At 57.4% G+C, this 55,695-nt stretch carries 60 protein-coding genes, 2 tRNA genes and 1 other RNA gene (2 of these 63 cut by a window edge); 54 read left to right on the top strand and 9 right to left on the bottom strand.

Annotation, left to right across the window (positions count from 1 at the left end):
* On the bottom strand, positions 1 to 234 hold the 5' portion of the coding sequence (locus RGM3321_RS20745; protein WP_244394635.1) for a hypothetical protein. 39 nt of this gene lie to the left of the window's left edge; the window shows 234 of its 273 coding nt (coding positions 1-234); it begins with the start codon at positions 232 to 234; the stop codon falls past the left edge of the window.
* Positions 235 to 337: 103 nt separating this feature from the next.
* On the opposite strand from RGM3321_RS20745, the gene RGM3321_RS20740 reads away from it, so the two are divergent.
* The 31 genes from RGM3321_RS20740 (at position 338) to RGM3321_RS28525 (ending at position 25,000) form a co-directional block, all read left to right on the top strand.
* Positions 338 to 661, top strand: a complete 324-nt coding sequence (locus RGM3321_RS20740) for a phage holin, lambda family (RefSeq protein ID WP_080336554.1) — start codon at positions 338 to 340, stop codon at positions 659 to 661.
* On the top strand, positions 658 to 1,044 hold the full coding sequence (locus tag RGM3321_RS20735) for a hypothetical protein (RefSeq protein WP_244394634.1): 387 nt from the start codon (positions 658 to 660) through the stop codon (positions 1,042 to 1,044). The genes RGM3321_RS20740 and RGM3321_RS20735 overlap by 4 nt, the downstream gene beginning before the upstream one ends.
* Positions 1,004 to 1,192 (top strand): hypothetical protein, encoded by a 189-nt coding sequence (locus RGM3321_RS20730; RefSeq protein WP_244394633.1) that lies wholly within the window; start codon positions 1,004 to 1,006, stop codon positions 1,190 to 1,192. The genes RGM3321_RS20735 and RGM3321_RS20730 overlap by 41 nt, the downstream gene beginning before the upstream one ends.
* A gap of 390 nt (positions 1,193 to 1,582) precedes the next feature.
* Positions 1,583 to 2,152: a terminase small subunit gene (locus RGM3321_RS20725; protein ID WP_244394632.1), complete on the top strand. Its 570-nt coding sequence runs from the start codon at positions 1,583 to 1,585 to the stop codon at positions 2,150 to 2,152.
* A 4-nt stretch (positions 2,153 to 2,156) separates the two neighbouring features.
* On the top strand, positions 2,157 to 4,151 hold the full coding sequence (locus RGM3321_RS20720) for a phage terminase large subunit family protein (protein ID WP_244394631.1): 1,995 nt from the start codon (positions 2,157 to 2,159) through the stop codon (positions 4,149 to 4,151).
* Position 4,152: 1 nt separating this feature from the next.
* On the top strand, positions 4,153 to 4,359 hold the full coding sequence (locus RGM3321_RS20715; RefSeq protein ID WP_003377401.1) for a hypothetical protein: 207 nt from the start codon (positions 4,153 to 4,155) through the stop codon (positions 4,357 to 4,359).
* Positions 4,356 to 5,837 (top strand): phage portal protein, encoded by a 1,482-nt coding sequence (locus RGM3321_RS20710; protein WP_244394630.1) that lies wholly within the window; start codon positions 4,356 to 4,358, stop codon positions 5,835 to 5,837. The genes RGM3321_RS20715 and RGM3321_RS20710 overlap by 4 nt, the downstream gene beginning before the upstream one ends.
* Complete coding sequence (locus RGM3321_RS20705; RefSeq protein ID WP_244394629.1) at positions 5,834 to 6,979, top strand: head maturation protease, ClpP-related; 1,146 nt, start codon at positions 5,834 to 5,836, stop codon at positions 6,977 to 6,979. The genes RGM3321_RS20710 and RGM3321_RS20705 overlap by 4 nt, the downstream gene beginning before the upstream one ends.
* Complete coding sequence (locus RGM3321_RS20700; protein WP_244394628.1) at positions 6,976 to 7,320, top strand: head decoration protein; 345 nt, start codon at positions 6,976 to 6,978, stop codon at positions 7,318 to 7,320. The genes RGM3321_RS20705 and RGM3321_RS20700 overlap by 4 nt, the downstream gene beginning before the upstream one ends.
* Positions 7,321 to 7,405: 85 nt before the next feature.
* On the top strand, positions 7,406 to 8,401 hold the full coding sequence (locus RGM3321_RS20695; protein ID WP_244394627.1) for a major capsid protein: 996 nt from the start codon (positions 7,406 to 7,408) through the stop codon (positions 8,399 to 8,401).
* 2 nt (positions 8,402 to 8,403) lie between these two features.
* Positions 8,404 to 8,718, top strand: a complete 315-nt coding sequence (locus RGM3321_RS20690) for a hypothetical protein (protein ID WP_244394626.1) — start codon at positions 8,404 to 8,406, stop codon at positions 8,716 to 8,718.
* Entirely contained in the window at positions 8,715 to 9,365 is a 651-nt protein-coding gene (locus tag RGM3321_RS20685; RefSeq protein ID WP_024681179.1) for a hypothetical protein, read from the top strand. Before RGM3321_RS20690 ends, RGM3321_RS20685 begins: the two co-directional genes overlap by 4 nt.
* Positions 9,358 to 9,885, top strand: coding sequence for a hypothetical protein (locus tag RGM3321_RS20680; protein ID WP_244394625.1), 528 nt, complete (start codon positions 9,358 to 9,360; stop codon positions 9,883 to 9,885). The genes RGM3321_RS20685 and RGM3321_RS20680 overlap by 8 nt, the downstream gene beginning before the upstream one ends.
* Positions 9,885 to 10,448 (top strand): phage baseplate assembly protein V, encoded by a 564-nt coding sequence (locus RGM3321_RS20675; protein ID WP_244394624.1) that lies wholly within the window; start codon positions 9,885 to 9,887, stop codon positions 10,446 to 10,448. Before RGM3321_RS20680 ends, RGM3321_RS20675 begins: the two co-directional genes overlap by 1 nt.
* 135 nt (positions 10,449 to 10,583) lie before the next feature.
* On the top strand, positions 10,584 to 10,769 hold the full coding sequence (locus RGM3321_RS20670; protein WP_244394623.1) for a hypothetical protein: 186 nt from the start codon (positions 10,584 to 10,586) through the stop codon (positions 10,767 to 10,769).
* A 3-nt stretch (positions 10,770 to 10,772) separates the two neighbouring features.
* The gene (locus RGM3321_RS20665) at positions 10,773 to 11,099 is read left to right on the top strand and encodes a GPW/gp25 family protein (protein ID WP_007244785.1); all 327 of its coding nucleotides are present in this window, start codon (positions 10,773 to 10,775) and stop codon (positions 11,097 to 11,099) included.
* The gene (locus RGM3321_RS20660; protein WP_244394622.1) at positions 11,096 to 11,977 is read left to right on the top strand and encodes a baseplate J/gp47 family protein; all 882 of its coding nucleotides are present in this window, start codon (positions 11,096 to 11,098) and stop codon (positions 11,975 to 11,977) included. The genes RGM3321_RS20665 and RGM3321_RS20660 overlap by 4 nt, the downstream gene beginning before the upstream one ends.
* Before the next feature lies 1 nt (position 11,978).
* Complete coding sequence (locus RGM3321_RS20655) at positions 11,979 to 12,584, top strand: phage tail protein I (protein ID WP_244394621.1); 606 nt, start codon at positions 11,979 to 11,981, stop codon at positions 12,582 to 12,584.
* Positions 12,581 to 14,650 (top strand): phage tail protein, encoded by a 2,070-nt coding sequence (locus tag RGM3321_RS20650; RefSeq protein WP_244394620.1) that lies wholly within the window; start codon positions 12,581 to 12,583, stop codon positions 14,648 to 14,650. Before RGM3321_RS20655 ends, RGM3321_RS20650 begins: the two co-directional genes overlap by 4 nt.
* 8 nt (positions 14,651 to 14,658) lie before the next feature.
* On the top strand, positions 14,659 to 15,201 hold the full coding sequence (locus tag RGM3321_RS20645) for a tail fiber assembly protein (RefSeq protein WP_244394619.1): 543 nt from the start codon (positions 14,659 to 14,661) through the stop codon (positions 15,199 to 15,201).
* Positions 15,202 to 15,294: 93 nt separating this feature from the next.
* Entirely contained in the window at positions 15,295 to 16,458 is a 1,164-nt protein-coding gene (locus RGM3321_RS20640; RefSeq protein WP_244394618.1) for a phage tail sheath family protein, read from the top strand.
* A 12-nt stretch (positions 16,459 to 16,470) separates the two neighbouring features.
* Positions 16,471 to 16,980 carry a phage major tail tube protein gene (locus tag RGM3321_RS20635; RefSeq protein ID WP_007247634.1) on the top strand — a complete coding sequence of 170 codons (510 nt, stop codon included), beginning with the start codon at positions 16,471 to 16,473 and terminating at the stop codon, positions 16,978 to 16,980.
* A 15-nt stretch (positions 16,981 to 16,995) separates the two neighbouring features.
* Positions 16,996 to 17,298, top strand: a complete 303-nt coding sequence (locus RGM3321_RS20630) for a phage tail assembly protein (RefSeq protein ID WP_024681171.1) — start codon at positions 16,996 to 16,998, stop codon at positions 17,296 to 17,298.
* 138 nt (positions 17,299 to 17,436) lie between these two features.
* Positions 17,437 to 20,190 carry a phage tail tape measure protein gene (locus RGM3321_RS20625; RefSeq protein WP_244394617.1) on the top strand — a complete coding sequence of 918 codons (2,754 nt, stop codon included), beginning with the start codon at positions 17,437 to 17,439 and terminating at the stop codon, positions 20,188 to 20,190.
* 9 nt (positions 20,191 to 20,199) lie between these two features.
* Positions 20,200 to 21,045 carry a phage tail protein gene (locus tag RGM3321_RS20620; protein ID WP_057443159.1) on the top strand — a complete coding sequence of 282 codons (846 nt, stop codon included), beginning with the start codon at positions 20,200 to 20,202 and terminating at the stop codon, positions 21,043 to 21,045.
* On the top strand, positions 21,020 to 21,226 hold the full coding sequence (locus tag RGM3321_RS20615; protein WP_053486282.1) for a tail protein X: 207 nt from the start codon (positions 21,020 to 21,022) through the stop codon (positions 21,224 to 21,226). Before RGM3321_RS20620 ends, RGM3321_RS20615 begins: the two co-directional genes overlap by 26 nt.
* Before the next feature lie 91 nt (positions 21,227 to 21,317).
* Positions 21,318 to 22,361 carry a contractile injection system protein, VgrG/Pvc8 family gene (locus RGM3321_RS20610; protein WP_244394616.1) on the top strand — a complete coding sequence of 348 codons (1,044 nt, stop codon included), beginning with the start codon at positions 21,318 to 21,320 and terminating at the stop codon, positions 22,359 to 22,361.
* A 38-nt stretch (positions 22,362 to 22,399) separates the two neighbouring features.
* Positions 22,400 to 22,948, top strand: coding sequence for a glycoside hydrolase family 19 protein (locus RGM3321_RS20605; protein ID WP_244394615.1), 549 nt, complete (start codon positions 22,400 to 22,402; stop codon positions 22,946 to 22,948).
* 199 nt (positions 22,949 to 23,147) lie between these two features.
* On the top strand, positions 23,148 to 23,942 hold the full coding sequence (locus RGM3321_RS20600) for a DNA adenine methylase (RefSeq protein WP_244394614.1): 795 nt from the start codon (positions 23,148 to 23,150) through the stop codon (positions 23,940 to 23,942).
* 90 nt (positions 23,943 to 24,032) lie between these two features.
* Positions 24,033 to 24,677 (top strand): hypothetical protein, encoded by a 645-nt coding sequence (locus RGM3321_RS20595; protein WP_244394746.1) that lies wholly within the window; start codon positions 24,033 to 24,035, stop codon positions 24,675 to 24,677.
* Complete coding sequence (locus RGM3321_RS28525; RefSeq protein WP_244394613.1) at positions 24,677 to 25,000, top strand: hypothetical protein; 324 nt, start codon at positions 24,677 to 24,679, stop codon at positions 24,998 to 25,000. The genes RGM3321_RS20595 and RGM3321_RS28525 overlap by 1 nt, the downstream gene beginning before the upstream one ends.
* A 72-nt stretch (positions 25,001 to 25,072) precedes the next feature.
* Here RGM3321_RS28525 and RGM3321_RS20585 read toward each other — a convergent pair whose 3' ends face one another.
* Positions 25,073 to 25,567, bottom strand: coding sequence for a type VI secretion system tube protein Hcp (locus RGM3321_RS20585; protein WP_244394612.1), 495 nt, complete (start codon positions 25,565 to 25,567; stop codon positions 25,073 to 25,075).
* Positions 25,568 to 25,794: 227 nt separating this feature from the next.
* Here RGM3321_RS20585 and RGM3321_RS20580 point away from each other — a divergent pair, with 227 nt between their 5' ends.
* Positions 25,795 to 26,283, top strand: a complete 489-nt coding sequence (locus RGM3321_RS20580; RefSeq protein WP_347880980.1) for a glycoside hydrolase family 19 protein — start codon at positions 25,795 to 25,797, stop codon at positions 26,281 to 26,283.
* Positions 26,284 to 26,321: 38 nt separating this feature from the next.
* Here RGM3321_RS20580 and RGM3321_RS20575 read toward each other — a convergent pair whose 3' ends face one another.
* The 4 genes from RGM3321_RS20575 to smpB all read right to left on the bottom strand — a co-directional run bounded on the left by RGM3321_RS20575 (position 26,322) and on the right by smpB (position 29,159).
* Positions 26,322 to 27,206: a hypothetical protein gene (locus RGM3321_RS20575; RefSeq protein WP_244394611.1), complete on the bottom strand. Its 885-nt coding sequence runs from the start codon at positions 27,204 to 27,206 to the stop codon at positions 26,322 to 26,324.
* A 397-nt stretch (positions 27,207 to 27,603) separates the two neighbouring features.
* Positions 27,604 to 27,991, bottom strand: a transfer-messenger RNA (tmRNA) gene (ssrA, locus tag RGM3321_RS20570).
* Between the two features lie 111 nt (positions 27,992 to 28,102).
* On the bottom strand, positions 28,103 to 28,387 hold the full coding sequence (locus RGM3321_RS20565) for a hypothetical protein (RefSeq protein ID WP_244394610.1): 285 nt from the start codon (positions 28,385 to 28,387) through the stop codon (positions 28,103 to 28,105).
* 289 nt (positions 28,388 to 28,676) lie between these two features.
* The gene (gene smpB, locus RGM3321_RS20560) at positions 28,677 to 29,159 is read right to left on the bottom strand and encodes an SsrA-binding protein SmpB (protein WP_244394609.1); all 483 of its coding nucleotides are present in this window, start codon (positions 29,157 to 29,159) and stop codon (positions 28,677 to 28,679) included.
* 113 nt (positions 29,160 to 29,272) lie between these two features.
* Between smpB and RGM3321_RS20555 the strand changes: the two genes are divergently transcribed.
* The 3 genes from RGM3321_RS20555 to RGM3321_RS20545 are packed head-to-tail and all read left to right on the top strand — an operon-like array spanning position 29,273 to position 31,425.
* Entirely contained in the window at positions 29,273 to 30,676 is a 1,404-nt protein-coding gene (locus RGM3321_RS20555; protein WP_244394744.1) for a sodium-dependent transporter, read from the top strand.
* A 7-nt stretch (positions 30,677 to 30,683) separates the two neighbouring features.
* On the top strand, positions 30,684 to 31,118 hold the full coding sequence (locus RGM3321_RS20550; RefSeq protein WP_004656689.1) for a type II toxin-antitoxin system RatA family toxin: 435 nt from the start codon (positions 30,684 to 30,686) through the stop codon (positions 31,116 to 31,118).
* A complete protein-coding gene (locus RGM3321_RS20545; RefSeq protein WP_244394608.1) occupies positions 31,111 to 31,425 on the top strand; it encodes an RnfH family protein in 315 nt (104 codons plus the stop codon). The genes RGM3321_RS20550 and RGM3321_RS20545 overlap by 8 nt, the downstream gene beginning before the upstream one ends.
* Before the next feature lie 64 nt (positions 31,426 to 31,489).
* Here the strand turns inward: RGM3321_RS20545 and RGM3321_RS20540 are convergent, their stop codons facing one another.
* Complete coding sequence (locus RGM3321_RS20540) at positions 31,490 to 32,011, bottom strand: outer membrane protein assembly factor BamE (protein ID WP_002555143.1); 522 nt, start codon at positions 32,009 to 32,011, stop codon at positions 31,490 to 31,492.
* Between the two features lie 98 nt (positions 32,012 to 32,109).
* Between RGM3321_RS20540 and fur the strand changes: the two genes are divergently transcribed.
* Positions 32,110 to 32,517 carry a ferric iron uptake transcriptional regulator gene (fur, locus tag RGM3321_RS20535; protein WP_002555142.1) on the top strand — a complete coding sequence of 136 codons (408 nt, stop codon included), beginning with the start codon at positions 32,110 to 32,112 and terminating at the stop codon, positions 32,515 to 32,517.
* A gap of 62 nt (positions 32,518 to 32,579) precedes the next feature.
* Here the strand turns inward: fur and recN are convergent, their stop codons facing one another.
* A complete protein-coding gene (recN, locus tag RGM3321_RS20530) occupies positions 32,580 to 34,253 on the bottom strand; it encodes a DNA repair protein RecN (RefSeq protein WP_057412074.1) in 1,674 nt (557 codons plus the stop codon).
* Positions 34,254 to 34,522: 269 nt separating this feature from the next.
* On the opposite strand from recN, the gene grpE reads away from it, so the two are divergent.
* From grpE to greA, 7 genes are all read left to right on the top strand, one after another.
* Positions 34,523 to 35,086 (top strand): nucleotide exchange factor GrpE, encoded by a 564-nt coding sequence (grpE, locus tag RGM3321_RS20525; RefSeq protein ID WP_002555140.1) that lies wholly within the window; start codon positions 34,523 to 34,525, stop codon positions 35,084 to 35,086.
* A 110-nt stretch (positions 35,087 to 35,196) separates the two neighbouring features.
* Positions 35,197 to 37,113: a molecular chaperone DnaK gene (gene dnaK / locus RGM3321_RS20520; protein WP_122386917.1), complete on the top strand. Its 1,917-nt coding sequence runs from the start codon at positions 35,197 to 35,199 to the stop codon at positions 37,111 to 37,113.
* Positions 37,114 to 37,439: 326 nt separating this feature from the next.
* Positions 37,440 to 38,579 (top strand): molecular chaperone DnaJ, encoded by a 1,140-nt coding sequence (dnaJ, locus tag RGM3321_RS20515; RefSeq protein WP_244394607.1) that lies wholly within the window; start codon positions 37,440 to 37,442, stop codon positions 38,577 to 38,579.
* A 22-nt stretch (positions 38,580 to 38,601) separates the two neighbouring features.
* A complete protein-coding gene (gene dapB / locus RGM3321_RS20510; RefSeq protein WP_017700063.1) occupies positions 38,602 to 39,405 on the top strand; it encodes a 4-hydroxy-tetrahydrodipicolinate reductase in 804 nt (267 codons plus the stop codon).
* A 216-nt stretch (positions 39,406 to 39,621) separates the two neighbouring features.
* The gene (carA, locus tag RGM3321_RS20505) at positions 39,622 to 40,758 is read left to right on the top strand and encodes a glutamine-hydrolyzing carbamoyl-phosphate synthase small subunit (protein ID WP_005733031.1); all 1,137 of its coding nucleotides are present in this window, start codon (positions 39,622 to 39,624) and stop codon (positions 40,756 to 40,758) included.
* A gap of 136 nt (positions 40,759 to 40,894) precedes the next feature.
* On the top strand, positions 40,895 to 44,116 hold the full coding sequence (gene carB / locus RGM3321_RS20500; protein ID WP_230016807.1) for a carbamoyl-phosphate synthase large subunit: 3,222 nt from the start codon (positions 40,895 to 40,897) through the stop codon (positions 44,114 to 44,116).
* Positions 44,113 to 44,589, top strand: coding sequence for a transcription elongation factor GreA (greA, locus tag RGM3321_RS20495; RefSeq protein WP_002555134.1), 477 nt, complete (start codon positions 44,113 to 44,115; stop codon positions 44,587 to 44,589). The genes carB and greA overlap by 4 nt, the downstream gene beginning before the upstream one ends.
* Before the next feature lie 81 nt (positions 44,590 to 44,670).
* Here greA and RGM3321_RS20490 read toward each other — a convergent pair whose 3' ends face one another.
* Positions 44,671 to 44,982, bottom strand: a complete 312-nt coding sequence (locus RGM3321_RS20490) for a YhbY family RNA-binding protein (RefSeq protein ID WP_002555133.1) — start codon at positions 44,980 to 44,982, stop codon at positions 44,671 to 44,673.
* Between the two features lie 103 nt (positions 44,983 to 45,085).
* Here RGM3321_RS20490 and rlmE point away from each other — a divergent pair, with 103 nt between their 5' ends.
* From rlmE to infB, 11 genes are all read left to right on the top strand, one after another.
* A complete protein-coding gene (gene rlmE, locus RGM3321_RS20485) occupies positions 45,086 to 45,736 on the top strand; it encodes a 23S rRNA (uridine(2552)-2'-O)-methyltransferase RlmE (protein ID WP_004666214.1) in 651 nt (216 codons plus the stop codon).
* 193 nt (positions 45,737 to 45,929) lie between these two features.
* Positions 45,930 to 47,834 (top strand): ATP-dependent zinc metalloprotease FtsH, encoded by a 1,905-nt coding sequence (ftsH, locus tag RGM3321_RS20480; protein ID WP_244394606.1) that lies wholly within the window; start codon positions 45,930 to 45,932, stop codon positions 47,832 to 47,834.
* 8 nt (positions 47,835 to 47,842) lie between these two features.
* Positions 47,843 to 48,694 carry a dihydropteroate synthase gene (gene folP / locus RGM3321_RS20475; RefSeq protein WP_244394605.1) on the top strand — a complete coding sequence of 284 codons (852 nt, stop codon included), beginning with the start codon at positions 47,843 to 47,845 and terminating at the stop codon, positions 48,692 to 48,694.
* A 16-nt stretch (positions 48,695 to 48,710) separates the two neighbouring features.
* Positions 48,711 to 50,054 carry a phosphoglucosamine mutase gene (glmM, locus tag RGM3321_RS20470; protein WP_005744973.1) on the top strand — a complete coding sequence of 448 codons (1,344 nt, stop codon included), beginning with the start codon at positions 48,711 to 48,713 and terminating at the stop codon, positions 50,052 to 50,054.
* 66 nt (positions 50,055 to 50,120) lie between these two features.
* The gene (tpiA, locus tag RGM3321_RS20465) at positions 50,121 to 50,876 is read left to right on the top strand and encodes a triose-phosphate isomerase (RefSeq protein WP_002555128.1); all 756 of its coding nucleotides are present in this window, start codon (positions 50,121 to 50,123) and stop codon (positions 50,874 to 50,876) included.
* Positions 50,877 to 50,880: 4 nt separating this feature from the next.
* On the top strand, positions 50,881 to 51,261 hold the full coding sequence (gene secG, locus RGM3321_RS20460; protein WP_004656657.1) for a preprotein translocase subunit SecG: 381 nt from the start codon (positions 50,881 to 50,883) through the stop codon (positions 51,259 to 51,261).
* Between the two features lie 45 nt (positions 51,262 to 51,306).
* Positions 51,307 to 51,392, top strand: a tRNA-Leu gene (locus RGM3321_RS20455).
* Positions 51,393 to 51,487: 95 nt separating this feature from the next.
* A tRNA-Met gene (locus RGM3321_RS20450) sits at positions 51,488 to 51,564 on the top strand.
* A 130-nt stretch (positions 51,565 to 51,694) separates the two neighbouring features.
* Positions 51,695 to 52,153 (top strand): ribosome maturation factor RimP, encoded by a 459-nt coding sequence (gene rimP / locus RGM3321_RS20445; protein ID WP_244394604.1) that lies wholly within the window; start codon positions 51,695 to 51,697, stop codon positions 52,151 to 52,153.
* 59 nt (positions 52,154 to 52,212) lie between these two features.
* Positions 52,213 to 53,694, top strand: a complete 1,482-nt coding sequence (gene nusA, locus RGM3321_RS20440; RefSeq protein WP_003418834.1) for a transcription termination factor NusA — start codon at positions 52,213 to 52,215, stop codon at positions 53,692 to 53,694.
* Between the two features lie 27 nt (positions 53,695 to 53,721).
* On the top strand, positions 53,722 to 55,695 hold the 5' portion of the coding sequence (gene infB, locus RGM3321_RS20435; protein ID WP_244394603.1) for a translation initiation factor IF-2. It continues 552 nt past the right edge of the window; only the first 1,974 of its 2,526 coding nucleotides appear in the window; the start codon lies at positions 53,722 to 53,724; its stop codon lies beyond the right edge, outside the window.

Raw genomic sequence — 55,695 nt, 5'->3', positions numbered from 1 at the left:
TTTTGCGGTCAATTCAGCTCCTGCCTTAAGTCGATCCAGGCCGAGGCGCCAGAGCTTCAAAGCTTCAGGGTCGTCCTCATAAATCTCAGGTGGTGCGCCTAAACGAACATCAAGAGCGCCCCTGAATCCCTCGTTTTGGCTCCCGGTAAGTTTTTGAATCGCCATGCCGGCGACCTCTAGCGCTGCCATTATTCCCGCTTCAAAAGGTGAAACTGGGTCGTTTTTGCGATCCATTTAAATGTCCTGTGTGGTTTGAATGGAATCGGAACGATAGCACAGAGCCATATTCCCGCCCTTCGCGGGTTTTTCTTTTAAATCCCCGAAAGGGCGAACCCGGATGCGCACTATGCCCGACAAGCCAGACACCTGGGCCAAGCTCTGGATGGCCTTATCGAATCCACTATGGCAGGGCGCGATCATGGCCATCATCGTTTCTCTACTGCGCATCCTTTACGACGCGAAAGAAACCAGCAAACGCCGGATCTTCTTTGAAGCGCTGATCTGCGGTGCTTTGAGCCTGGTGGCCTCAAGCCTGATCGAGTGGATGGCCTGGCCGCCCAGCCTTTCAGTTGCTGCCGGTGGAACCATCGGCTTTCTTGGCGTGACCGCCATACGCGAACTGGTGACACGGTTCATTGGCCGCAAGGTGGACATCACATGAAGGCTATCGCCGCTGCGATCATCATCGGCCTGGTTGGCCTGTTGCTCGTTGGTATCCAGCAGTACCGCGTCGTCGCCCTCAGTGGTGCCATGCAGCTGGAGACCAAGAGCAAGAACGACGCCATTGCTGCCAACAACGAGAGCCAGGCCACCATCACCACGCTACGGGCAGAAGCTAAGCGTAATGCCGACTATCAGGCTGACCTGAACAAACGGCTCAAGGCCAGTGAAGGCAAAGCCAAACAGGCGAGGAAAGAATTTGAAGACCTCAAGCGCAACAGCAAGCCGGTTCGTGATTGGGCTTCTCAGCCTTTGCCTGACGGCCTGCGCGGCAAAGCCGGTGGTGGTAACAAAAACGTCAGCGGTTCGAATCGAACCCCCTGAGCTGATTCCCTGCGAACGGATCAACGCCGATGAGGCGGATCTTCGTTCGAACGGCGACGTCTGGGAGTTGAAGGATCAGGCCATCAAGATGCTCGACACCTGCGCCGATCAGGTCGACGCACAGATCCTGCGTAGCCAGAGCAAGTAGCTCGTGGACCTATCCACGGCAGCCGCGCCCTGGCTCGCGATCTCGGCGTTTCGGGTCGAATGACCTATTTTGGTGCGCCCCGAGAGAGGGGGGACCCTGGGGGTATTCGGGGCATACGGGGCTGCGGACTCGCGGGAAAGCGTTAGCCACAGGGCTGGAAAGTTAGTTGACAGCGGTTGACAGGTTGACAGGAAGTTCTTGGGTTTTCAGCGACAGAGTTCGCGTGATCCAAGCAGTATTTTTTAGTGACGTCCCCCGGTTCTATTGGGTTGTAGGTGTTTTTGTGCCTGTTCAGATTCTTGAACAGCAGCCCCTGCACAAAGGCCAGAAGGCTTGTCAACTAAGCCGGGTTAGTTGACAAGGTTGACAAGCCACGACGATGGAGGCCGCATGGCTTTTGTAACTCGCAAGGAGTACTGCGAGCTGAAGGGGTGGTCCAGGCAGTACGTTGGCAAGCTGGTCAAGAGTCAACGACTGGTTCTGAATGCTGCCGGGCAGATTGATGTGGATGCCAGCGAGCAGCTTTTGGCCATGACCAGCGATCCGAGCAAGGTCGGCGTCGCCGCTCGACATGAGCGCAGTCGCCCGAAGCGAGTGGATCAGCCACCGCTGGAAATAGTCATCGCAGACTATATAGATGCCCCATCCGATCAGGCGCCCGACTTTCAAAGGTCACGCGCTCTTCGTGAGCACTACCTGTCGCTTCAGGAAAAAAACAACTTCCTTAAATCCCAAGGCACCTTGGTAGAGCGCAAATCGGTCGAAGACGCGGCCTATAACGCCGGTCGCTTACTGCGTGATCTTTTGCTTGGAATAGCTCCACAGCTAGCGCCTGAACTGGCCTCAATGTCCGACCCATGGAAAATCGAGAAGCGTCTGACGGCGGCTTTCCGACAAACACTGGACGATGCTGAGCGGCTGTCTGAAGCAGATCTGCAACACGCCATTACCCCGAGCTAAACCTATGCCCTTAGAAATGTCGAACGGTGCGGCGGTGTACCGTGAAGCTTATTTCCGTGGGCAGCGACCAGAGCCAGATGTCTGGATTGATCAGTGGGCTGACGAGTACATGCGCATCCCGCGTGACACGGGAGCTGCCGAACCTGGTCAATACCACACTTCGCGTACCCCTTATGCGCGTGAGCCGATGCGCTGTCTTTCACCAGCCCACCCGTGCAAGCGCGTGGTGACCATGGTGGCTTCGCAGTTGATGAAAACGCAGATCGCCTTGAACTGGATCGGCGGCCTGATCCACATGGCTCCGTCCAACATCCTCACGCTGTTGCCCAGTCTGGGGTTGGCCAAGCGGGTATCGTCTCGGATTGGTAAAACCATCAAGGCCACGCCGGTTTTGCGTGAGCGCGTGGCGGCTAACCGGTCGCGAGATGCGCGCAACACGATGGATACGAAGGAGTTCGAGGGAGGCTCGCTGTACATCACCACTGCTGGCTCCGCGGCCAACCTGGCGGAGCTTTCCGCACGCTACATCTATGGCGACGAGGTTGATCGTTGGAGCGTGGACGTGGGCGAAGAGGGCGACCCGATTGAACTGGCCGAGACTCGCGGTAGTACTTTCGGCCGTAACGCCAAATTTTATTTTTCCAGTTCTCCGACGATCAGGGGGGAGTCACGGATCGCTGATTTGTTTGAGGTCAGCGATCAGCGTTACTACTACGTGCCGTGCCCAACTTGTGAACACATGCAGGTGCTCGAATGGGAGCGTTTGCATTACTCGGCGGATTATCAGGTTGTGCATTACCAATGTGCCGGCCCCGACTGCGACGTACTGATTGAGGAGCGCTATAAGGGCGAGATGCTGGCTAAAGGGGAGTGGCGAGCACACTCTCAAGGCGATGGCGAAACCATTGGTTTTAACTTGAATGCGTTGTACTCGCCGCCAGGCTGGACGGGGTGGGCCTCGTTGGCCAAGCAATTCGAGAAGGCAAAAAAGGCTCAGGCCAAAGGCGACTTGGAACCCATGCAGGTTTTTTATAATACCCGTCTGGCCAAAGTCTGGGATAGCGCTCAGGAGCAAACCAAGGCTGATGTGCTGAGGGAAAGGGCGCGACTGGAAAGCTACGGGCTTGGCTCAATGCCCGACGGCGTGTTGATGCTGACCGCTTCTGTTGACACCCAAGGCAATCGCCTGGAACTGATGGTGATGGGTTGGGGTGTAGGCATGGAACGCTGGGTTGTCGACTTTCAAGTGATCTCCGGCGACCCCGCAGATGAGCGCACCTGGGCAGCGCTGGATGAGTTACTCAAGGCCCGTTACCTACACCCTGTTGGTGTCGAGTTGATGATCATGGCTACTGCGGTCGACTCCGGTGGTAACCATACGGATGAGGTCTATCAGTTCTGTCGTATGCGCCGCTGGCGCAACGTGTTCGCCATCAAGGGGGCGAGCAAGCGTGGCCGACCGGTGATCGCGCAGCGACCGTCGATGGTCGACGTGACATGGAAGGGCCTAACGGAACGGCATGGCGCCGAGCTATGGATTGTTGGTACCGACACGGCTAAGGACTGGATCTACAACCGCTATGCATTCGACACTGGGCCAGGAGCGTTGCACTTTGCCAATGACCTGCCGGATGACTTTTTCGCCCAGTGTGTGGCCGAGCGCAAACTCACCCGTTACGTCAGGGGACATAAACGTATCGAATGGACCAAGGGCAAGTCCGAGCGCAACGAAGCGCTCGATCTGTTGGTGTACAACCTGGCCATGGCCCATTACCTCGGTATCAATCGCTATCAAGATCACGATTGGGCGCGAATTCGGCAGGTGATTCACCAGTCGGCTTCTGTTGAAAGTGGCCAACCCGTTCAGAGCGAACGGCTCAGCCGCCCAGTCGTAACACCGGAAGCACCACAGACGCCGAAACCAGCTGTGAAATCACGTCCGATAACCGCCCCCCCACAACGCCGTGCTTCCACCAGCGGCTATCTGAAGAGACGTTGATATGGCTTACACCCAGAAGCACCTTGATGCCGTCGAGGCAGCGATAGGGCGTGGCGAAAAGATCGTGCGTTACGCAGATCGGACGGTCGAGTACCGCTCGGTTGATGAACTGATCCAGGCTCGCGATCTGATTCGCACCAGCCTGACCAATGCTGCCGGTCCGCGCTCCCGCGTTGTCCGTCTTTACCATGGGGGCAAGGGCCTGTGAGTACTCGTTACCCCACGCTGACGCGCTCCGGCTTTGTCCTGCCCGAGCGCATGAAGGCCAGTTACGAAGGCGCTGCCGACGGTCGCCGATCTGCAACGTGGGACGCACCTGATACAGGCGTCAACAGCCTGATCATGCCTGCGCTGCGCAATTTGCGGTCTCGCTCCAGAGCGGCGGTGCGCAACGATCCGTATGCGGCCAATGCCATTGATCGCCGGGTGAGCAACCTGATCGGCACCGGCATTACCCCTCAGCCCAGGATCGCGGACAAGGAATTGCGCCGTATCTTTCAGGAGACGTGGGAGGACTGGGTGGATGAGTCCGATGCCGATCAGCTGACCGACTTCTACGGCCAGCAAGCCTTGATCGCCCGGACGGTCGAGCAGTCGGGCGAGTGCTTCGTCCGGTTACGACCCCGGCGGATGGATGACGGCTTGGCGGTACCCTTGCAGTTGCAATGCCTGGCACCCGAGTTCGTTCCGCATGACAAATTTGAGGTGACCAGCACCGGCAACATCATCCGCGCCGGGATCGAGTTCAACGGGTTCGGCAAGCGGGTGGCGTACTGGTGTTATCGCTCACATCCCAGTGACATGACGTCGATCAACGCCGGTTACAACATGCTTGTGCGCATCCCGGCCAGCCAGATGCTGCATATCTTTGAGCCGGTGGAGCCAGGCCAGCTTCGTGGTGTGCCTCGACTGGCACCGGTGCTGAAACGCCTGCGCAGTCTGGACAACTACGACGATGCTGTCCTGTTCCGTCAGGAGGTGGCCAACCTGTTCGCGGGATTCATTCGCAAGCCTGCTACTGACGGTCCGCCCATGCTCGACCCGTTGACGGGTGCGCCCATCAAGGTCGGGGGCGATGGCTTCACGCCGATGGTTGCGCTGGAGCCTGGCACGATGCAGGAGCTGCTGCCGGGGGAGGAGGTCGAGTTCTCGACACCGCCTGATGGCGGCAACAACTACCCCGATTTCATGCGTCAGCAACTGATGGCGGCAGCGGCCGGTGCGGGTTTGCCCTATGAACTGATGACAGGGGACATGCGCGGCGTCAACGACCGCACCATTCGTGTGGTGCTCAACGAGTTTCGTCGGCGTCTGGAGCAGCTGCAGTTCAGCGTTTATGTCCACCAACTGTGCCGTCCCGTCCGAGCGGCATGGATGGACATGGCGGTGTTGTCGGGTGCTTTGCAACTGGACGACTACGCGGCACGTCGCCGTGAATACCTGCGCACGCGCTGGGTACCGCAAGGCTGGTCCTACATCCACCCGGTGCAGGACGTGCAATCAAGAACGATGGAAATCAACGCGGGCCTCGCCTCGCGCAGTGAGATGTGCCTGCGCACCGGCACCGATGCCGAGATCGTGGACGAAGAAAACGCCGCTGACGCGGCTCGCGCCCGTGGACTGGGCCTCAACTACAGCACCTTGTCGGCGTTCGATGAGGACCCCGACGAGAAGGAGAACCCATGAAACCGCTGTTGCCGTTTCGCATTTTCAACAAGGCCCCGGTTGCCTTGGCAGTCGAAGATCAGAACTGGTACCGCATCAAGGCTGAAACCCAGGCCGAGCAGACCACCATCGAGATCTACATCTACGGTGAGATCGGCGGCTGGGGCATTACGGCCAATCAGTTCATTCAGGACCTGAAAGCCATTGATGACGGCGTGTCGCCAATTGTGGCGGCGTTCAACACCATCGGTGGCGATCTGTTCGACGGGCTGGCAATTCACAACGCGTTGAACCGGCTGGGTGAGCGCTGCACGGCGCGGATTGATGCGCTGGCGGCCAGTGCCGGGAGCGTTGCGGCCTGCGGCGCACACCGCATGGTCATGGCCTCCAACGCCATGTTGATGATCCACAACCCGTGGACCTACACAGCCGGTGATGCCGAGGATCTGCGCAAGGTCGCCGATGTGCTGGACCAGACGCTTGAAGCCATCATCGCGGCCTACAAGGCCAAGTCGCCGGACATCGACGAGGTCGAGCTGCGGCGCATGGTCAACGCTGAAACCTGGCTCACCGCGCCGGAAGCACTGGCACTGGGCCTGGCCGACGAGATCGGGGCGGGAGTCGAGGTCAAAGCCTGTCTGGGGCAGGGCGCTGTCATACAACGGTTCCGCCAGACTCCAAAGGCATTGCTCGATCAGCTCAATGCCGTTGAGCCCGAGCCCGAAGAGATTGTTCCGCCAGATGATCCTGTACCGGCAGACTCGGCGGCGTTGGCGCTGATGATCACAAAAGCCTGTGGCGCGGCGGGCATCAACAACCTGATCGAGCCTTTGATTGCGTCCACAAAGCTCGCCGATCAGGCCACGGTGCAGGCGGCGATTACCCAGGCCAAGGGCGTGCGCGACCTTTGCGTTGCGGCCCGCTTGCCTGAGCTGACTGCCGAATTCGTCAGCGCAGGTCTGGACAAGCAGGCCGTGCAGGCGCGTCTGTTTGAGAAGCTGGTCAGCAGTGGCAAGGGCTTTGAAATCGATAACAGCCTGCCGCTGCAGGACGATCCACCGGCCAAGGTCCAGGCCAAACAACCCGATCACCACGACATCTACGCGGCCCGCAGGGCGGCGCAGGGTGGCAAGAAAACGACCTCAACAGGAGCACGTCCATGACCATCAAAATGGAGCCTATCCATGCCGGTGAATTCCTTCTCTCCGAAGGTGCCGGAAACATCTCGCGAGAGTCGATCAACGTGGCAGCCAGTGAGGCCCTGAATGCGGGCCAGTTGCTGGGTCTGGTTGCAGCCTCCGGAGAGTTCGCGCCCTATGATCCGACCGCCGAAGACGGCAGCGAGATCGCCGCGGCGATTCTTTTCGCACCGCTTCCTGAGTCCGACATCGTTCGCCGTGGTCGCGCCGTCGTGCGACTGGCCGAGGTCGCAGAGACGCTGCTGACCGGTCTGGATCTGGACGCCGAAAAGGCGCTGGCCAAGCAGTTCATCTTCCTTCGCTGATCAATCTATCGGCCACAAACCTGATTCATTTTCGTTTATCCGACCCCGCCATTTGCGGGGTTTCGTTTTTCTGGAGAATACCCTCATGGCCGATATCGCCATTTTCGACGACGAAGCATTCAGCGTCTCCACACTCACCGCTGCCATCAACGAACAACCGTACCTGCCCGGTCGCATCAGTGGCCTCGGTCTGTTTCAGGAAGAGGGCATCGCGACCCTGACGGTGCAGATCGAAAAGGACGGCGACACCCTGGCGCTGGTCCCGGCTGGTGAGCGTGGTAGCTCCGGTCTTGTGGTCACCGGTACCAAGCGTCAGATGATCCCGTTCAACACCGTCCACCTGCCGGAGCGCTTCACTATCCGGGCGGATGAGATTCAAGGCATTCGCGCATTCGGTTCCCGTACTGAACTGCAGGCTGTTCAGGACGTGATCAACACCCGGCTGGCCCGTGCACGCCGCCAGCTCGACGCCACGCACGAGTTCCAGCGCATGGGCGCGCTCAATGGCCAAGTGCTGGATGCAGACGGCAAAACCGTGCTACTGGACATCTACGCGGCGTTTGGCGTGAAGCGTCAGAGCCTGTCCATGGGCCTCAACGACGCGAAAACTTCACTACGGGTGATGGCAGGCGAGGCGTTGGACATGCAGGAGGATGCGCTGGGCAGCGTAACCACTAGCGGCTCGCGGGCGTTCTGCGGGAAAAACTTCTGGAACAAGCTGATCGTTCATGATTCGGTCGAAAAGACTTACCTTAACTCGGCGCAGGCGTCGGAGCTGCGTGGTGATGCCCGCGAAAGTTTCGAGTTCGGTGGCATCGTGTGGGAGCGCTACCGTGGCAAGGTCGCCGGTATCGCTTTCGTGAATGACGACGAGGCGCTGCTGGTGCCCGAGGGTGTGCCGGACCTGTACATCTCGGCCTTTGCTCCAGCGGACTACATGGAAACGGTCAACACTCAGGGCATCCCGTACTACAGCAAGCTGGAGACGCTGCCGTTCGGCAAAGGCGTTGCCGGTGAAGCGCAGTCCAACCCGCTGCACCTTTGCACCCGACCTCGGGCGCAGATCCGCCTGACGTTGTAGTCATGGGATTCCGCGAACTGATCGAAACCCTTGATGACGCTGTGTTCGATGTGCTGAGCGACACGGCGTTCATTGATGGGCGCGAGGTTGCAGGCATGTTCTCGGCACCCTGGCTGCAGCCCAAGCTGGGTCGTATCAATACCGGGCTGCGTGAGCCGCACCTAGTCATTCGGGTAGCCGATGCTCAGGGCGTTGTTGAGCGTCAGCAGGTACGCATCGATCTGCCGGTGCAGGACGGTGGAGGCACGTACACGCTGATCCGTCAGGAGCCGGGTGGCGATGCGCTGGTCACGTTGATTCTGAGGATTAACCCATGAGTGGTGGCAGCTCCTTTCGACAGTCAGCCTCGCAGGGTGTGATCACTCTGCAACCTTCGTCCAGTGATCTTGAGGGCTTCAAAGACTTCGCGGCGCTCGTGCCCAAAGCAGCTGCTGCCGCGCAACGTCGTGCGATCAACAAGACACTGCGCTGGCTGCGTACCCACATTGCTAGGGCGGTGGGGCAAAAGGAACGCATTGCCATTGGTGTCGTACGCAAGCGCTTGCGTACGTACCCGGTCACCGGAAGTGCGATGCGTGGCAAGCTCTGGTTCGGTCTCAATGCCCTTGATGCTGCCAGTATCGGAAGAGCCCGGCAAACCCGTAGCGGTGCAACCGTTGCCGGTCGGCATTATCAGGGTGCTTTCTTCAAGAAGGTCTATGGCGACAGGCCTCATATCTGGATTCGTGCTGCGAGCAAGCATTACGACGAGGAGAACTACGGTATGGACACCTCATATCGCTCTGGCTGGATTTCCGAAAATGGCGGGCGCTTTCCACTTGCCAAAATCAAGGTGTCCATCGAGGACGCCCATTCTCCTTTCGAAGAGTGGGTGAAACGGGCTGATGAGCGCCTGCTGGAGATCCTCAAGCAGGAATTCAACTACGAACTTCAGAAGTACCTGAAAGGAACTGCCCGTGCCTGACCAAGCGTTCAATCTTGATTCGTTGTACGAGGCTATCGAACGACACATCAGCGCCGTGATTGCCGGGCTTGAGTACGTCGGCACCATGCCAGATATGCTTCAGCAAGTCGCCGTCCCGGCTGTGTTGATCGAACTGGTGGAGTTTGAGCCAGGCATTGATCAGGGCACAGGTGAAACAGCCCTGATCGCCCGGTTCGAAGCCCGAGTGATTGTGGGTTCAGAGCGTGAGCAATGCCAGCAGCAGGCAGCTTTCGCGGCCTCGCAGCTGGCTGTGCTGCTGAGGTTGCAAACCTGGGGGCTTGAGGTCGAACCCGCCGAGTTCGTGAGAGCCGCTCAGGACTGGTCGCGTCCGGAACTGGACGGTTATGCGGTCTGGGTGGTCGAGTGGACCCAAGGCATCTACCTCGGCGAGGAGGAATGGCCGTGGCCCAATGAGCCGCCTGGCACGCTGGTGTTTGCCTTCAGTCCGGACACCGGGCGTAACAACGAAAACCAGTACCAATCTCCTGAGGACATGTGATGAGTTATGCCTCAGCTGAACATGACCGCATGCTGGCCGGTGTTGTGAAGAATTGCTATGTCGTTGCACTGGACCTGGCCGCATCACCTCCGGTGTGTCGTGTTTCGGATGGTGATTGGGTCAGCGCATGGGTTCGCTGGCACAGCGTTGCGGCCGGCAAGGCGCGACACTGGCGGGCACCGACCCTTGGTGAGCAGGGCACCTTGCTCAGTGCCAGCGGTGACGTGTCGCAGGGCACGTTCATTCCGGGGCTGTATGGCAATGCCGGTGCTCAGCCTGATAACCGTGACCATGTCGAAGTCTGGCGCTTTGACGACGGAGGGTCGCTGATCTACGACTGGCAGGCCAAGACGTACACGATTGATCTGCCTAGCGGAACGATGACGATCAAGGTCGGGGCCAGCTCGGCAGTCGTCACCGACAGTGCGATCACCGCAAAAGCTGCCACGATCACCTTGGATGGCAATGTCACGATCAGCGGAACGCTCGCCGTAGTCGGTGATATCCATGGCGGCGGGCAGATTATCGACACAGGTGGCAACACCCCGAACCACAAGCACTGACCCGGCCCGCCATGCGGGCTTTTTAATGTCTGGAGATAACCCATGGCGACCGTAAAAATTGATAAGACTTCTGTTGATCAACCGACAGCACCAACAGGCCAAGTCACACCCACGGAGGAATCAGTCACGGACGCCGTGCCTCCTCCAGCGCTCGCTGTAGCGGTGCGGACGTATCGAGACACGCTGTTCACCTCGCGCACGCTGATTCTGCCGGATGACCGCACCCTGGCTGTCGCCAAGGGCATTGCCACGGCGCAGGCAGATGACACCGTCGCGCTGGAGTATCTGCGTGCACACCCGGACCTTGAACCGCTGGAGTAATTCATGATCGGAATGGATCGCCGTACCGGCCAGCCCGTCTCTGGCCTGGCGCACCTGCGGCAGTCCATCGAAGACATTCTTGGCACTCCCGTCGGCAGCCGCCGAATGCGCCCGGAGTACGGCAGCAAGATCCGGCGCTTTGTCGACCTGCCTGTGAACGATGGCTGGAAAAGCGCGGTGCAGGCCGAGGTGGCCAGATCGCTCGGACGTTGGGAACCTCGCCTGAGACTTGAGCGTGTCAGGGTGATTGCGGTCCTGAACGGCCAGGTCACCTTGGAGGTGCAGGGGACGTATCTGGGTGACAATGCGGTGTTGGAGGTGACGGCATGAGCTTGATTGAACTGTCGGCGCTGCCCGCGCCGCAAGTCCTTGAGGACCTGGACTTTGAAGAAGAGTATCAGGGTGAGCTAGCCGCCTTTCGCGAATACATGGGTGACAACTGGAGCGCCTTGCTGGAAAGCGACCCGGTCACCAAGTTGCTCGAACTGGGGGCTTACAGGCGGCTTCAGAACCGGGCGCGTGTCAACGACGCGGCAAAGTCATTGATGCTGGCATACGCCCAGAAAGCCGATCTTGATCAGTTGGCAGCCAACGTCAACCTCAAACGTCTGGAGATCCAGGCGGCAGACCCTGTTGCAGTGCCGCCGACCGCAGCTGTCATGGAAGAGGACGATGCGCTTCGGGAGCGCGTCCAGCTTGCGTACGAGGGGCTGACCACTGCTGGCCCGCGAAACAGCTACATCCTTCACGCACGCAATGCTTCCGGTCTGGTGGCCGATGCTACCGCCGAAAGTCCTTCTCCAGCCGTGGTGGTCGTCACGGTACTCGGGCTGGAAGGCAGTGGTGTAGCTGGAGCGGATCTGCTGGAGACGGTTCGGCTCAATCTCAGTGACGAGGATGTGCGTCCCCTGGGGGATCGTCTGATTGTTCAGAGCGCTGAGATTTTGTCTTACCGCATCAATGCTGTCGTCCACATGGTGGGAAGCGGGCCTGAAACTGAGGCGACTCTGGCTGAATGCAAGAACCGGCTGGGGTCCTGGGTCAATCCCAGGAGACGCTTGGGCCTTGAGGTGGCTCGATCCGGCATTGACGCGCAGCTGCACATCAGCGGCGTCGGTCGGGTTGATCTTCAGGGTTGGACGGACATCCGCCCGACCAAGGCGCAGGCCGCCTGGTGCGAAGCGTTCACCGTGACGCGGGGTAGTTGAGATGACCAGCTTGCTCCCCCTCAACAGTTCCCCGCTTGAGCGCGCCATTGAGGTTGCCACGGATGAAGTCACGAAGATTCCCTTGCGCACTCTGTACAACCCAAAGACCTGTCCCGCGCACTTGCTCTACCACCTTGCGTGGGCCTGGTCTGTGGACCGTTGGGATGATGGATGGTCTGAGCCGGTAAAGCGTGCAGCCATTGCCGCGTCGTTCTTCATCCATGAACGCAAAGGGACGATTGGCGCGATACGCCGAGTGGTTGAACCGCTTGGCTACCTCATCGATGTCCTGGAATGGTGGCAGACCGTACCTGAGGGAATTCCCGGTACTTTTGCGCTCAAGGTGGGTGTGCTGGACACCGGCATCACCGAGGCGATGTATCAGGAACTGACAGCCCTGATCGATGACGCCAAGCCTGTCAGCCGTCACATGCTGGAACTGGCCATCAGCCTTGAAACGACCGGCCGTTTCTACCTCGCCGCTTCGGTCTCTGAAGGCGACGAAATCGATGTTTACCCACCTGTACCGCGAGACATTGAAGTCACGGGGCATATGGGCCTGGGTGGGCGTGAAACCACTATCGATACTCTGGATGTCTTCGCATGATCGATCAGACTTCGCAATTCTTTGCCACCCTGACCAATGTCGGTGCGGCCAAGCAGGCCAATGCCGATGCCCTCGGCGTGCCTTGGAAAATAGCTCAAATGGGTGTGGGTGATGCCAATGGCACCGATCCGGTGCCCGATGCTTCACAGAAAAAACTGATCAACGAGCGCCGCCGTGCCCCGCTCAATCAGCTCAAGGTTGATCCAGCCAACAACGCGATCATCATCGCCGAGCAGGTTATCCCCGCAGAGGTCGGTGGTTTCTGGATTCGTGAAATTGGCTTGTACGACACGGACGGGGATCTGGTGGCGGTTGCGAACTGCGCGCCGTCCTTCAAGCCTTTGCTGGCACAGGGATCTGGGCGTACACAGATCGTGCGCATTAACCTGCTGGTCAGCAATACCAGCAACGTCGAGCTGCGCATTGACCCAACGGTTGTGCTGGCCACACGTTCCTTTGTGGACCTGCGGATTCAGGAAGAGCTTTCCAGGCTCGACAATAAACAATCGGTTCGTGCTGCCACGACCGGCCCGGTGGTCCTTGCTGGCATCCAGTCGGTCGACGGCGTTGCGCTTGTCGCAGGCGACCGGGTACTGGTGAAAAATCAGGCCAGCGGCAAAGACAATGGTTTGTACTCAGTCGTCGCGGGTGGTGCTTGGTTACGCGTTGTTGACGCGGATGTGAGCGTGGAGGTGACACCTAACCTGATGGTCAGCGTCGAGCAGGGTGACGCGTTGTTCGACACGCTTTGGCAGTTGACGACAAACGCGCCAATTACCTTGGGTACGACTGCGCTGGCGTTCGAGCAAGTGGCAGGTCCGACTGGCGTTCTGCCCGGAACTTACCACCGGGTCACGGTAGACCGGCGCGGCCTGGTGATGGCCGGTTTCAACCCGACCACCCTGGGCGGTTACGGGATCGCTGATGCTTACAGCAAAACGGAAATTGATGCGCGGGTGGCGGCGTTGCAGCCCAAGCTCGGGTTTGTTCCTGTGCAGCAGGGCACTGGCGCGGGCCAGCTGAACAATCAGGTCAGGCTCGGCTGGTCGGGTAGCGGGCTTAAGGCGGCGGTCGACAATACTGATTTAGGCAACCTCTGGTATTCGGGCAACTTTGATCCGGCCACCAAGGCCAACGTGGGCAGCACGTTGTTTGCTTACGGCATTACCGATGCCTACACCAAGGCTGAGGTTGACCAGCGAGTGTCCGAGCGGGCTTTAAGGGCAGAGGTCTATGCCAAAGCCGACGTTTACACCAAGGCTGAAACCGATGCACGGGATTCGCAACGACCGCTGGCGGACAGCATCACGAACATCGGGCTTGCGGCCAACGACCCTACGTCGCCCTATATGCGCCGCGCCAGTGACAACACGACGTATTTTCTTCAGACCAAGCTTGGCTTTGTTCCTGTCCAGCAAGGCACGGGTGCAGGCCAGTTAAACAACCTTATTAAAATCGGGTATACGTCGGCAGGCGTAGTCAAGTTGGCGGTCGATAACACGGACTTCGGGAATCTCTGGTATTCCGGCAACTTTGATCCGTCCAAAAAAGCCAACGTCGGCAGCACGTTGTTTGCTTACGGCATTACCGATGCCTACACCAAGAATGAAACAGACGCTCGTGACATGGAGCGGCCTTTAAAAACTGAGGTTTATGCCAAGGCCGATGTTTACACAAAGGCCGAAACTGATACACGCGTCGCGACACGACCTGTCGCTGACTCAATCACGCATGTGGGCTTTGCCGGAGATAACGCAGCCGCGCCCTACATGCGGCGCGCTGCCGACAGTGCGGTTTACTATCTGGTCAGCGACCTGAACCTCGGGGCCAAGGTTGCGGGGCAGGGGCTTACCGGCATTGGGCAATACGCATTTGCGCGAGTCATTACCGCCTACGGAAATTCAATTAACCAGGGCACTTCAGTCCCCGGCTCTAACCTTATTTTCAGTTCCACGGCTGTGGGTGATGGCACAAGTAGTAACTCCGGCGCTATCGCAATAGGTGTTTGGCGCGCCCACGGTGCTTTCAACAACACAGAGCGCACGCTCTTTCAACGAATCCAGTAGGTTCAACCATGTCCACAATATTAAGTGCCCGCAATCCATACTGGTCTTCTCAGGCCCGCACTACCATCGAATTGATGGTGGTTTTCGAGGGGCTGGTGGAAACACATGGGGAGTTACCGTTCACGGCGTCTCCCCACGATCCAGAGCCCCACGGTGTAGAACTTTACGAACGAGCCCTGGCGGGCGAGTTTGGTACGGTTCAAGACACGCCGATTGAGCTGGTGCGTGTGCAGGTCATGTGCGCTCGTGGTGATCGCTCTGCTGCGGCCACGGCCCGTATTGACGAGCTGATGACCGATTACCAGACAGTGCAGGATGCCGTAGCGTTAAAAATGGCCACCGACGAGCAACTCAAGGCGCTGCCTGCCGTTGAGGCCGAACTCAATGCGCAGCGTGTGTACCGCGTAAAGCTCGCCCAACTCGACACATTGCCAGGCTATCCGCTGGACTTTGAATGGCCGACGCCGCCTGCGAATCCGTTCGTGTACGAGCCGCCTGAGCCCGAAGGCTCTGCGCAGGATGCCCCTGACGACGAAGCGCCCAAGACCTGACGCCCTGCACTGACGGGGCGTTTTCTTTCCTGCTGTTCGCATTCCACCACCAACCCCGCTAATCGGGGTTTTTTCGTTTCTGGAGATCGTCTTATGAGTTTCTTCCACGGCGTGACGATGACGGCCGTCGACACGGGCGCACGTACCATTTCATTGCCCACGTCCTCGATCATCGGTCTGGTCGATACGTTTACCGAGGCTCCGGCCAACAGCGCCAAGGCCAATGACCTGGTGCTGATCACCTCCGAGCGTGAAGCCATTGCCGCCTTCGGCCCTGACTCGGCGATCACCAAAGCCTGTCAGGCGATCTACGTGCGGGCAAAGGCTGTGATCGTCGCCTGCGGCGTTGCCAAACTGGACGATGCAGCCCTGCAAACCTCCGCCATCATCGGCGGCGTGAAAGCAGATGGCACCCGTACCGGGCTCCAGGCACTGCTCGATGGCAAGAGCCGCTTCAATGCCCAGGCGCGATTGCTGATTGCGCCCAAGCACAGCTCGATTCTGGCGGTCGGTAAAGCGTTGACTGCACTGGCAGACAAGTTGCGGGCGCTACCGATCATTGATGGTCCCAACACCACTGACGAAGCGGTCATGGCGTACGCCAAGAACTTCGGTGGCAAACGTTCTTTCATGGTCGACCCCGGTGTCCAGTACTGGGATACCACCGCCAATGGGACGGTCGATGCACCTGGCTCTGCCTGGGTGGCGGGTCTTTTCGCCTGGACCGACGCGGAGTACGGCTTCTGGGCCTCGCCGTCGAACAAAGAGTTCGCAGGCATCACGGGCACCAAGCGGCCCATCGAGTTTCTCGACGGCGACGAATCCTGCCGGGCCAACCTGCTCAACAACGCCAATATCGCCACCATCATCCGCGATGACGGCTATCGCCTCTGGGGCAACCGCACCTTGAGCAGCGACCCCAAGTGGGCCTTCGTCACCCGGGTGCGCACCATGGACATCGTCATGGACGCGATTCTCTACGGGCACAAGTGGGCGGTGGACCGCTCGATCACTGCGACCTACATCAAGGACGTGACCGAAGGGCTGCAGGCGTTCATGCGCGACCTGAAAAATCAGGGCGCGATCATCAACTTTGAAGTGTTCGCAGACACCGAGCTGAACACGGCCAGCCAGCTGGAGCAGGGCAAGGTGTTCTGGAACATCCGATTCACCGACGTGCCACCTGCCGAAAACCCCAACTTCCGCGTTGAAGTCACCAATCAATGGCTGACCGAAGTGCTCGACTCTGCCGCTTAAGGAGCTGCAACGATGGCGATGATTCCCGAAACACTGAGCAACCTGAACCTGTTCGTGGACGGTGTCAGCTTCCAAGGCGATGTATCGAGCCTGACCCTGCCCAAGCTGACACTCAAGACTGAAGAACACCGTGCCGGTGGCATGGACTTGCCTGTCGAACTGGACATGGGCATGGAAAAGCAGGAAGCCAACTTCACCACCACGGGCGTGCGCCGTGAGTCCTTGAAGTTTTTCGGCCTGGCAGATGGCACTGCGTTCAACGGCGTATTCCGTGGAGCGTTCAAAGGCCTGAAAGGCAAGGTCACCCCGGTCGTGGTCACATTGCGTGGTCGGCTCAAAGAGGTCGACATGGGGGACTGGAAGCCCGGTGACAAGTCCGAGATCAAACATGCGGTCGCGCTCACCTACTACAAGTTGGAAGTGGACGGCCGTCTGATCTACGAGATTGATGCGCTGGGCATGAAACGGGTTATCGACGGTGTCGACCAGCTCGCGGCAGAACGTTCGGCCCTCGGCCTCTGATAGAAGGAAATTCCTGTGTCTCAAGCAATTACCAAACCGAGCTGGATGACTCTGACGGCCGACAGCGTTTCGGTGAAGCTGTCCAGGCCTGCCGAGGTCAACAGCGTTCAGGTGGACACCCTGACCCTGCGAGCCCCGACCGTGCGAGATGTGCGTGCTGCGCAAGCTGCGTCAAACGGTGATGCCGAACAGCGCGAGATCAACCTCTTCGCTTCGCTCGCCGAGGTGGGTGGCGGTGATCTGGAGCGGCTGCCGCTCAAGGACTACAACCGCCTGCAGGCGGGCTATTTTCGTCTGGTGCAAGACGACGAGCTTTGAGCCTGCACTTCAGAAGCTGGCGGCAAAGAGACTTGCAAAAGAGCTGGGCTTCTCGTCGGCGGAAATCATGTCCATGTCTTTCTCGGACATGATCTGGTGGCTCACGGACTGAGCCCATCCCAACATCTGAGGTGAGTGATGGCGAACAACCTGGCATTAGGGCTGGTGATTGGCGGCTCTGTCAGCTCCACCCTGGGTTCGGCCTTCAGTACCGTCGAAGGCCGTATCAAGAAGCTGGAGCAACAGGGTAGTCAGGCCAAGGTGTTGAGAAACACCATCGGCGAAACCATGCGTCTGCGTGATGAGTGGAAGAAAGCGCATGACAGCGGCGCGGCGTCGGCCTCTGGTTTGCTGCGCAAGCTTGAGAACAATCTCGACACGCTGCGTAAACAGGGTGTGCAGGTCGGTAAGCTCAGGCAGGAATATCAGTCCCTTGACCGTGTGGCCAGAAGCATGGACCTCAAGGTCAAGGGACACCAACAGATCGAGCAGGGCAAGGCCGGGCTCAAGTCGGGCATCGGCACCGCCGTCGCGGGTGTCGGTGCATTGGCCGTACCGACCAAGATCAGTGCCGACTATCAGGCGATCATCCGGGACATCGCGATCAAGGCCGGTGTGGCCAATAAGCCGCAGGAAGCGGAACTGACCACCTCGGTGATCAAGACTTCGCAAGACACGGGCATGGCGCGCAATGACGTGGCTGACCTGGTCAACAAGCTGGTCGGTGCAGGCATGAGCCTGGACAAGGCGCTGTCATACGCGCCGGTGGCTGCGAAGTTTGCGGTCGGGCAGGGGGCCAGCGGCACCGATACGGCCAACATGATTCAGGCGCTGCAGCAGAACGCCAAGATCACCGACCCTAAGATCATGGAGAAAGCCCTTGAAGCAGTCGCCATGCAGGGGCAGGCGGGTAGTTTCGAGGCCAGCGACATGGCCAAGTGGTTTCCGCAACTCCTCGCGGGCATGGGCAAGCTCGGTGTGACCGGCATGGATTCGGTGAGCCAGCTCGGCGCGATGCTACAGGTGCAGATGAAAACAGCCGGCGGCTCGGATGAAGCGGCCAACAACCTGAAAAACTGGATGGAGAAGATCGGCTCCACCGACGTGGTGAAGTCGTACAAGGACGTCGGTATCGATTATCAGGGCTCGCTGAACACGGGCATCCAAAAGGGCATGTCGACGCTTGAGTCCAGCTTTGCACTGGCTCAGCACTACATCGAAAAGACTGACCCTGAAAAAGCCAAAAAAATGAAGGAGGTCACGGCCAAGATCAGCAAGGAAGCTGATCCGAAAAAAGCGAAGGAAATGCTGGATTCGCTGGAGCAAGCACTGCGTACCGGCGATCTGTTCGCCGACATGCAGGTGAAGGCCGCGCTGACGGCTTACTCGCAGAACCGTGGCATGTACGAACAACTGAAAAAGGACGCTCAGAACGCTTCAGGGATTCTCGACAAGAACCTGGCCGAGCGTCGTGATACATCGTCGCAGATCTGGGCCGAGACGTTCCAGGCGGTCAACGACTCGATGCGCAGCATTGGTGACGCCATTCGTCCGGTCACTGACGCAGTCGCCAAAGGTATCACTGCAACAGCCAAGGAATTCACCACGCTTTCCGATAACGCCAAGCCTGTGGTCCTGGCCATCGCCTTACTCGGTGGCGGTTTGGTAGCCCTCAAGTCGGCTGCCGGTGCATTCAAAATCGGCAAGGGGTTGCTCAACCTCGGACGCGGTGCGTTAGGCGGCAACCCGAACAAGGTTCAGGAGGTCTTCGTCACGAACTCTGGCGATAGCGATGGCAAGCCCGAGGGCAAAGTCGGTGCGGTCAAAGGGCTGCTGGAGACTGGTCTCAAAGCCTTCAAGGGCAAGGATAAAGCCAAGGGCAAGGACAAAAGCAAGACTCAGGACGGTGACAAAGAAAAGCCTGATGGTGACGACGATGAGTCTGAGGAAGGCGGCAAGACAGGTTTTGATCCTGTCGAAACCGGCCTCAAGATCCTCGATATGTTCGGCGAAGGCAGTGGCGACGGCGATGGTGGCAAAGGCGGAGGCAGCAGCTCGGAGCCGCAGAAAGTCTTTGTGGTCAATGCCAATGCTTTTGGCGGTGGTTCAGATGCACCGGGTGATCAGCGTCGGTCTAGACGCGGCCGTCGCCGTGGCGGAGCGGGTGGTGCGGGTGGCCGTCGCGGCGGACCGCCTATGCCACCAAGACCCCCTGTTCCGCCTCCACCTCCACCCGTGCCTGCTGGTCGGTTGGCGCGGATGGCTGGAGCTGCCGGGAAGTTGGGCGGTCTTGCCAAGGTGGTTCCAGGTGCCAAGTTTCTGGACGCGGGCATGCTGGCTTTGGACACTTACCAGAATGCCGAAACTCAGGACGAGAAAGCCGAGGGCTACGGCGGCGCGGCCGGAGGACTGGCCGGCGCGCTGGCGGGCGGTGCGGCGGGTGCGGCCATCGGCTCCATCGTACCTGTTGTAGGCACGGCCATCGGCGGGCTGGTGGGTGCATTTCTCGGTGGCATGGGTGGGCAGGACGTCGGCGGCTTTCTGGGCAAAGCGCTGTTTGGCTCAGACGAAAAAGCTGAGGCTGTTGCTGACAAGTCGGATGATATCAAGCCGTCTGCTGCGCCTGGCGATGTGGTCAAAGCGATGGCGGCGGTTGGGCCACCCCAGGCGTTGCCTGCTGTCATCAAGGCCGCCGAGCAGAGTAAGGCTGTGCCCGCGAAGATTGATCAGCAATTTACCTTCTCACCGAACATGCCTGTCAGCGTACAGGGTGATGTGAAGGATCCGGCACAACTGGCACGAGAGATCGCGCCGTTTCTGCAGCGTCAATTTGAAGAGTTCAGTCGGCAGGCGTCAGCCCGTCAATTGTTTGATGACCCACATGTGGGGTGAGGAAAGGTCATGGCCTATGCAGAACAACTGCAGTCGTCGTTGAAGTACTTGGTTACCGCAGGGGAGGTAGGACGCCGTAGTCTGGATGACATGGTTGGCCCCTTGAATGGGGCCATCGGCGATATCACCGGGGCGGCTTCAGAGCTGGAGAACATCCCTTTCATCGGTCCGGCCATAGGCGCGAAGTTGCAGCGCACCATGCGTGGCATCAATGTCGCGCAGGCAAAGGTCGGTCAGGTGGTGGCGATGTACGGGCGTGCGACCAGCGCGGTTTCCCAGGTGCAAGAGCGTATTGGCACACTGAAAGAGCAAGCGTCCAAGGCAAGTGCGGCCATCAACCGGGTTGCCGGGAAGATCAGCCCGTCTCTGGGCAACATCGTGCCCACCGGCAGTTTTGCCTCGCAGGCCACACCGGCCCCGGAAGCGGTAAAGCCGTTTCCGCACTTGCTGATTATTCAGCCGCTCAAGCCCGAAGCGCAGCCTTACTACTTCAATCTGGACACCGCGGCGTTTGACGAACTGCGTCGGCAGACCGCGTTCCGCTGGGCCGGGCAAGAACGTCTGACACGCAGCATTGCGCAACAGGCGGTTGGGCTCGGTGACGACAAGCTGAGTTTGAAAGGGTCCATCTTTCCGGGCTTCAAAGGCGGGCTCAAGCAACTGAACACCCTGCGCAGCATGGGTCGTAATCTGCAACCGCTCAGCCTTACAACGGGCTATGGCGAGGTGCTGGGCAACTGGTGCCTGCTGAGTGTGGATGAAGAACAAAGCAACCTCCTGGCGGGGGGTATCCCTCGCAAGCAGGGCTTTTCATTGGAGTTTGTAAGCTATGGCGACGATCTGCAGAACGTCTAACGGGGATCTGCTCGACACTCTGTGTCAGCACTACTACGGGCACCTGAATGGCAGCGTCGAAGCGGTGCTGGATGCCAATCAGGGGTTGGCAGATGAGCCTCAGCCTTACCGGGCTGGCGTGCAGATCCTGCTGCCGGATCTGCTCACTCAGACCGAGGAAGTGATACAGCTCTGGGGTTAGCTGGCAACCGGTTCACATCCAACTTTTATCAACACTCGGCGGCGGATTCTTGTGAATTTGCCATGCCTGCTATGGCTATTAAGAAGGTCTCATGAAGCCTGCATTCCGAATCGTTGCGGATCGCACCGATATCACGGCCTTGATCAATGATCGTTTGTTGCTGCTCCGGACAAGTGACAAGCCAGGCATGGAGTCTGATGAGTTTGAGCTGCGCATCGACGACCGGGACGGCGCGGTCTCTTTACCTTCACGCGGTGCAGACATCGAGATTTACCTGGGTTACGAAGGGCAGCCACTGACGCGGCTGGGGCTTTACACCGTGGATGACATTGAGTTGTCCGGGCCTCCCGATACCTTGGTCATTCGCGGCAAGGCCAGCGATATGCGTGGCAGCGGTAGGACCACTCGTTCCGGTAGTTGGGAAGACGTCTCGCTGCAGCAAATCGTGAATGACGTCGCGACACGAAATAGCTGGAAGCCTGTGTGTAACGTCGCAACGAAGGTGCCCCGTGCTGATCAGCTTGACGAGTCGGACTACAACTTCATTACCCGGCTGGCCAAGAAGCACGACTGCACCGCCAAAGTCGCAGACGGCAAGTTGTTGGTGCTGCCCCGCCAAGGCGGCGAGAGCGCAAGTGGTAAGGCGTTAGGCGTTGTGATGATTCAACGGCATGACGTGGCGCGCTGGCAGTTTCGCCTGAGTGACAAGACTACTCAAAGAGCCGTGCAGACCAAGCATCAGGACAAAAAAACGGGAAAGCTGAAGGTGGTTGAGCTGACCAACGATCAGTCACCTGATGGCTTACCACCCGTTCACACCGACCGCCACATCTACCCGAACAAATCTGCTGCAGAGCAGGCAGCCAAGGCGCGCCTTGCCGCATTCAATCGCAGCACCGCAGGCGTGCGGCTGGAAATGGCCGGGCGCACCGATCTGTTCGCCGAGCGGATGGTCGACGCCCAGGGCTTCAAGGTCGGCCTGGATGGTGAGTACCTGGTCGACTCGGTCGAACAGGTATTCACCCAGTCCGGCTGGACCACCACGGTGGAGTGCAACGGCGGTAAATCCGGCAAGGCCAAAGCGAAGGGCAAGAAAAAGAAAGAGAAGAAACCGGTCAAAGTTGTACAGCTTTAACCGGCCAGATCAGCACCCACTTATCAGGAGAACCGCGCATGTCGATAACTACGCAGCAGTTGCTGCAGATACTTCCCAACGCCAGCTCCCGAGCTGGCGTTTTTGTTCCTGTCTTAAACGTTGCGATGAGCAAGTACGCGATCGTTACCAGATTGCGCATTGCCGCATTCATCGCCCAGATCGGCCATGAGTCTGGCCAATTGCGCTACGTCCGCGAACTGGGCAGCGATGACTATCTCGACAAGTACGACACTGGACGGCTGGCTGAACGCTTGGGCAACACGCCCGAGGATGATGATGACGGCCAGTTGTATAGGGGCAGGGGGCTGATTCAGGTCACCGGCAAAGCGAACTATGCGGAGTGTGGCGAAGCGCTGGGCTTGGATCTAATCAATCATCCGGAGCTGCTTGAGTTGCCTCAGCACGCCGCAATGTCGGCTGCGTGGTTCTGGCACCGCTCCAACCTCAACACGCTGGCGGACAAGGGGGATTACCTCACCATCACTAAGCGCATCAACGGCGGCACGAACGGCTTGGCTGATCGTCAGGCTCTTTATGAGCGTGCGTTGAAGGTTATCAAAGGCTGACCTCATCAACGCCACTAAGAGCGTAGGTCGCGCAAGTTTATTAAAAGAGAAAAGAGCGACCAGTCGTGATGCTTCAACATCACGCCTGGTCACCGTTCCCGCAGATTGCCCCTGCAAGTCCGGCCAAGGCTCTCGCTTCGTGCACAAAGCGGAGCGAGCCTAGCACCTGTTTATGCATACAGTAAAGGTCTTGCTTTCTATGTCCACACCCATCATCCCTTGGATGGGCGGCAAACGCCGCCTGGCCGACCGTCTTATCCCGCTGTTCCCACCCCACGAATGCTACGTCGAAGTATTCGCTGGCGGTGCGGCCCTTTACTTCATGCGCCCCCAGGCGGCTCCTGTTGAGGTCTTAAATGACATCAACGGAGACCTGGTGACACTGTATCGCGTCGTCCAAAATCACCTTGAAGAATTCGTTCGCCAGTTCAAATGGGCACTCAGCTCGCGCCAGGTATTTGAGTGGCAGAAGATGACACGCCCTGAAACCCTCACCGACATCCAGCGCGCTGCCCGGTTCTTCTACCTGCAGCACCATGCCTTCGCTGGTAAGGTGAGTGGTCAGACGTTTGGTACTGCCACGACCGGCCCTGCCATCAACCTGCTCCGGATTGAGGAAAACCTGTCTGCAGCTTGGCAACGTTTGTCGGGTACGTATGTGGAGAACCTGCCGTGGCAGGATTGCGCCGAGCGTTACGACCGGCCCCAAACCTTCCACTACTTGGACCCGCCTTACTGGCAGACGGCTGGATACGGGGTGGATTTTCCGTTTGAAAACTATGAGCGAATTGCCGACTTTATGCGACGCTGCAAGGGAAAGGTGATGGTTAGCATCAATGACCATCCTGACATACGACGCGTGTTTGAAGGCTTCCATTTTGAAACGGTCGACATTCGCTACAGCACGGCAAACCAGAGAAAGGGGAAGGCTGATGTCAGTGGTGAGTTGGTTATCATGAATTGGGAGCCTGTGGCGTTGGGCAGGTTGTTCTGATTTTTGTCCGTAGCCGGGCCTATAGTGACTGCACTTCCGGCAAAGGTTAATGTTAGAGTATGGTTTTGTAAGCAGGTCATGGATGAACATATGGACGAATTTTGCACGCCAGAGTCAAACAACAGTCCCACTTGGACCTTGCTTGATGTAATCATTTGGAAAGGGTGGCCCGAGCGATTGGGCGGTGGCACCGCTTATTCACGACGATTCAAAGATGCTTGGGTGGTTCATAATAAATCCTATATAAAGGCGGCAGCAGCTAAGTACTCACTCCCTATTGAGCTGTTGGCCGGAGTTTGTTGGATTGAGGTTGGCGGTGACCCCAATTTTGTGGACAGGCTTGGCTTTGAAATAAGGACTTTTGACCGCTTGGGTAACCGGCCACGCCTAATTACTAATCCCCCACTCAAAACCAGTTTTGGTTGGGTCAGCATCCAGCTTCGCACAGCAGCTGTTACTCTAGGGATGAATCCCGATGAAATGGATATCAGTCAACTTCGGAGCTTGGCTAACTGTATTGAAACTGATATCTATAATATTGATATTGCGGCAAAGCACCTGCGTATGCTTGCTGATTATGATCATTTTTCTTCCATCGGAATGGAGGAAGTGCGAATTATCGGCGCTCGGTATAATTGGGGTACAAGTCGGTCTTTGGATGAGCTTAAAAAGGATCTGAGTTACGGTAATTTCATCGTCAATTCTTGGTCTCACCTCAAACAGCTTACGATGTGATGAATATGAAACTTAAAAGCGTATTGCTGCGAATTTTTTTGTACGGTATTTATTTTTTCTGTCTGCTAATGTATGTGCTCTTTCAGGGCTCTGAATATGATTGGATGGATCCTAGTATGCTCGCGTCACCACCTGGTCTCACGCCATCACCTGATAATTTATCATTGCCGATTCACGATGAGTCTAATGACAGAGCGGTTTTTCGGGGCTTGGTCGTAACTATAGCTATCGTTGTGCAGATGGCTATTTGCTTTTCGCTATCTCGAAAAGAAGCAATAATTACTGTTATTCTATTTGGTGTCACTTTGCTATTATTCAGATAAGTCTGCAGCCCGCCCTGTCGTTGGGCGGGCTTCAGTTTCTAAAAAATGCCGCTGAGCTGAAAGTATTATTAATTAAGCAAAAGGCTTGTTTGCGGTCCTATCCCACCCGCCTGAGACGATACCGGCATTTCCTCCGTCAGCACGTCGCTGCTGAGCGTATTCGAATTTTATACGGCCATAGTTGAGCGTGATCATTTCCATTGGTAAGCCAGCATGTTCCGCGCCATTACCGCTAACAGTTGATATCAAGACTTCTTCAAGGACGATATCTAGATATTTGAACTTCTCGGTGCCTGCACGGTGTACGCGTATAGTTACTTTCTTGATATGCGAGCCTCGGCAGCAAAGCTCAAATAGTTTTGGTGTTGCTCTGTCTATATATTTACTTACTCTAAAGTCGCCCAGAGTCACGCCCCCTGCAGTCGCGCCCCCGCTAGATGAGGCAGTATTACTGATAGACTGAATTGCTTCGTAATGATAGGACAGCAGCTCTACCCAGCCTTTGTGGTCGTCATCAAGGGATTCGCCCTCTACACCTTCCACCTGCATAAATGCGTCAAAAGACATATCAGCTTCCTGCTTCAAAAAATTTGGGACCCTAGCCTAGCTTACGGAGCCCACCGATTGCCAGCATGGTCTCAGCCAGCGTCCGGAGAGTTTGCTGCAAATACACCGTTTCATTCGGGCGGTGCCGCTGTCGGGACGGATGAGATCCTGCCCTTGATTACGCACGTAGCCCACAGCCTTACCAACCTTGTACCACTCGAACTCGTCAACTGGCGTGCAGCGCACCCGTGCAATCTCGGCTGCACCGCTGGGCCGGTTGCGGGGTGGTCGACGCCCAGGGCCTCAAGGTCGGTCTCGCATTCATCGCCCAGATCGGCGATGAGTCTGGCCAGCTTCGCTATTTTCTCGAACTGGGCGGCAGCGCCTACTTGTCGAAGTACGATACCGGCAAGTTGGCGGAGCGCCTGGGTAACACGCCAGAGGCTGACGGCGACGGCCTGCTCTACCGTGGCCGCGGCCTTATCCAGATCACCGGCCGGGCCAACTACGAGGCGTGCGGCGAAGCGCTGGGCTTGGACCTGGTCAACCATCCGGAATTGCTCGAGCTGGCGCAGCACGCCGCGATGTCGGCGGCGTGGTTCTGGCACCGGGCAGCGCTGAATGCGTTGGCCGACAAGGGCGACTTCCTGACCACCACCAAGCGCATCAACGGCGGCTCCAATGGCCTGGCTGATCGGCAGGCGGTGTACGCCCGAGCGCTTGAGGTGCTGGTGTGAACACTGGAACCACGAAATCAATCCACTTTATGGCTGTTCTACTCTTTGTAGATTACGTCCTCGGGCTCTATTTTTAAATAACCTTTGAAGTCGAAGCCTTCACTGTCTTTTTTTAAGTAATGTTCTAGCGTTCGAACAGAGGTTGCTTCTGCATCAACTTTAAGTGCTCCTGTAAAAGGAGTTCCTATTTGTTTGGCGGCAGCTTGATATGCCGCAAGTACAAAGTGAGAGCAAAATGCACCACGTATGCGAGGTGAGTTCTCAAAAGCTTGAGCACCGTATTTCTCGCTGGCGGCCTTACCGCCGTTTTTGAAGCCTGAATTACGAACAACGCTTAGTACGCATTTTAGTTTCGAGTACGGAATTTTTTTGTCTGCACTCCACATCTGACCTATCTGAGCTGCCCAATCACCAAGATTTTTGTCTTTCGGAGAATAAACCTTATAAAGTCCCTGCTGAACTGGCCCCGACAAAGACGATTGCTGCTTTCCGCCTCGCATCTGAACGACCTCTGGATCCCCAGCACCATTCGGTTCTAGCTTGTCTGGATTATTCTGTGTTTTTGACCACATCACAGAATGCACCAGTGCTGGGTCTCCTTTGTTATTGCGTAGTGGAGACATGGATGGTAGTAGTTGGCCCGTTTTTATGATTTTGTGGGTTAAGCAGGTGTTGTCAGTTTGGTCAATTAGTATCAAAATATCGCCTGGCGAAAGATCTGATTTTTTAAGTTTTCCGTTAAATACGGCGGTAATACCTTGTACGGCATTTACCTCTTGTGCACTCGTATTAGGCGACTGAGATCGGACGTCGATGGGGGGCGGCGAGGTTGATGATGATGCTATCGCCGCATTAGCGTTGGTTGCACGATGAGGCTCTACCAAATGGCTTGGCATGGGAGTATTTGGGCTACCAACACGCATGATTACTAACTCCTAGGTTGAGTCTCCCTGTGTGGTTTTGCCCCTCGGATGGTTCCACAAATTCGCTTACAGGACGGGGTAACAGAAATGTGCCGACCACACCGCCGAACGCTGTGCTGCGACTGGGCAGACCTGCGGCACCGTTCTGGGCATCGACATCTATGATAGCCGTGCCCAACTGCACTCTTACTCACATAAGGCCATTGGTAGAGTGAGCTCAGACTGCACCTATTATCGTGCGTCTACCAGACGCAGCGCGCGGCGCTCAACCGGTTTGGGGGACACAGCCTCAGGCCAAAGCTGTCATAAAGCTGGCATTACTCAGCCAAAACGACCCTAAAAGGCACAAAAAAAGCACTTGCGATAAACGCTAAGTGCTTGATTTGTAACGCTTGTATGGTGGAGCCGGGGGGATTTGAACCCCCGTCCGCCAGTACTCCGCTGTCGGTACTACATGCGTAGCCGTGTCTATTAAGTTAACCCTCAGCGACCCGACGGGCAGGGTGCTTTGGGCGAGCTGTGTAATTTTTAGCCGATTCGTCCACAGCGTACTGCACGGCGATTCTGTTCTATATGACAATCATTTTGGGTTTACAGACATCCCCTGATGATTGCTGGAGCCGAAGCTACCAGAAGTGCGGCTAGGCTGCTTACGCAGCTAGTTGAGCACCGTAGTTTTCGTCATTGGCAACTATAGAAAGTTGCAACAGTGGATTTACGAGTTCTGTTACCAACTCGGCATGCACCTAAAGTTTCATCACCGGCGTCGAATCCAAATCGGCCCCGAGACTGCTTTCGCAGTCGCTGGGGCGCAGTGTACGCCAATTGGCGTGGCACGTCGACCCGTCTGCTGCAATCGTTCAGGCCAGCTAGGTGGCTGGCCTCATCGGGTGGAGTTACTTGACACCTCCGCTGCTCGAATCTGTGGTTTTCAGTGCGTTGACCACATTGGCGGTAATCTCGACGCATTGTTTCTCATCGCCTGCAGCTTGTGCCGCCTCGGCATTTTTTTGAGTGGTTTGAAGGCTTTTATTTTCTTCCTGGCTACGATTCGTGCCGGATGAAAGCTGAGCATCCTTGATGATCTGTATGTTGGTGCCACACAAACCATCGGCGGCAAAAACCGGCGAAGCCAACAGGGCGGCGCTGAGGAACAATCCAGTGAGGGCGGTACGCATCATGTGTCTCTCCTTATAACCTGTGGACTCGGTATGGCCGGTTTTGAGGCCGTCGCCCGAGGGTTTGAAAGCCCGTTCATTTTCAGGGCCTAAAGGATTGACTGTGCTGTAACGCAGGCGTTCTATTTTATTTTCAGACAGATGCGAAAAAGCCACATTGGGCGGTTAAGGCACCAAAGTGGGGCGATCTTCGCGTTGAGGTTGTGATTGTGCGGGGGGGGGGATGAGGGAGGATTAATTGAAGGTGCGCAGTGCCAAATGCCAATTAAAGGCATTTGGCACGGGCAGAAAGTTAGTCGTCCTTGCCCTTGGAGCGCACGGCACGCAGCAACTCACGGTCCGAGTCGCGTTCACGCTCGGTGTGGCGCTTGTCGTACTCCTTCTTGCCTTTACCCAGCGCGATTTCGCACTTGATCAAGTGCTCCTTCCAGTAAACGGAAAGGGCCACGCAGGCATAGCCTTTCTGCTGAACCGAGCTGGTGAGCTTTTCGAGCTCGCGCTTGTTCAGCAGCAGTTTTCGGGTGCGTGTCGGGTCAGCGATGACGTGCGTGCTGGCAGTCTTGAGAGGCGTGATGTGGCAACCCATCAGCCAGGCCTCGCCATCCTTGAGCAGCACGTAACTGTCGACCAGCTGTACCTTGGTGGCACGCAGGCTTTTTACTTCCCAGCCAGCCAGGACCAGACCGGCCTCGAACTTGTGTTCGATGAAGTAATCGTGACGCGCCTTTTTATTTTGCGCGATGGTCCCTGTAGGGTTTTTCTTGAGCTTAGCCATAGGGGGCGCATTATAGGGAGTTGCATCAATGTCGGCTATGGGAAAGCGCGTGCTTGAGCACAAAGGTTGAATCCCGGACAATGCGCGATCTTTTTTGGCTGGGCGTTTCGATAATGTCGACGGACAAGGTTTCAGTCCACGGTAGCTGGGCAAGCCGCTGGGTGTTCATCCTGGCTGCCACCGGCTCTGCCGTGGGGCTGGGCAGCATATGGAAATTCCCGTACATGGTCGGTGCCTATGGCGGCGGTGCATTTGTACTGGTGTTTCTGGCGTGCATCGCGCTGATCGGCATTCCGGTGATGATCGCCGAGACGCTGATTGGCCGTCGTTCCCGACTCAGTCCTGCAAATGCGCTCAAGACGCTGGCGCTGGAAGCGGGGCATTCGGCGCGCTGGTCATGGGGGGCTTTTGCCGGAATGGTCACGGCTTTGCTGATTCTCTCCTTTTATAGTGTGGTGGGCGGCTGGTCGCTGGATTACATCATCGACATGGGGCGCGGCGATTTTCAGGGCGTTTCGCCGGATCAGGTCGGTGCCTATTTTGGCGCAGTGATTGCCGACCCTTGGCGTCTGATTGTGTGGCACACCATTTTCATGCTGCTCTCGGCGGTGGTGATCGGCAAGGGTGTCGAGGCCGGTCTGGAGAAGAGCCTGCGCATCATGATGCCGATGCTGTTTCTGCTGATGCTGGCGCTGTTGGGCTATAGCCTGACCACCGGGCACTTCATGGAAGGCGTGCATTTCATGTTCGACTTCAATCCCGACAAGGTACTGGATGGCTTGCTGCCTGCGATGGGGCATGCGTTCTTTTCCCTCAGCGTCGGTGTCGGCTCGATCATGGTCTACGGCGCTTACATGACCAAGGGTGCGTCCATCAGCACCACGGTCGTCGGTATCGCGTTGCTCGACACCTTTGTTTCGCTGCTGGCGGGCCTTGCGCTGTTCCCTATTGTTTTTGCAGCAGGCCTGAACCCGAGCGAGGGGCCGGGCCTGATGTTTGTAACGTTGCCATACGCGTTCGGCAACGTGGCATTCGGGCAGTTGATGGGTGTTGTATTCTTCGTGCTGGTGGCCGTAGCTGCCTGGAGCTCGGCGATTTCGCTGCTTGAACCCATGGTTGCCTATCTGGTTGAGCGCACTCGTATTCGCCGCGCCTGGGTGACGTTCTGGCTGGCATTTACCTGCTGGTTTGTGGGGCTGGGAACGGTGTTCTCGTTCAATATCTGGCAAAAAGCCAAGTTTTTCGTGAACGATGGAGGTGTATTCCATCTCTACCAGTGGGGCGCATCGACTGGCCTGGACTTCTTTGGAGTCATTGATTTCTTCACTTCGCGGATCATGTTGCCGCTGGGTGGGTTGTGTTTTGTGGTATTCGCTGGTTGGGTGATGAGCCGTGAGACGGTGCGTGACGAATTGTCGATTCGCAGTCTGCTGCTCTTCAACCTGACGTTCTTTTTGATGCGCTACGTGGCGCCGCTCGGCATTCTTGTGGTGTTTGCCGCTCAGCTCTGGAAATGACGCTCACATGACTACGCATATACAACGCTCTGCTTTACTGCCGTACCCGGCCGGGTTCCTTTATGACCTGGTCAATGATGTGGCCCGTTATCCCGAGTTTCTGCCATGGTGTTCCTCTGCCACCGTGCTCGAGTCCAGCGAAGCGCAGATGCGCGCCAGCCTGGAAATTGCCAAGGGCGGTCTGAGTCAGAAGTTCATGACGCGCAACACGCTTACCCCAGGCGAGTCGATCGTGATGGACCTGGTTGAGGGGCCATTCGAGCAGTTTCATGGCGTCTGGACATTTAAGCCGCTGGGCGAGAAGGCCTGCAAGATCAGCCTGGATCTGTCATTCGATTATGCCGGCTCTATCGTTCGCGCCACCCTGGGGCCACTGTTCAATCAGGCGGCCAATACGCTGGTAGATGCGTTCTGTCAGCGAGCGAAAGAGCTGCATGGCTGAAGCAGTGATTCAGATTGAGGTGGCGTACGCCTCTGTGCAGCGTCAGGTGTTGATGACGCTGTATGTTCCAGCAGACTCTTCGGTGCGTCAGGCACTGGCTCTCAGTGGCATGGACAGGGAGTTTCCCGAGCTGGATCTGACGCAGTGTGCCGTAGGCATCTTCGGCAAGGTGGTGGCTGATCCTTCCACGCGGGTGCTGGAGGCGGGTGAGCGAATAGAGATCTATCGTCCGCTATTGGCCGATCCCATGGAGATCAGGCGCCTGCGTGCCGCCAAGGCACGGGAGAAACGGACGATGCCAGGCTGAACGCTGACTGAACGAAAGGCACAAAAAAGCCCGGCATGCCGGGCTTTTTGTTGAGCGCTGCGGACTAACGAGAGTTGGTGTCCAGAGGCTCTTGGGTCGGGACAGGTACAGTCTCGACGCTGTCCACGTCTTTCTGGATCTTGTCCAGCAACGAACCTGGCTTGGCCGGTTCTTCAGGCTTCTGCACCGGCTGATTCTCTGCCGGGACAGTGGTATCGCTGCCTTTGCCGAGAATGGCTTCATCGCGGCTGACACCGGGCATGAAGTCGCCAGACAGGCTTACAAGCTGGTCATTGCCGTTGAATATAAGGCTGACACGCTCCTGCTGGCGTTCACCGCCACCTGGCTGCAGGCTGTACAGGTAATCCCACCGATCAGAGTGGAAAGTGTCGGTCAACAGGGGGTTGCCCATGATAAACCGTACTTGCCGTCGGGTCATTCCGGGGCGTAACTGGTCTATCATGTCCTGCGTGACGACATTACCCTGCTGGATGTCGATTTTGTAAACCCCGGGGAATGAACAACCGGCGAGTGCGAGCAGTCCCACGAAGGTGAAACTGGTTAGCAAGAGCTTGGTGTTTTGCATCGGTGGGCGACTTCCACTATCTTGGCTGGGACAACGTAAACCCCGATCATACCTGCATTAAGAGAAGCTGCGAAGCAGCGTCTGCGAGAAAGCTGACCATGGTTGAAAATAGCGAACTACGTAAAGCAGGACTAAAGGTAACCCTACCAAGGGTTAAAATACTCCAAATGCTCGATTCTGCCGAGCAGCGCCACATGAGTGCCGAGGATGTCTACAAGGCGCTTATGGAGGCAAGCGAGGACGTCGGCCTGGCCACGGTTTACCGTGTTCTAACCCAGTTTGAAGCCGCGGGATTAGTGGTGCGCCACAATTTCGACGGCGGCCATGCTGTGTTCGAACTGGCTGATGGCGGCCATCACGACCATATGGTCAACGTGGAGTCCGGTGAGGTGATCGAGTTCTTCGACGAAGAAATCGAGAAGCTTCAAAAGGCTATTGTCGAAAGACACGGCTTTGATCTGGTGGACCACAATCTGGTGCTCTACGTCCGCAACAAGAAGGCGTAAGCCAGACGGCGTAAAAACCAGCACCAAAGGCGACCCCGGGTCGCCTTTGTGCTTTCTGCGGTTCAGCTTTTAGCGGTAACGACCATCTTTTTGGCGTGCGCCAGAGATTCCTTGGTCAGGTCGATGCCCCCCAGCATTCGGGCCACTTCTTCTATGCGCTCGGTCTTGCTGAGCTTTGAGACCGCCGTACGCGTGGCGTCGTTGTCGCGAACCTTGTGCACAAACAGATGCTGATGGCCCTGCGCGGCAACCTGCGGCAGGTGAGTGACGGTCATGACTTGCCCGCGCTCGCCCAGACGACGCAGCAGTTGCCCCACGATCTCGGCGGTCGGCCCGCCAATGCCCACATCGACTTCGTCGAATACCAGCGTCGGCACCCGCGAGGTTTGTGCAGTAATGACCTGAATCGCAAGGCTGATGCGCGACAGCTCGCCACCCGACGCGACTTTCGCCAGCGCTTTCAGCGGTTGGCCGGGGTTGGCGCTGACCAGTAGCTCTACCTGCTCAAGACCGTGAGGTGACGGTTCTACGTTGGCGTTGGCTTTGAGGTCGATCTGGAAACGACCGCCCGGCATGCCCAGTCGATGAATTTCCTGCTCTACAGCGCTGGCCAGTGTCGTTGCCGAATTGCGGCGCAGGTCGCTCAGTTCGCGGGCCTTCTCCTGATAGTGCCGGGCAAATGCCTGCACTTCGTGCTCCAGGCGTTCGATGGATTCATCATTGGCATTCAGTGTTTCTATTTCATCCAGCAGCTTTTGTTGCAGAGTGGCAACTTCACCTGGCTGGATTCGGTGCTTGCGCGCCAGTGTATAGATGGCATCAAGACGCTCTTCAAGCTGTTGCAGTCTGGCCGGGTCGGCGTCGAAGTGATCCAGAAAACGGTTCAGTTCGCCTACCGCTTCTTCTACCTGTATCTGCGCGCTGGACAGCAAGCCGGTAGCCTCGCTCAGGGCGGACGGCGAATGGTCGACGCTGCCGAGCCGATGCAGGCTGGCAGTCAGTGCATTGAGCACATTGCCGGAGTCGCTTTCACTGCACTGCTCGACCACTTGTCGGCAAATACTCAGCAGGCTTTCGGCGTTGGTCAGGTCTTTGTGTTCCTGCTCGAGTTGCTCAAGCTCGTTTTCGCCCAGGCTCAGGCTTTCCAGCTCTTCGAGTTGATAGCTGAGCAGTTGATGGCGTGCACGCTGCTCGTCCCCTGAATTGGAAAGGCGCTCCAGCTCTTGTCGCGTCTGCCGCCAACGCTGTGCGGCGAGATGGACCTGACGGGCCAGGTCGGTAGCGCCAGCGTATTCGTCCAGCAGGCGTCGGTGGGTATCGGTCTTGAGTAGCGACTGATGCTCATGCTGGCTGTGGATATCAATGAGTAATTCGCCCAGCGCCTTCAAATCTCCCTGAGGGCAGGGCGAGCCATTGATGTACGAGCGTGACCGACCTTCGGCGGTAATGACCCGGCGCAGGATGCAGGGGCCGTCGTTGTCCAGGTCGCGCTCTTTGAGCCAGGTCTGTGCCTCGGGAATGTCGCCCAGGTCGAATGTGGCCAGGATATCGGCCTTGTCGGCACCCGGCCGGACCACGCCGCTGTCGGCACGGTCGCCCAGCGTCAGGCCCAGGGCGTCAAGCATGATCGACTTGCCAGCGCCGGTTTCGCCGGTGATGACGCTCATGCCTCGATCCAGTTCAAGGTCAAGGTGTTCGACAATGGCGTAATTGTGTACGGAAAGGTGCACCAGCATTGAGCGGCTCCCGGGCTGTTTGTCTGGTTATTTATACAGTGTTTTATTTGTTTCTGACAATGCCTTCGCTTAGCTCGATTTGATCGGTTTGCAGTGGTTTTTAGTCGCTCTTGTGTCGACCCGCAATTTTTCACTCGTCCGGAATCCGCATTATTTGTCAGGGAATGCGTATCTCGATTGCATGAAACCCTTGAAGCCGGAAATTCCGATCCCATATAGGGGGCAGAAGCGCGAATCGGGATCGCGGATGTTTTTAGAGGAGAACAAGTATGGCTGACGAACAGAATCTGGATGCGCAGGCTCAGGATCAGGCTGCCGAGGCGGGCGCGGGTGAAGAACTGACAACCCGCGTGCAGGTGCTCGAAGAGCAACTGGCTGCTGCGCAGGACCAATCCCTTCGCGTGGCTGCGGATCTGCAGAATGTCCGCCGCCGTGCCGAGCAGGATGTTGAAAAGGCGCACAAGTTTGCGCTGGAAAAATTTGCCGGTGATCTGTTGCCGATCATCGACAGTCTGGAGCGAGGCCTTGATCTGTCCAATCCGGACGATGAAAGCATTCGCCCGATGCGTGAAGGCATCGAGCTGACCTTGAAGATGTTCCAGGACACCCTCAAGCGTTATCAGCTGGAAGCCATTGATCCGCATGGTCAACCGTTCAGTGCCGACCAGCACCAGGCGATGGCCATGCAGGAAAGTGCCGACGTCGAGCCTAATACTGTGCTCAAGGTATTCCAGAAGGGTTATCAGCTTAATGGTCGCCTGTTGCGCCCGGCTATGGTCGTGGTCAGCAAGGCACCGTCGCCTGCAACGCCGTCAATCAACGAGCAGGCTTGAAATCAGCTGTAAGGCCCCCATTTAAAGGTCAAGCGTTTAAGAGCTACCGCACGGTGTAAATGCACCGGCGGCAACCAAATCCAAGTTTTGCAAGTTTCGGGAGAGTCAAGATGGGCAGAATTATCGGTATCGACCTGGGGACTACCAACTCCTGCGTCTCCATTCTGGAAAACGGTAACGTCAAGGTTATCGAGAACGCAGAAGGTACTCGTACTACACCTTCGATCATTGCTTATGCCAATGACGGCGAGATCCTGGTTGGTCAGTCCGCCAAGCGTCAGGCCGTTACCAATCCGCACAACACGCTGTACGCGGTAAAGCGTCTGATTGGTCGCAAGTTCGAAGAGGATGTCGTTCAGAAAGACATCCAGATGGTCCCTTACAAGATCGTCAAGGCTGACAACGGTGATGCCTGGGTTGAAGTGAATGGCCAGAAAATGGCGCCTCCTCAGATTTCCGCTGAAATCCTGAAGAAAATGAAAAAGACTGCCGAAGACTACCTCGGTGAAGCGGTCACCGAAGCGGTCATCACCGTTCCGGCCTACTTCAACGACAGTCAGCGTCAGGCTACCAAGGACGCTGGTCGTATCGCCGGTCTGGACGTCAAGCGCATCATCAACGAACCAACCGCGGCCGCTCTGGCTTACGGTATGGACAAGGCCAAGGGCGACCACACCGTCATCGTTTATGACCTGGGTGGCGGTACTTTCGACGTCTCGGTCATCGAGATTGCCGAAGTCGATGGTGAGCACCAGTTCGAAGTGTTGGCCACCAACGGCGACACGTTCCTGGGTGGTGAAGACTTTGATATTCGTCTGATCGACTACTTCGTCGACGAATTCAAGAAAGAAAGCGGCATGAACCTCAAGGGTGACCCGCTGGCCATGCAGCGTCTGAAAGAAGCTGCCGAGAAAGCCAAGATCGAGCTTTCTTCCAGCACGCAGACCGAAGTCAACCTGCCGTACATCACTGCAGATGCAACCGGTCCAAAGCACCTGGTCGTGAAAATTTCGCGCTCCAAGCTGGAATCGCTGGTTGAAGACCTGGTTCAGCGCACCATCGAGCCTTGCCGCATGGCGTTGAAAGACGCGGGTATCGATATCAGCAAGATCAACGACGTGATTCTGGTCGGTGGTCAGACGCGTATGCCGCTGGTTCAGAAGCTGGTGACCGAGTTCTTCGGCAAAGAAGCACGTAAAGACGTCAACCCTGACGAAGCCGTTGCAATGGGTGCTGCCATCCAGGGCGCAGTACTGGCCGGTGATGTCAAAGACGTTCTGCTGCTCGACGTCAGCCCGCTGACTCTGGGTATCGAAACCATGGGCGGCGTGATGACTGCGCTGATCGAGAAAAACACTACGATTCCTACCAAGAAATCCCAGGTGTTCTCGACTGCCGATGACAACCAGAACGCGGTAACCATCCACGTACTGCAGGGCGAGCGCAAGCAAGCCGGTCAGAACAAGTCCCTGGGCAAGTTCGACCTTGCCGAGATTCCACCTGCTCCACGTGGTGTGCCACAGATCGAAGTAACCTTCGATATCGACGCAAACGGCATCCTGCACGTTGGCGCGAAGGACAAGGCGACCGGCAAGCAGCAGTCCATCGTGATCAAGGCCAACTCCGGTCTGTCCGAGGAAGAAATTCAGCAAATGGTCCGTGATGCTGAAGTCAACTCCGAAGAAGATCGCAAGTTCGAAGAACTGGCTTCTGCCCGTAACCAGGGTGATGCGCTGGTCCACTCGACTCGCAAGATGATCGCTGATGCAGGTGACAAGGTCACTGCTGAAGAGAAAACTGCTGTCGAGGCTGCACTGGTTGCTCTGGAAGCCGCTATCAAAGGCGACGACAAGGCTGCCATCGAAGCCAAGGTTGAAGAGCTGTCGAAGGTTTCCGCGCCAATCGCTCAGAAGATGTACGCCGAGCAGGCCGAAAACCCTGAAGCAGCGGCCAAGCCTGCTGAAGAAAATGCCAAGGCTGACGACGTTGTCGATGCCGAGTTCGAAGAAGTGAAAGACCACAAGTAAGCGCAGGCTCACTTGAACGCCGGTTGACCTCTTTCGAGCGCTGACTGGTAGGATGTCGCCGCGCGGGAGCTTGCTCCCGCGTTGGCGTGTCTGGAACAAGCAAAATTTCGGCGTGCGGATTTGCTCCGCAAGCCATGTGGCAAGATCGCTACGCTCCTGCGTGGCGAATCATTCTGCCGCTTTCTCGGCCAGATCCATCTGGTTGTTGAACGAAGACCAGGATCGTTGAATTGACGTGAGTTGGGTCCGGGGCCTGTATGGGGCTCAACGAGTTTGGCAGGGCTCAGGAGGGTCTTGCCGAACGTCCTCAAGAGTGCGGAAGAACTATGGCAAAGCGTGATTATTACGAAGTGTTGGGAGTGGAGCGAGGCTCCAGCGAGGCGGACCTGAAAAAGGCTTATCGCCGTCTGGCGATGAAGCATCACCCCGACCGCAACCCTGATGACAAGGCCTCGGAAGAGCTGTTCAAAGAGGCCAACGAGGCCTACGAAGTGCTGTCCGATGCCAGCAAGCGCGCTGCCTACGATCAGTATGGCCATGCTGGTGTCGATCCGAGCATGGGTGGCGGCGGTTTTGGTGGTGGTGCCGGTGGTGCCAACTTCTCCGATATCTTCGGTGATGTGTTCAGTGATTTCTTTGGCGGTGGCCGCGGCGGTGGCGGCGGTGGTCGTGGCGGTGCCCAGCGCGGCAGCGATCTGCGCTATACGCTGGAGCTGAATCTGGAAGAGGCGGTTCGCGGTACTAACGTGAATATCCGCGTTCCGACACTGGTCAACTGCAAGCCGTGCGATGGCAGCGGTGCCAAGAAAGGCTCGTCGCCCGTTACCTGCCCTACCTGCGGTGGTATCGGTCAGGTACGCATGCAGCAGGGTTTCTTCTCTGTGCAGCAAACCTGCCCACGCTGCCATGGCCACGGCAAGATTATTTCCGACCCGTGCGATTCGTGCCACGGCGAAGGTCGTGTCGAAGAGTCCAAGACGCTTTCGGTCAAGGTGCCGCCAGGTGTCGATACCGGTGACCGCATTCGTCTGTCTGGCGAAGGCGAGGCGGGTACTCAGGGTGGACCGACCGGCGACCTGTATGTCGTGATCAATGTGCGCGAACACGCGATCTTCCAGCGTGACGGCAAGCACCTGTTCTGCGAAGTGCCAATCAGCTTTACCGATGCAGCGCTGGGCGGCGAGCTTGAAGTGCCGACCCTTGACGGTCGCGTCAAGCTGAAAATTCCCGAGGGTACCCAGACCGGCAAGCAGTTCCGCTTGCGTGGCAAGGGTGTCGCTCCGGTGCGTGGCGGCGGCGCTGGTGACTTGATGTGCCGTGTAGCAGTCGAAACCCCGGTCAACCTGAGCAAGCGTCAGCGTGAATTGCTTGAGGAGTTCCGTACATCGCTTGAAAACGACGAATCCCACTCTCCCAAGGCCAGTGGCTGGTTCGAGGGTGTGAAGCGTTTCTTCGGCGATCTGTAAGGCTTATCAACGGGAGCAGGGCATGCGACGTATTGCTGTAGTGGGCGCCGCCGGGCGCATGGGCAAGACCTTGATCGAGGCGGTTCAGCAGGCACCGGGTGCCGGGCTGACCGCCGCTGTCGATCGTCCTGACAGCACGCTGGTAGGTGCGGATGCAGGCGAGCTGGCTGCGCTGGGGCGTATCGGTGTGCCGTTGTCGGGAGACCTGGCAAAAGTGGCGGATGAGTTCGACGTGTTGATCGACTTCACCCACCCTTCGGTAACACTGAAAAATCTGGCGTTCTGCCGCAAGGCCGGCAAGGCCATGATTATCGGCACGACCGGCTTCAGTGCCGAAGAGAAGCAGCGTCTGGTCGAGGCGGGTAAAGACATTCCAATCGTCTTTGCTGCCAACTTCAGCGTCGGTGTGAATCTGTGTCTGAAGCTGCTCGACACCGCTGCGCGCGTTCTGGGTGATGAGGTCGATATCGAAATCACCGAGGCGCACCATCGGCACAAGGTCGATGCTCCGTCCGGCACCGCCTTGCGCATGGGGGAAGTGGTTGCCAATGCGCTGGGTCGCGACCTGGAAAAAGTCGCTGTCTACGGTCGTGAAGGCCAGACCGGCGCGCGTGATCGTCAGACCATCGGTTTTGCGACCATTCGTGCCGGTGACGTTGTCGGCGACCATACCGTGCTGTTCGCAGCAGATGGCGAGCGGGTCGAGATTACCCACAAGGCATCCAGTCGCATGACCTTCGCCAAGGGTGCTGTACGGGCTGCAATGTGGCTCGACGGCAAGGCGCCAGGGCTTTACGACATGCAGGATGTGCTGGGTCTGCATTGATTTCATACAGGGTCGTTCAAGGCCCTGTCGCATTTTCCCGCATTTCAGGCTCATTGGTGGTAGACCAAAAAGGGCCTTTTCTGTAAGCTACAGCTTTAGTGTGTCCACTAAAGGCGCGCAGATGATTCCATAAGAAAGCGGGGTGACGTAACTACGTCATTCCGCTTTTTTGCAGCCTGCGATCGCCCTTTCAGGTTTTATTTACGGGAGGTCTTCTTGACTAAGCCAGCCATACTCGCCCTTGCTGATGGCAGCATTTTTCGCGGCGAAGCCATTGGAGCCGACGGTCAGACCGTTGGTGAGGTGGTGTTCAACACCGCAATGACAGGCTATCAGGAAATTCTTACCGATCCTTCCTACGCCCAGCAAATCGTTACCCTGACTTACCCGCACATCGGCAATACCGGTACAACGCCTGAAGACGCAGAGTCCGATCGTGTCTGGTCCGCCGGCCTGGTCATCCGTGACCTGCCACTGGTCGCCAGCAACTGGCGTAACAAGCTGTCCCTCGGTGATTACCTGAAAGCCAATAATGTCGTTGCCATCGCCGGCATCGACACGCGTCGCCTGACCCGCATCCTGCGTGAGAAAGGCGCCCAGAACGGCTGCATCATGGCTGGCGACAACATTTCCGAAGAAGCAGCCATCGCTGCTGCTCGCGGGTTCCCCGGCCTCAAGGGCATGGACCTGGCAAAGGAAGTCAGTACCAAGGACACGTACGAGTGGCGTTCCAGTGTCTGGAACCTGAAAACCGACAGCCACCCTGAAATCGCTGCTTCCGAGCTGCCCTATCATGTGGTCGCTTATGACTACGGCGTCAAGGTCAACATTCTGCGCATGCTGGTCGAGCGCGGTTGCCGGGTAACTGTGGTGCCTGCGCAAACGCCTGCCAGCGACGTGCTTGCCTACAAGCCCGACGGTGTTTTCCTGTCCAACGGCCCTGGCGACCCCGAGCCGTGCGACTACGCCATCAAGGCGATCAGGGAAGTGCTGCAAACCGAAGTGCCGGTATTCGGTATCTGCCTGGGTCACCAGCTTCTGGCCTTGGCTGCCGGTGCCAAGACCGTGAAAATGGGCCACGGCCACCACGGTGCAAACCACCCTGTTCAGGATCTGGACACCGGTGTGGTCATGATCACCAGCCAGAACCACGGTTTTGCTGTTGATGAGGCCACGCTGCCGGGCAATGTTCGCGCCATTCACAAGTCGTTGTTCGACGGCACCCTTCAGGGTATCGAACTGACCGACAAGAGCGCATTCAGCTTCCAGGGTCACCCTGAGGCGAGCCCGGGCCCGAATGACGTCGCGCCTCTGTTTGATCGCTTTATCGAAGCCATGGCCAAGCGACGCTGACCGGTTGCCTTGAGACTGTAATACGCAGGTGGCCTGGGCGGCCCCGGACTCAATGTCCGGTTGCTGCCGCCCAGGCCACCTCAAAGAAATGTTCAAGACGGCTTGCCGACTGACCTGCGGATTTGAGTGACAACCCATGCCAAAACGTACAGATATTAAAAGCATCCTGATTCTCGGCGCCGGCCCCATCGTGATCGGCCAGGCCTGTGAATTCGACTACTCCGGCGCCCAGGCCTGCAAGGCTCTGCGCGAGGAGGGTTACCGCGTCATCCTGGTGAACTCCAACCCGGCCACCATCATGACCGACCCGGCCATGGCCGACGCCACCTACATCGAACCGATCAAGTGGCAGACCGTTGCCAAGATCATCGAGAAAGAGCGTCCGGATGCACTGCTGCCAACCATGGGTGGCCAGACGGCTCTGAACTGCGCACTGGATCTGGAGCGCGAAGGCGTTCTGGAGAAGTTCGGTGTCGAAATGATCGGCGCCAATGCCGACACCATTGACAAGGCTGAAGACCGCTCGCGTTTCGACAAGGCTATGAAGTCCATCGGCCTGGCGTGCCCGCGTTCCGGTATCGCGCACAGCATGGAAGAAGCCAACGCGGTTCTTGAAAAGCTCGGCTTCCCGTGCATCATTCGTCCATCGTTCACCATGGGCGGCACGGGCGGCGGTATCGCGTACAACCGTGAAGAGTTCGAAGAAATCTGCGCTCGCGGTCTGGACCTGTCGCCGACCAAAGAGCTGCTGATCGACGAATCGCTGATCGGCTGGAAAGAATACGAAATGGAAGTTGTCCGCGACAAAAAGGACAACTGCATCATCGTCTGCTCGATTGAAAACTTTGACCCGATGGGCGTGCACACCGGTGACTCCATCACCGTTGCTCCGGCGCAGACCCTGACCGACAAGGAATACCAGATTCTGCGTAACGCCTCGCTGGCAGTGCTGCGCGAGATCGGCGTTGAAACCGGTGGCTCCAACGTTCAGTTCGGCATCTGCCCGGACACCGGCCGTATGGTCGTGATCGAGATGAACCCGCGCGTATCGCGTTCCTCGGCGCTGGCCTCCAAAGCGACTGGCTTCCCGATTGCACGCGTTGCCGCCAAGCTGGCAGTGGGCTACACCCTTGACGAGCTGTCGAACGAAATCACCGGCGGCAAGACCCCGGCATCGTTCGAGCCTTCAATCGACTACGTCGTCACCAAGCTGCCGCGTTTTGCTTTCGAGAAGTTCGCCAAGGCCGATGCGCGCCTGACCACTCAGATGAAGTCGGTCGGTGAGGTCATGGCCATCGGCCGTACTTTCCAGGAATCCCTGCAGAAAGCCCTGCGCGGCCTGGAAGTCGGCGTTTGCGGTCTCGATCCGAAGCTGGACCTGAGCCACCCTGAAAGCATGAGCACGCTCAAGCGCGAGCTGACTGTGCCGGGTGCCGAGCGTATCTGGTACGTCGCCGACGCCTTCCGCGCAGGCATGACGGTTGAAGATATCTTCGCCATGAACATGATTGACCCCTGGTTCCTGGTGCAGATCGAAGATCTGGTCAAGGACGAGGAGAAGGTCAAGACGCTGGGCCTGTCGGCAATCGATCGTGACCTGATGTTTCGTCTCAAGCGCAAGGGCTTCTCTGATGCGCGTCTGGCCAAGCTGGTCGGAGTCACTGAAAAGAACCTGCGTACGCATCGTCACAAGCTGGATGTCTTCCCGGTCTACAAGCGCGTCGACACCTGCGCCGCCGAGTTTGCAACCGACACCGCGTACTTGTACTCGACGTATGAAGAAGAGTGCGAAGCCAACCCTTCGACGCGCGACAAGATCATGATTCTTGGCGGTGGCCCTAACCGTATCGGCCAGGGTATCGAGTTCGACTACTGCTGCGTACACGCCGCCCTGGCGCTGCGTGAAGACGGGTACGAGACCATCATGGTCAACTGCAACCCGGAAACCGTTTCCACCGATTACGACACCTCTGACCGCCTGTACTTCGAGCCTGTCACCCTGGAAGACGTGCTGGAAATCGTCCGGGTCGAGAAGCCGAAAGGTGTGATCGTTCAGTACGGTGGCCAGACGCCGCTGAAACTGGCACGTGCCCTTGAAGCAGCCGGTGTGCCGATTATCGGCACCAGCCCTGACGCCATTGACCGTGCCGAAGACCGTGAGCGCTTCCAGCAGATGGTCGAGCGCCTCAACCTGCGTCAGCCGCCAAACGCTACTGTGCGTAGCGAAGACGAAGCCATTCGTGCTGCGGCGAAGATCGGTTATCCGCTGGTGGTGCGCCCGTCCTATGTACTGGGCGGCCGCGCGATGGAAATCGTGTACCAGGAAGACGAGCTCAAGCGTTACCTGCGTGAAGCGGTTCAAGTGTCCAACGACAGCCCGGTGCTGCTGGACCACTTCCTGAACTGTGCCATCGAGATGGACGTCGATGCGGTCTGCGACGGAACTGACGTGGTGATCGGCGCGATCATGCAGCATATCGAGCAGGCGGGCGTTCACTCCGGTGACTCCGCATGCTCGCTGCCGCCTTACTCGCTGCCTGCACACATCCAGGACGAGATGCGCGAGCAGGTCAAGAAAATGGCCCTGGAGCTGGGCGTTGTCGGCCTGATGAACGTACAGTTGGCACTTCAGGGCGAAGATATCTACGTCATTGAAGTCAACCCGCGTGCATCGCGTACCGTGCCGTTCGTTTCCAAATGCATCGGTGTTTCCCTGGCCATGATTGCGGCTCGCGTGATGGCAGGTAAAACCCTGAAAGAGCTGAACTTCACCAAGGAAATCATCCCGAACTTCTACAGCGTGAAGGAGGCAGTGTTCCCGTTTGCCAAATTCCCTGGCGTTGACCCGATCCTCGGCCCGGAAATGAAATCGACCGGCGAAGTGATGGGCGTGGGCGATACCTTTGGTGAAGCGTTTGCCAAGGCTCAGATGGGCGCGAGCGAAGTGCTGCCGACCGGCGGTACTGCTTTCATCAGTGTGCGTGACGATGACAAGCCTCTGGTTGAAGCGGTCGCCCGTGACCTGATCAATCTGGGTTTCGAGATTGTTGCTACCGCAGGTACTGCCAAGCTGATCGAAGCGGCAGGCCTGAAAGTACGTCGCGTCAACAAGGTGACCGAAGGGCGTCCGCACGTGGTCGATATGATCAAGAATGACGAAGTCACCCTGATCATCAACACCACCGAAGGTCGTCAGTCGATCGCGGATTCCTACTCCATTCGCCGTAACGCCTTGCAGCACAAGATCTACTGCACCACTACCATTGCAGCAGGCGAAGCGATCTGTGAAGCGCTCAAATTCGGTCCCGAGAAGACCGTACGTCGCTTGCAGGATCTCCATGCAGGATTGAAGGCATGATCAAATACCCAATGACCGTCCAGGGCGCTCGCGCCCTGGAAGAAGAGCTGACTCACCTGACCAAGGTGATCCGTCCCAAGTTGAGCCAGGACATCGGTACTGCGCGCGAACTGGGCGACCTCAAGGAAAACGCCGAATACCATGCTGCCCGCGAGCAGCAGGGGATGGTCGAGGCGCGTATTCGTGATATTGAAGGCCGCATGCAAAACGCAGTGGTGATCGACGTTACGACTATTCCGCACACTGGCAAGGTGATTTTCGGCACGACAGTCGAAATCGCCAACGTCGAAACCGACGAAAGCGTTGTCTACCAGATCGTTGGTGAGGACGAGGCGGATATCAAGAAGGGCAAGATTTCAGTGGGTTCGCCCATTGCTCGTGCCTTGATTGCCAAGGAAGAGGGCGATGTCGTCGTCGTGAAAACGCCTAGCGGCGTTATCGAATACGAAATCATCGAAGTGCGTCACATCTGATGCCTGTCGCCCGCTTTGGCGGGCGCAGTCAGCAGCAAAAAAGAGTCAGGGCACGCCTTTTGGCGGCCCTGACTTCTGTTTTTATCCGTGTGCGCGGTGGACGTTGGAGAGCTGCTTGTTTACCTTTGGGTTCTTGCGGTAGATCAGCGCCATTTTGCCGATGACCTGTACAAGATCCGCCGAACCGGCCTTGCACAGTTCTGCAACGGCACCCAGGCGGCTTTCACGGTCAAGGATGTTGAGCTTGATCTTGATCAGCTCGTGATCGCTCAATGCGCGTTCAAGCTCTGCAAGTACACCTTCAGTCAAACCATTGTCAGCCACGATCAACACCGGTTTCAGATGGTGGCCAATGGATTTGTATTGTTTCTTCTGCTCTGGAGTGAGCGGCATAATCTGACCTCTGCGTCTGATCTTTTAAAAGCGGCGGCCAGTTTACCCGAGCGAGTCCGGGACCGCCCAGTTAATCACGACTCGTTTATTTTTGAGGTGCCCCGTGGCCCGTTCCAAGACAAGCCATAACTGGCTCAAAGAACACTTCGACGACAAGTACGTCAAAATGGCGCAGAAGGACGGTTACCGTTCGCGTGCCAGCTACAAGCTGCTCGAGATCCAGGAAAAGGACAAACTCATCCGTCCGGGCATGACCGTTATCGACCTGGGTGCTGCGCCGGGAGGCTGGTCGCAGGTGACCAGTCGTCTGATCGGCGGTCAAGGTCGTCTGATTGCTTCCGACATCCTTGAAATGGACAGCATCCCGGATGTGACCTTCATTCAGGGGGATTTTACCGAGGACAAGATTCTCGAGCAGATCCTGGAGGCGGTCGGTAATACGCAGGTAGACCTTGTGATTTCCGATATGGCCCCCAATATGAGTGGATTGAGCGCTGTAGATATGCCGCGTGCGATGTTTCTCTGTGAATTGGCGCTCGATCTGGCCGGCCGGGTACTGCGTCCCGGTGGCGATTTTCTGATCAAGGTCTTTCAGGGTGAAGGCTTCGATGTCTACCACAAGGATATTCGCAAGCTGTTTGACAAGGTGCAGATGCGCAAGCCTTCGTCATCCCGCGACAGGTCACGTGAGCAATACCTGCTGGCTCGCGGCTTTCGTGGAATCGACGGGGCAGCCAGCATCGAACGTTTTTGAAGGGGCGCGATAGCTTTTTTCAAATGGCGTTGCCGATGCAGCATGACTGAACATTGTGTTGTCAAAGTTTCACAAAGGGTTACAGACGGTGTCTGCCGTATCTGTAGGTTCTGTAGTAAGTTAGGCCGGTGAATATCATGCGAGGCACGCTTGCTGCGTGGAGCTTGCTTCAGAGGGTAGCTAATTGAACGATATGGCAAAGAATTTGATCCTGTGGTTGATCATCGCAGCTGTCCTGGTGACGGTGATGAACAACTTCTCCAGCCCTAACGAGCCGCAGAACCTCAACTATTCCGAGTTCATCCAGCAGGTCAAGGATGGCAAGGTCGAGAAGGTTTCTGTCGACGGCTACGTCATTACGGGCAAGCGCAGCGATGGCGACACCTTCAAGACCATCCGCCCGAACATCCCGGACAACGGTCTGATCGGCGATCTGGTCAGCAATAACGTTGTGGTCGAAGGCAAGCAGCCTGAGCAGCAGAGCATCTGGACCCAGCTACTGGTGGCCAGCTTCCCCATTCTGGTGATCATTGCGGTTTTCATGTTCTTCATGCGCCAGATGCAGGGTGGGGCGGGCGGCAAAGGCGGCCCGATGAGCTTTGGCAAGAGCAAGGCGCGCCTGCTGTCTGAAGATCAGGTCAAGACCACTCTGGCCGATGTTGCCGGTTGTGACGAAGCCAAGGAAGAAGTCGGCGAACTGGTCGAGTTCCTTCGTGATCCGGGCAAGTTCCAGCGTCTGGGCGGCCGCATACCGCGTGGTGTGCTAATGGTTGGCCCTCCGGGTACCGGTAAGACGCTGATCGCCAAGGCCATTGCCGGCGAGGCGAAAGTGCCGTTCTTCACCATTTCCGGTTCTGATTTCGTCGAGATGTTCGTGGGTGTCGGTGCAAGCCGCGTCCGTGACATGTTCGAACAGGCCAAGAAACATGCTCCTTGCATCATCTTCATCGACGAAATCGATGCGGTCGGTCGCCATCGTGGCGCTGGCATGGGTGGTGGTCATGACGAGCGCGAGCAGACTCTCAACCAGTTGCTGGTCGAGATGGACGGTTTTGAAATGAATGACGGCATCATCGTCATTGCTGCTACCAACCGTCCCGACGTGCTCGACCCGGCTCTGCTGCGTCCGGGCCGCTTCGACCGTCAGGTAGTTGTAGGTCTGCCGGACATTCGTGGTCGCGAGCAGATCCTCAAGGTTCACATGCGCAAGGTTCCGATGGGCGAGGATGTCAATCCAGGTGTTATCGCTCGCGGTACTCCGGGTTTCTCCGGTGCTGATCTGGCTAACCTGGTCAACGAAGCATCGCTGTTCGCTGCTCGCTCCGGCAAGCGCGTCGTAGAGATGAAAGAGTTCGAACTGGCCAAGGACAAGATCATGATGGGCGCTGAGCGCAAATCGATGGTCATGTCCGAAAAGGAAAAACGCAACACGGCTTACCATGAAGCGGGACACGCTATCGTCGGACGCCTGGTGCCTGAACATGATCCGGTCTACAAGGTCTCGATCATTCCTCGCGGTCGTGCGCTGGGTGTGACCATGTTTCTACCTGAGGAAGACCGTTACAGCCTTTCCAAGCGTGCGCTGATCAGCCAGATCTGCTCGCTTTACGGTGGTCGTATTGCGGAAGAAATGACCCTGGGCTTCGATGGCGTCACCACCGGTGCATCCAATGACATCATGCGTGCCAGTCAGATCGCCCGGAACATGGTGACCAAATGGGGTTTGTCTGAAAAGCTCGGCCCGTTGATGTACTCCGAAGACGAAGACGCGGGTTACCTGGGTCGTGGCGGCAGCCAGAATTCCAGTGTTTCCGGCGATACTGCCAAGCTCATTGACTCCGAAGTGCGCAGCATCATCGACCACTGCTACGGCACTGCCAAACAGTTGCTCACGGACAATCGTGACAAGCTTGAAGCGATGGCTGATGCGCTGATGAAGTACGAAACCATTGATGCCGATCAGATCGACGACATCATGACCGGTCGCGCTCCTCGTGAACCGCGTGACTGGGGCGGTGGATCAGGTACCAACGGTACTCCGATCACACCTGACCCTCGTCCGGAAACTCCGATTGGCGGCCCTGCTGCCGAGCACTAAGGTCTGACATGACATCTGCGCTGTACCCAACCCGGTTGCCTTGCGGCAATCGGGTTCTTGATTTGGCCCGTACGCATGTGATGGGTATCCTCAATGCAACCCCAGACTCGTTTTCGGATGGCGGCCGCTACAGCCAGCTTGATGTTGCCTTGCGTCATGCCGAGGCGATGGTGCTGGCAGGTGCCACACTGATCGACGTCGGTGGAGAGTCGACGCGCCCGGGTGCGCGTCCGGTGTCTGCGTCAGAAGAGGTCGGGCGCGTGGCGCCGGTGGTTGATATCATTGCGCGTGAGCTGGATGTCATCATCTCTGTGGATACGTCGACACCTGAGGTCATGCTGGCGACGGCTGGCCTGGGGGCCGGGCTTATCAATGATGTCCGCTCGCTTCAGCGGCCAGGCGCGCTTGAGGCGGCTGCAAGCACTGGTTTACCGGTGTGTCTCATGCACATGCTGGGTGAGCCCGGAAACATGCAGGATGATCCGCATTACGACGACCTTGTGGGCGAAGTGGGTGCTTTCCTGCTCGAGCGCATGAATCAGTGTGCTGCGGCGGGGATCGATCAGCAAAAGATCATTCTTGATCCGGGCTTTGGTTTTGCCAAAACGCTGGAGCACAATCTGAGTCTGTTCAAGCATATGGAGGTGCTGCAAGCGCTCGGCAGGCCTTTGCTGGTAGGTGTTTCGCGCAAAAGCATGATTGGTGCTGTATTGGGGCGCTCCGTAGATCAGCGTCTATCCGGTGGGCTGGCCCTGGCTGCTTTGGCTATGACCAAGGGAGCCCGAATTCTACGTGTGCACGATGTCGCCGAAACGGCGGACGTGGTGCGCATGATCGCAGCTGTCCAGGCAGCTGAATAACAACAGTGGGGCATCCATGACTACCAGAAAATATTTCGGAACCGACGGCATTCGTGGTCGCGTAGGGCAATTTCCGATCACGCCCGAGTTCATGCTGAAACTGGGCTGGGCGGCCGGGATGGCCTTTCGCAAGATGGGTGCCTGCCGGATTCTCGTCGGCAAGGACACGCGTATCTCTGGCTACATGTTCGAATCCGCCCTTGAGGCCGGACTCTCTGCGGCCGGTGCTGACGTGCTCCTGCTGGGGCCTATGCCGACACCTGCCATTGCCTACCTGACGCGTACGTTTCATGCCGAAGCAGGCATCGTGATCAGTGCCTCGCACAATCCGCACTACGACAACGGCATCAAGTTCTTCTCCGGTCAGGGCACCAAACTGCCTGACGAGATCGAAATGATGATTGAAGAGCTGCTCGATGCGCCGATGACCGTGGCTGAGTCCGAGAATCTCGGCAAGGTTTCGCGAATCAACGATGCCGCAGGGCGTTACATCGAATTCTGCAAAAGCAGCGTGCCGACCAGCACCGACTTTGCCGGCCTGAAGGTGGTCATTGACTGCGCGCACGGTGCGACCTACAAGGTTGCGCCCAACGTCTTTCGTGAGCTTGGCGCTCAGGTTGTGGTGCTTTCTGCGCAGCCTGACGGGCTGAATATCAACAAGAATTGCGGCTCCACTCACATGGAAGCCTTGCAGGCGGCAGTGGTCGCAGAGCATGCCGACATGGGCATCGGCTTCGACGGTGACGGCGACCGCGTATTGATGGTCGACCATACCGGGACCATCGTCGATGGCGACGAGCTGCTTTACATCATTGCCCGTGATCTGCATGAGCGTGGGCGCTTGCAGGGGGGCGTCGTCGGCACGTTGATGAGTAATCTCGGGCTTGAACTGGCCTTGGCCGAGCAGAACATCCCGTTTGTTCGTGCCAACGTCGGTGACCGTTATGTGATCGCTGAGCTGCTTGAGCGCAACTGGCAGATTGGCGGTGAAAACTCCGGCCATATCGTGTGCTTCCAGCACGCTACTACCGGTGATGCGATCATTGCATCGTTGCAGGTGATACTGGCTCTGCGTCGCAGCGGCATCAGCCTTGCCGAAGCGCGTCTGAAACTGCGCAAATGCCCGCAGATCCTGATCAATGTACGTTTCGCGGGTTCAGGTGTAGACCCGGTTTCGCACCCTTCGGTCCAGCAAGCCTGTGCACGTGTTACCGAGCAGATGGCTGGACGGGGCAGGGTGCTGCTGCGCAAGTCGGGTACAGAGCCTTTGGTGCGCGTGATGGTCGAAGGTGAGGATGAAACCCAGGTCAGATCGTACGCCGAAGAGCTCGCAAAACTTGTTGCTGAAGTTTGCGCCTGATTTCGGCTTGCCAGTGTCGGAAGTGTTGGGTAACATCTGCGCCCACTTTGACCCACGAGGTGTAGCATGCGTCGCCCAATGGTAGCTGGTAACTGGAAAATGCACGGTACCCGCGCCAGCGTCGCTGAGCTGATCGAGGGTTTGGGCAAGCAGGTGTTGCCAGGCAGCGTCGATATCGCCGTAATGCCTGCAAGTCTGTTTACCAATCAGGTGATCGAAGGGCTTCAGGCAACGTCGATCATAGTCGGTGCGCAGGATGCAGCCATTCAGGCTGAGCAGGGCGCGCTGACCGGTGAGATAGCGTCGAGTCAGCTGGCTGATGCAGGTTGCAAACTGGTACTTGTCGGGCACTCCGAACGTCGTCAGTTGATTGGCGAGCAGGATGATGTGCTTAACAAGAAGTTTGCGGCGATCCAGGCAAGCGGTCTGACACCTGTGCTTTGCATAGGCGAAACGCTCGAAGAGCGCAAGGCTGGGCAGACGCTTGAAGTTGTCGGGCGTCAGCTGGACAGTGTGATCGCCGAGTTTGGCGTCAGCGCACTGATCAATGCCGTAATTGCCTACGAGCCGGTCTGGGCCATTGGCACCGGATTGACTGCTTCGCCTCAAGAGGCGCAGGAAGTGCACGCAGCAATCCGTGCGCAACTGGCAAAAGAGAATGCCGAAGTCGCACAAGGCGTGCGACTTCTCTATGGCGGCAGCGTGAAGGCGGCCAATGCGGTCGAGCTCTTCAGCATGCCGGATATCGATGGGGGGCTCATTGGTGGGGCTTCCCTGAATGCAGATGAGTTCGGTGCGATCTGTCGCGCCGCGGGAAACTGAAAAAATGCTGGAAACAGTCGTAATCGTTTTTCACCTGTTGGGCGCTCTGGGCGTTGTCGCTCTGGTATTGCTGCAACAGGGTAAAGGTGCTGACGCCGGTGCGTCGTTCGGAGCAGGTGCATCAAATACTGTCTTCGGAGGTCAAGGAACCTCTACCTTTCTCAGTAAGTTTACTGCTATACTTGCAGCATGTTTTTTCATAACCAGCCTGGGGTTAGGTTACTTTGCTAAAGAGAAAGCTCAACAGCTGACTCAAGTAGGTTTGCCAGATCCCGCAGTGTTGGAAGTGAAGCAAAAGCCGGCAGCAGATGATGTACCGGTTCTCGAAGGGCAAAAGCCAGCGGTTGTTCCCGCTGACGTACCTCAAGCCCCAGAGAAGAAGTAAAAAAGAATTCGGCGATGTTTCGTGAGGTCGCCAAAGAGTTGTAATGCCGAGGTGGTGGAATTGGTAGACACGCAACCTTGAGGTGGTTGTGCCCAATGGGTGTAGGGGTTCGAGTCCCCTTCTCGGTACCAATTAACAAGGGAGCCCGCATTAGCGGGCTTTCTTGTAGGTGGATGTTGGATTGACCCAGCAATGGATCGGTCGTATACTTCCGCCCCAGCTTTGTCGCGGGGTGGAGCAGTTTGGTAGCTCGTCGGGCTCATAACCCGAAGGTCGTTGGTTCAAATCCAGCCCCCGCAACCAGTTTTAGCGGAGCCCCTTTTAAGGGGCTTTTTGTTAGCTGGACAGTACATGACGTCGATGTTCAGCGGCGTTTTCAGGGATGGGCTTTTGCCCATTTTTTTATTTCTAAAGCATGCACGAGGGGGTTCAGGTGTCGAGCAAGCTAGAACAGTTGCAGGACTTGTTGGCCCCGGTGGTCGTGGCCCTTGGCTATCAATGCTGGGGGATCGATTTCAGTTCCCAGGGCAAGCATTCGGTGCTGCGCATTTATATTGATAAGGAAGGTGGTGTTCTGGTCGACGACTGCGCAATCGTAAGTCGCCAGATCAGCGGTGTATTGGACGTAGAAGATCCGATCAGCACTGAATACACCCTTGAAGTATCGTCTCCTGGCATGGAGCGCCCGCTGTTCACTATTGAGCAGTTTGCTTCGTACGCCGGGGAACAAGTGAAAATAAAGCTGCGTTCACCTTTTGAAGGAAGACGCAACTTTCAAGGCCTTCTCCGCGGGGTGGAGGAGCAGGATGTCGTGGTGCAGGTTGACGACCATGAATTCCTGTTGCCGATCGACATGATCGACAAGGCCAACATTATTCCCACGTTTGACTGAGACGTGCCGGTTACTGCGGATCCCGCGGATCCAATGGCTTGCGAAAGGCGAGGCGTACGATGAGCAAAGAAGTACTGCTGGTTGTTGAGTCGGTGTCCAATGAAAAGGGCGTTCCGGCAAGTGTAATTTTTGAAGCGCTGGAGCTGGCTCTTGCCACCGCTACCAAGAAGCGTTTTGAAGATGAAGTAGAACTGCGTGTAGAGATCAATCGCCAGACAGGCAACTACGAGACTTTCCGTCGCTGGACAGTTGTCGAAGACGAAGATCTGGACGATCCTGCGTACGAATTGGCCGTAGACCAGGCTCAAGTCAAGAAGCCAGGTGCCGTTGCGGGCGACCTGATCGAAGAAAAAATCGATTCCATCGAATTCGGTCGTATCGCCGCGCAGACCGCCAAGCAAGTCATTGTGCAGAAAGTTCGTGAAGCCGAGCGTGCGCAGGTAGTCGATGCCTACCGTGAGCGTCTGGGTGAAATCATTTCTGGTACTGTTAAAAAGGTTACGCGTGACAATGTCATCGTTGACCTGGGTAACAATGCCGAAGCCTTGCTGGCTCGTGAAGACATCATTTCCCGGGAAACTTTCCGGGTCGGTGTTCGCGTCCGTGCTTTGCTGAAGGAAATTCGTACTGAAAACCGTGGTCCTCAGCTGATTCTGTCGCGTACTGCGCCAGAGATGCTGATCGAGCTTTTCCGCATTGAAGTGCCGGAAATTGCCGAAGGTCTCATCGAGGTGATGGCTGCCTCCCGTGACCCGGGTTCTCGTGCGAAAATCGCTGTTCGCTCCAAGGATAAACGAATCGATCCGCAAGGTGCCTGTATCGGCATGCGCGGTTCGCGAGTTCAGGCTGTTTCCGGCGAGCTGGGTGGCGAGCGTGTGGATATCGTTCTTTGGGACGATAACCCGGCGCAGTTCGTGATCAATGCAATGTCTCCTGCAGAAGTAGCGGCAATCATCGTAGATGAAGACGCGCATGCAATGGACATCGCAGTGGGAGCGGACAACCTGGCCCAGGCTATTGGTCGTGGCGGTCAGAACGTGCGTCTGGCGAGCCAGTTGACTGGCTGGACCCTGAACGTAATGACCGAATCGGACATCCAGGCCAAGCAGCAAGCTGAAACCGGTGACATCCTGCGCAATTTCATCGAAGAACTCGAAGTCGATGAAGAATTGGCACAGGTGCTGGTTGATGAAGGCTTCACCAGCCTGGAAGAGATTGCCTACGTACCGTTGGAAGAAATGCTCAACATCGACGGCTTTGACGAAGACATCGTCAACGAGCTTCGCGCTCGTGCCAAGGATCGTTTGTTGACTAAAGCCATCGCTACAGAGGAAAAGCTGGCAGACGCCCATCCGGCCGAAGACCTGCTCTCGCTTGAGGGTATGGACAAGGATTTGGCGATGGAACTGGCGGTGCGCGGCGTAATTACCCGCGAAGACCTGGCCGAGCAGTCTATAGATGACCTGCTCGACATCGACGGCATTGACGATGATCGTGCCGGCAAGTTGATCATGGCCGCCCGAGCCCACTGGTTCGAGTAATTGGGCGCGGCCTGAGGAGAGAAGTGCATGACGCAAGTCACGGTGAAAGAACTGGCCAAAGTGGTCGACACACCGGTAGAGCGCCTGTTACAGCAGATGCGTGAGGCAGGTCTGCCGCACACCGCCGCCGAGCAAGTTGTGACCGATAACGAAAAACAAGCCTTGTTGACGCACCTGAAAAGCGGTCACAAGGCCAAGGTGGAAGAGCCTCGCAAGATTACCTTGCAGCGCAAGACCACCAGCACCCTGCGTGTTGCTGGCAGTAAGAGCATCAGCGTTGAAGTGCGCAAGAAGAAAGTCTTTGTGCAGCGTAGCCCGGAAGAGATCGAAGCCGAGCGCAAGCGCGAGATGGACGAACGCCGTGCGGTAGAAAATGCCGCTCGTCAAAAGGCTGAAGAAGAAGCCAAGCGTCGCGCTGAAGAAGATGCGCGCAATCAGCCTGCCGCCAGCCAGCCTGCTTCGGCACCTGCGCAACCTGTTGCTGCAGCCGAGCCTGTGCGTGAAACGCCTGCAGCCGCTGCTCCGGCACCTGCCAGCGCAGCGCCGTCTGCTGACGCTCGCAAGCGTGACGAACAGCGTCGCCCTGACAAGCCTCGTGCTGACGACCGCAACGCCCGTGGCGGCGACGGGGAGCGTAAAAACGCTCCGCATCGCGCTTCGGTCAAGGAGAAGGCTCCGGCCCCTCGCGTTGCTCCTCGCACTACCGACGAGGAAAGCGACAGCTTCCGTCGTGGTGGCCGTGGCAAGGGCAAGCTGAAGAAGCGTAACGCGCATGGTTTCCAGAGCCCTACCGGCCCGGTCATCCGTGACGTTGCCATCGGCGAGACCATCACTGTCGGCGAATTGTCGGCACAGATGTCGGTCAAGGCTGCTGAAGTCATCAAGTTCATGTTCAAGATGGGCACTCCGGTGACCATCAACCAGGTACTGGATCAGGAAACTGCCCAGTTGATCGCCGAAGAGCTGGGCCACAAGGTCACGCTGGTCAGCGACAACGCCCTGGAAGACTCCCTGGCCGAATCGCTGAAGTTCGAAGGTGAGTCGTTCTCCCGTGCACCGGTTGTGACCGTAATGGGCCACGTCGACCATGGTAAGACCTCGCTGCTCGACTACATTCGTCGTGCCAAGGTTGCAGCTGGCGAAGCCGGCGGCATTACCCAGCACATCGGTGCCTATCACGTTGAAACCGAACGCGGCATGGTCACGTTCCTCGACACCCCTGGTCACGCTGCGTTTACCGCCATGCGTGCTCGTGGTGCCAAGGCAACGGATATCGTGATTCTGGTGGTTGCAGCTGACGACGGCGTGATGCCTCAGACCATCGAAGCTGTTCAGCACGCTGTTGCGGCTGGCGTTCCGCTGGTTGTCGCGGTGAACAAGATCGACAAGCCTGGTGCTGACCTCGATCGTATCCGCAGCGAGCTGTCGGTCCATGGCGTGACGTCCGAAGAGTGGGGCGGTGATACGCCTTTCGTTTCGGTATCCGCGAAAATGGGTACTGGCGTCGACGAACTGCTGGAAGCTGTTCTGCTGCAAGCCGAAGTTCTGGAACTCAAGGCAACTCCTTCGGCCCCGGGTCGGGGTGTTGTTGTCGAGTCCCGTCTGGACAAGGGCCGTGGTCCGGTCGCTACTGTTCTGGTTCAGGACGGTACGCTGCGTCAGGGCGACATGGTTCTGGTCGGTTCGAACTTCGGCCGCATCCGCGCCATGCTCGACGAGAACGGCAAGCCGGTCAAAGAAGCAGGTCCTTCGATCCCGGTCGAAATCCTGGGGCTTGACGGTACTCCGGATGCTGGCGACGAGATGTCGGTGCTGGCTGACGAGAAGAAAGCCCGCGAAGTCGCGCTGTTCCGCCAGGGCAAGTTCCGCGAGGTCAAACTGGCTCGCGCTCATGCCGGCAAGCTGGAGAACATCTTCGAGAACATGGGTCAGGAAGAGAAGAAGACGCTTAACATCGTCCTCAAATCCGACGTCCGCGGTTCTCTGGAAGCATTGCAGGGT

The organism is Pseudomonas sp. RGM 3321, from assembly GCF_022836805.1.
GTDB lineage: Bacteria > Pseudomonadota > Gammaproteobacteria > Pseudomonadales > Pseudomonadaceae > Aquipseudomonas.
Note: the sequence above shows the minus strand (reverse complement) of the source record. Positions and strands in the feature narration are given on the sequence as shown.

Coding starts and splice junctions, on each gene's coding strand:
- RGM3321_RS20740 (WP_080336554.1), top strand. CDS start 338: ATGCGCACTATGCCCGACAAGCCAGACACCTGGGCCAAGCTCTGGATG.
- RGM3321_RS20735 (WP_244394634.1), top strand. CDS start 658: ATGAAGGCTATCGCCGCTGCGATCATCATCGGCCTGGTTGGCCTGTTG.
- RGM3321_RS20725 (WP_244394632.1), top strand. CDS start 1,583: ATGGCTTTTGTAACTCGCAAGGAGTACTGCGAGCTGAAGGGGTGGTCC.
- RGM3321_RS20720 (WP_244394631.1), top strand. CDS start 2,157: ATGCCCTTAGAAATGTCGAACGGTGCGGCGGTGTACCGTGAAGCTTAT.
- RGM3321_RS20715 (WP_003377401.1), top strand. CDS start 4,153: ATGGCTTACACCCAGAAGCACCTTGATGCCGTCGAGGCAGCGATAGGG.
- RGM3321_RS20705 (WP_244394629.1), top strand. CDS start 5,834: ATGAAACCGCTGTTGCCGTTTCGCATTTTCAACAAGGCCCCGGTTGCC.
- RGM3321_RS20700 (WP_244394628.1), top strand. CDS start 6,976: ATGACCATCAAAATGGAGCCTATCCATGCCGGTGAATTCCTTCTCTCC.
- RGM3321_RS20695 (WP_244394627.1), top strand. CDS start 7,406: ATGGCCGATATCGCCATTTTCGACGACGAAGCATTCAGCGTCTCCACA.
- RGM3321_RS20690 (WP_244394626.1), top strand. CDS start 8,404: ATGGGATTCCGCGAACTGATCGAAACCCTTGATGACGCTGTGTTCGAT.
- RGM3321_RS20685 (WP_024681179.1), top strand. CDS start 8,715: ATGAGTGGTGGCAGCTCCTTTCGACAGTCAGCCTCGCAGGGTGTGATC.
- RGM3321_RS20675 (WP_244394624.1), top strand. CDS start 9,885: ATGAGTTATGCCTCAGCTGAACATGACCGCATGCTGGCCGGTGTTGTG.
- RGM3321_RS20665 (WP_007244785.1), top strand. CDS start 10,773: ATGATCGGAATGGATCGCCGTACCGGCCAGCCCGTCTCTGGCCTGGCG.
- RGM3321_RS20660 (WP_244394622.1), top strand. CDS start 11,096: ATGAGCTTGATTGAACTGTCGGCGCTGCCCGCGCCGCAAGTCCTTGAG.
- RGM3321_RS20655 (WP_244394621.1), top strand. CDS start 11,979: ATGACCAGCTTGCTCCCCCTCAACAGTTCCCCGCTTGAGCGCGCCATT.
- RGM3321_RS20650 (WP_244394620.1), top strand. CDS start 12,581: ATGATCGATCAGACTTCGCAATTCTTTGCCACCCTGACCAATGTCGGT.
- RGM3321_RS20645 (WP_244394619.1), top strand. CDS start 14,659: ATGTCCACAATATTAAGTGCCCGCAATCCATACTGGTCTTCTCAGGCC.
- RGM3321_RS20640 (WP_244394618.1), top strand. CDS start 15,295: ATGAGTTTCTTCCACGGCGTGACGATGACGGCCGTCGACACGGGCGCA.
- RGM3321_RS20635 (WP_007247634.1), top strand. CDS start 16,471: ATGGCGATGATTCCCGAAACACTGAGCAACCTGAACCTGTTCGTGGAC.
- RGM3321_RS20625 (WP_244394617.1), top strand. CDS start 17,437: ATGGCGAACAACCTGGCATTAGGGCTGGTGATTGGCGGCTCTGTCAGC.
- RGM3321_RS20620 (WP_057443159.1), top strand. CDS start 20,200: ATGGCCTATGCAGAACAACTGCAGTCGTCGTTGAAGTACTTGGTTACC.
- RGM3321_RS20615 (WP_053486282.1), top strand. CDS start 21,020: ATGGCGACGATCTGCAGAACGTCTAACGGGGATCTGCTCGACACTCTG.
- RGM3321_RS20610 (WP_244394616.1), top strand. CDS start 21,318: ATGAAGCCTGCATTCCGAATCGTTGCGGATCGCACCGATATCACGGCC.
- RGM3321_RS20605 (WP_244394615.1), top strand. CDS start 22,400: ATGTCGATAACTACGCAGCAGTTGCTGCAGATACTTCCCAACGCCAGC.
- RGM3321_RS20600 (WP_244394614.1), top strand. CDS start 23,148: ATGTCCACACCCATCATCCCTTGGATGGGCGGCAAACGCCGCCTGGCC.
- RGM3321_RS20595 (WP_244394746.1), top strand. CDS start 24,033: ATGGACGAATTTTGCACGCCAGAGTCAAACAACAGTCCCACTTGGACC.
- RGM3321_RS28525 (WP_244394613.1), top strand. CDS start 24,677: ATGAATATGAAACTTAAAAGCGTATTGCTGCGAATTTTTTTGTACGGT.
- RGM3321_RS20585 (WP_244394612.1), bottom strand. CDS start 25,567: ATGTCTTTTGACGCATTTATGCAGGTGGAAGGTGTAGAGGGCGAATCC.
- RGM3321_RS20575 (WP_244394611.1), bottom strand. CDS start 27,206: ATGCGTGTTGGTAGCCCAAATACTCCCATGCCAAGCCATTTGGTAGAG.
- RGM3321_RS20565 (WP_244394610.1), bottom strand. CDS start 28,387: ATGATGCGTACCGCCCTCACTGGATTGTTCCTCAGCGCCGCCCTGTTG.
- smpB (WP_244394609.1), bottom strand. CDS start 29,159: ATGGCTAAGCTCAAGAAAAACCCTACAGGGACCATCGCGCAAAATAAA.
- RGM3321_RS20555 (WP_244394744.1), top strand. CDS start 29,273: ATGTCGACGGACAAGGTTTCAGTCCACGGTAGCTGGGCAAGCCGCTGG.
- RGM3321_RS20550 (WP_004656689.1), top strand. CDS start 30,684: ATGACTACGCATATACAACGCTCTGCTTTACTGCCGTACCCGGCCGGG.
- RGM3321_RS20545 (WP_244394608.1), top strand. CDS start 31,111: ATGGCTGAAGCAGTGATTCAGATTGAGGTGGCGTACGCCTCTGTGCAG.
- RGM3321_RS20540 (WP_002555143.1), bottom strand. CDS start 32,011: ATGCAAAACACCAAGCTCTTGCTAACCAGTTTCACCTTCGTGGGACTG.
- fur (WP_002555142.1), top strand. CDS start 32,110: ATGGTTGAAAATAGCGAACTACGTAAAGCAGGACTAAAGGTAACCCTA.
- recN (WP_057412074.1), bottom strand. CDS start 34,253: ATGCTGGTGCACCTTTCCGTACACAATTACGCCATTGTCGAACACCTT.
- grpE (WP_002555140.1), top strand. CDS start 34,523: ATGGCTGACGAACAGAATCTGGATGCGCAGGCTCAGGATCAGGCTGCC.
- dnaK (WP_122386917.1), top strand. CDS start 35,197: ATGGGCAGAATTATCGGTATCGACCTGGGGACTACCAACTCCTGCGTC.
- dnaJ (WP_244394607.1), top strand. CDS start 37,440: ATGGCAAAGCGTGATTATTACGAAGTGTTGGGAGTGGAGCGAGGCTCC.
- dapB (WP_017700063.1), top strand. CDS start 38,602: ATGCGACGTATTGCTGTAGTGGGCGCCGCCGGGCGCATGGGCAAGACC.
- carB (WP_230016807.1), top strand. CDS start 40,895: ATGCCAAAACGTACAGATATTAAAAGCATCCTGATTCTCGGCGCCGGC.
- greA (WP_002555134.1), top strand. CDS start 44,113: ATGATCAAATACCCAATGACCGTCCAGGGCGCTCGCGCCCTGGAAGAA.
- RGM3321_RS20490 (WP_002555133.1), bottom strand. CDS start 44,982: ATGCCGCTCACTCCAGAGCAGAAGAAACAATACAAATCCATTGGCCAC.
- ftsH (WP_244394606.1), top strand. CDS start 45,930: ATGGCAAAGAATTTGATCCTGTGGTTGATCATCGCAGCTGTCCTGGTG.
- folP (WP_244394605.1), top strand. CDS start 47,843: ATGACATCTGCGCTGTACCCAACCCGGTTGCCTTGCGGCAATCGGGTT.
- glmM (WP_005744973.1), top strand. CDS start 48,711: ATGACTACCAGAAAATATTTCGGAACCGACGGCATTCGTGGTCGCGTA.
- tpiA (WP_002555128.1), top strand. CDS start 50,121: ATGCGTCGCCCAATGGTAGCTGGTAACTGGAAAATGCACGGTACCCGC.
- secG (WP_004656657.1), top strand. CDS start 50,881: ATGCTGGAAACAGTCGTAATCGTTTTTCACCTGTTGGGCGCTCTGGGC.
- nusA (WP_003418834.1), top strand. CDS start 52,213: ATGAGCAAAGAAGTACTGCTGGTTGTTGAGTCGGTGTCCAATGAAAAG.